The sequence below is a fragment of the Acinetobacter calcoaceticus genome (assembly GCF_016508255.1).
Lineage (GTDB): Bacteria > Pseudomonadota > Gammaproteobacteria > Pseudomonadales > Moraxellaceae > Acinetobacter > Acinetobacter calcoaceticus_E.
On sequence record NZ_JADVKT010000007.1, the window covers coordinates 115,343 to 173,013 of the forward strand.

At 40.6% G+C, this 57,671-nt stretch carries 54 protein-coding genes and 2 tRNA genes (2 of these 56 running past the window's edge); 38 read left to right on the plus strand and 18 right to left on the minus strand.

Annotated elements, in window-relative coordinates; translation table 11 throughout:
- The 9 genes from abaR to I5515_RS14115 form a co-directional block, all read left to right on the plus strand.
- A protein-coding gene (gene abaR, locus I5515_RS14075; RefSeq protein WP_199967939.1) for a LuxR family transcriptional regulator AbaR crosses the window boundary here: on the plus strand, positions 1-598 show its 3' portion. It extends 119 nt beyond the left edge of the window; only the last 598 of its 717 coding nucleotides appear in the window; its start codon lies beyond the left edge, outside the window; the stop codon is at positions 596-598.
- An 808-nt stretch (positions 599-1,406) separates the two neighbouring features.
- Positions 1,407-3,296 carry a fatty acyl-AMP ligase gene (locus tag I5515_RS14080; RefSeq protein ID WP_199967940.1) on the plus strand — a complete coding sequence of 630 codons (1,890 nt, stop codon included), beginning with the start codon at positions 1,407-1,409 and terminating at the stop codon, positions 3,294-3,296.
- Positions 3,297-3,346: 50 nt separating this feature from the next.
- Positions 3,347-5,122 (plus strand): acyl-CoA dehydrogenase, encoded by a 1,776-nt coding sequence (locus I5515_RS14085; RefSeq protein WP_199968042.1) that lies wholly within the window; start codon positions 3,347-3,349, stop codon positions 5,120-5,122.
- On the plus strand, positions 5,119-5,379 hold the full coding sequence (locus I5515_RS14090; RefSeq protein ID WP_199967941.1) for an acyl carrier protein: 261 nt from the start codon (positions 5,119-5,121) through the stop codon (positions 5,377-5,379). Before I5515_RS14085 ends, I5515_RS14090 begins: the two co-directional genes overlap by 4 nt.
- On the plus strand, positions 5,376-9,335 hold the full coding sequence (locus I5515_RS14095) for a non-ribosomal peptide synthetase (RefSeq protein WP_199967942.1): 3,960 nt from the start codon (positions 5,376-5,378) through the stop codon (positions 9,333-9,335). Before I5515_RS14090 ends, I5515_RS14095 begins: the two co-directional genes overlap by 4 nt.
- A gap of 24 nt (positions 9,336-9,359) precedes the next feature.
- Positions 9,360-13,082, plus strand: a complete 3,723-nt coding sequence (locus I5515_RS14100) for an outer membrane lipoprotein-sorting protein (protein WP_199967943.1) — start codon at positions 9,360-9,362, stop codon at positions 13,080-13,082.
- The gene (locus tag I5515_RS14105) at positions 13,079-14,350 is read left to right on the plus strand and encodes a porin (protein WP_199967944.1); all 1,272 of its coding nucleotides are present in this window, start codon (positions 13,079-13,081) and stop codon (positions 14,348-14,350) included. Before I5515_RS14100 ends, I5515_RS14105 begins: the two co-directional genes overlap by 4 nt.
- A gap of 53 nt (positions 14,351-14,403) precedes the next feature.
- On the plus strand, positions 14,404-16,257 hold the full coding sequence (locus I5515_RS14110) for an alpha/beta fold hydrolase (RefSeq protein WP_199967945.1): 1,854 nt from the start codon (positions 14,404-14,406) through the stop codon (positions 16,255-16,257).
- Complete coding sequence (locus I5515_RS14115) at positions 16,257-17,018, plus strand: 4'-phosphopantetheinyl transferase family protein (protein ID WP_199967948.1); 762 nt, start codon at positions 16,257-16,259, stop codon at positions 17,016-17,018. The genes I5515_RS14110 and I5515_RS14115 overlap by 1 nt, the downstream gene beginning before the upstream one ends.
- Positions 17,019-17,194: 176 nt before the next feature.
- Here I5515_RS14115 and I5515_RS14120 read toward each other — a convergent pair.
- Positions 17,195-17,270, minus strand: a tRNA-Gly gene (locus I5515_RS14120).
- A 45-nt stretch (positions 17,271-17,315) separates the two neighbouring features.
- Positions 17,316-17,391: transfer RNA gene (locus tag I5515_RS14125), tRNA-Gly, on the minus strand.
- A 231-nt stretch (positions 17,392-17,622) separates the two neighbouring features.
- On the opposite strand from I5515_RS14125, the gene I5515_RS14130 reads away from it, so the two are divergent.
- From I5515_RS14130 to I5515_RS14150, 5 genes are all read left to right on the plus strand, one after another.
- A complete protein-coding gene (locus I5515_RS14130) occupies positions 17,623-17,931 on the plus strand; it encodes a BolA family protein (RefSeq protein WP_199967949.1) in 309 nt (102 codons plus the stop codon).
- Positions 17,932-17,942: 11 nt separating this feature from the next.
- Positions 17,943-18,335 carry a SirB2 family protein gene (locus I5515_RS14135; protein ID WP_199967951.1) on the plus strand — a complete coding sequence of 131 codons (393 nt, stop codon included), beginning with the start codon at positions 17,943-17,945 and terminating at the stop codon, positions 18,333-18,335.
- 77 nt (positions 18,336-18,412) lie between these two features.
- Complete coding sequence (locus tag I5515_RS14140; protein WP_199967952.1) at positions 18,413-19,255, plus strand: ParA family protein; 843 nt, start codon at positions 18,413-18,415, stop codon at positions 19,253-19,255.
- Positions 19,256-19,265: 10 nt separating this feature from the next.
- The gene (locus I5515_RS14145; protein WP_199967954.1) at positions 19,266-19,652 is read left to right on the plus strand and encodes a hypothetical protein; all 387 of its coding nucleotides are present in this window, start codon (positions 19,266-19,268) and stop codon (positions 19,650-19,652) included.
- 214 nt (positions 19,653-19,866) lie between these two features.
- Complete coding sequence (locus I5515_RS14150; protein ID WP_199967958.1) at positions 19,867-20,457, plus strand: LysE family translocator; 591 nt, start codon at positions 19,867-19,869, stop codon at positions 20,455-20,457.
- A gap of 1 nt (position 20,458) precedes the next feature.
- On the opposite strand, the gene I5515_RS14155 is transcribed toward I5515_RS14150, so the two are convergent.
- Positions 20,459-21,106, minus strand: coding sequence for a DedA family protein (locus I5515_RS14155; protein WP_199967960.1), 648 nt, complete (start codon positions 21,104-21,106; stop codon positions 20,459-20,461).
- A 194-nt stretch (positions 21,107-21,300) separates the two neighbouring features.
- On the opposite strand from I5515_RS14155, the gene I5515_RS14160 reads away from it, so the two are divergent.
- Positions 21,301-21,738: a DoxX family protein gene (locus I5515_RS14160; RefSeq protein ID WP_199967961.1), complete on the plus strand. Its 438-nt coding sequence runs from the start codon at positions 21,301-21,303 to the stop codon at positions 21,736-21,738.
- Positions 21,739-21,803: 65 nt separating this feature from the next.
- Here the strand turns inward: I5515_RS14160 and I5515_RS14165 are convergent, their stop codons facing one another.
- Positions 21,804-23,021 carry a DUF445 domain-containing protein gene (locus I5515_RS14165; protein ID WP_199968044.1) on the minus strand — a complete coding sequence of 406 codons (1,218 nt, stop codon included), beginning with the start codon at positions 23,019-23,021 and terminating at the stop codon, positions 21,804-21,806.
- A gap of 385 nt (positions 23,022-23,406) precedes the next feature.
- Between I5515_RS14165 and guaA the strand changes: the two genes are divergently transcribed.
- From guaA to I5515_RS14185, 4 genes are all read left to right on the plus strand, one after another.
- Entirely contained in the window at positions 23,407-24,975 is a 1,569-nt protein-coding gene (gene guaA / locus I5515_RS14170) for a glutamine-hydrolyzing GMP synthase (RefSeq protein ID WP_199967963.1), read from the plus strand.
- Positions 24,976-25,387: 412 nt separating this feature from the next.
- The gene (locus tag I5515_RS14175; RefSeq protein WP_199967964.1) at positions 25,388-26,335 is read left to right on the plus strand and encodes a pirin family protein; all 948 of its coding nucleotides are present in this window, start codon (positions 25,388-25,390) and stop codon (positions 26,333-26,335) included.
- Positions 26,332-26,739 carry an OsmC family protein gene (locus I5515_RS14180; RefSeq protein WP_005309135.1) on the plus strand — a complete coding sequence of 136 codons (408 nt, stop codon included), beginning with the start codon at positions 26,332-26,334 and terminating at the stop codon, positions 26,737-26,739. The genes I5515_RS14175 and I5515_RS14180 overlap by 4 nt, the downstream gene beginning before the upstream one ends.
- Before the next feature lie 112 nt (positions 26,740-26,851).
- Positions 26,852-27,520 carry a glutathione S-transferase gene (locus tag I5515_RS14185; protein WP_199967966.1) on the plus strand — a complete coding sequence of 223 codons (669 nt, stop codon included), beginning with the start codon at positions 26,852-26,854 and terminating at the stop codon, positions 27,518-27,520.
- Between the two features lie 40 nt (positions 27,521-27,560).
- Here I5515_RS14185 and I5515_RS14190 read toward each other — a convergent pair whose 3' ends face one another.
- Complete coding sequence (locus I5515_RS14190; RefSeq protein ID WP_199967968.1) at positions 27,561-28,175, minus strand: SPOR domain-containing protein; 615 nt, start codon at positions 28,173-28,175, stop codon at positions 27,561-27,563.
- A 155-nt stretch (positions 28,176-28,330) separates the two neighbouring features.
- On the minus strand, positions 28,331-30,121 hold the full coding sequence (argS, locus tag I5515_RS14195; protein ID WP_199967970.1) for an arginine--tRNA ligase: 1,791 nt from the start codon (positions 30,119-30,121) through the stop codon (positions 28,331-28,333).
- Positions 30,122-30,616: 495 nt separating this feature from the next.
- On the opposite strand from argS, the gene I5515_RS14200 reads away from it, so the two are divergent.
- Positions 30,617-32,314 carry an NAD-dependent malic enzyme gene (locus I5515_RS14200; protein WP_199967971.1) on the plus strand — a complete coding sequence of 566 codons (1,698 nt, stop codon included), beginning with the start codon at positions 30,617-30,619 and terminating at the stop codon, positions 32,312-32,314.
- 89 nt (positions 32,315-32,403) lie between these two features.
- The gene (locus I5515_RS14205; RefSeq protein WP_199967972.1) at positions 32,404-32,847 is read left to right on the plus strand and encodes a hypothetical protein; all 444 of its coding nucleotides are present in this window, start codon (positions 32,404-32,406) and stop codon (positions 32,845-32,847) included.
- 119 nt (positions 32,848-32,966) lie between these two features.
- Here the strand turns inward: I5515_RS14205 and I5515_RS14210 are convergent, their stop codons facing one another.
- Entirely contained in the window at positions 32,967-33,887 is a 921-nt protein-coding gene (locus I5515_RS14210; RefSeq protein WP_199967973.1) for a Dyp-type peroxidase, read from the minus strand.
- 159 nt (positions 33,888-34,046) lie between these two features.
- Here I5515_RS14210 and I5515_RS14215 point away from each other — a divergent pair, with 159 nt between their 5' ends.
- Entirely contained in the window at positions 34,047-34,673 is a 627-nt protein-coding gene (locus I5515_RS14215) for a LysE family transporter (RefSeq protein WP_199967974.1), read from the plus strand.
- A gap of 1 nt (position 34,674) precedes the next feature.
- On the opposite strand, the gene znuB is transcribed toward I5515_RS14215, so the two are convergent.
- From znuB to I5515_RS14230, 3 genes are read right to left on the minus strand one after another with little or no spacing between them, the layout of a single operon-like run.
- Positions 34,675-35,484: a metal ABC transporter permease gene (gene znuB, locus I5515_RS14220; RefSeq protein ID WP_199967981.1), complete on the minus strand. Its 810-nt coding sequence runs from the start codon at positions 35,482-35,484 to the stop codon at positions 34,675-34,677.
- Between the two features lie 3 nt (positions 35,485-35,487).
- Positions 35,488-36,276, minus strand: a complete 789-nt coding sequence (gene znuC, locus I5515_RS14225; protein ID WP_199967983.1) for a metal ABC transporter ATP-binding protein — start codon at positions 36,274-36,276, stop codon at positions 35,488-35,490.
- Positions 36,249-36,746, minus strand: a complete 498-nt coding sequence (locus I5515_RS14230) for a transcriptional repressor (RefSeq protein ID WP_199967985.1) — start codon at positions 36,744-36,746, stop codon at positions 36,249-36,251. The genes znuC and I5515_RS14230 overlap by 28 nt, the downstream gene beginning before the upstream one ends.
- 127 nt (positions 36,747-36,873) lie before the next feature.
- Here I5515_RS14230 and I5515_RS14235 point away from each other — a divergent pair, with 127 nt between their 5' ends.
- From I5515_RS14235 to I5515_RS14280, 10 genes are all read left to right on the plus strand, one after another.
- Positions 36,874-37,713 (plus strand): metal ABC transporter substrate-binding protein, encoded by an 840-nt coding sequence (locus tag I5515_RS14235; RefSeq protein ID WP_199967987.1) that lies wholly within the window; start codon positions 36,874-36,876, stop codon positions 37,711-37,713.
- Between the two features lie 170 nt (positions 37,714-37,883).
- Positions 37,884-38,282, plus strand: a complete 399-nt coding sequence (locus I5515_RS14240; RefSeq protein ID WP_003655545.1) for an ATP synthase subunit I — start codon at positions 37,884-37,886, stop codon at positions 38,280-38,282.
- A gap of 104 nt (positions 38,283-38,386) precedes the next feature.
- Positions 38,387-39,262: a F0F1 ATP synthase subunit A gene (gene atpB, locus I5515_RS14245; protein ID WP_005037450.1), complete on the plus strand. Its 876-nt coding sequence runs from the start codon at positions 38,387-38,389 to the stop codon at positions 39,260-39,262.
- A gap of 84 nt (positions 39,263-39,346) precedes the next feature.
- Entirely contained in the window at positions 39,347-39,592 is a 246-nt protein-coding gene (atpE, locus tag I5515_RS14250; RefSeq protein ID WP_000424060.1) for a F0F1 ATP synthase subunit C, read from the plus strand.
- A 38-nt stretch (positions 39,593-39,630) separates the two neighbouring features.
- A complete protein-coding gene (locus I5515_RS14255) occupies positions 39,631-40,101 on the plus strand; it encodes a F0F1 ATP synthase subunit B (RefSeq protein ID WP_199967989.1) in 471 nt (156 codons plus the stop codon).
- 12 nt (positions 40,102-40,113) lie between these two features.
- Complete coding sequence (locus I5515_RS14260; protein WP_042898440.1) at positions 40,114-40,650, plus strand: F0F1 ATP synthase subunit delta; 537 nt, start codon at positions 40,114-40,116, stop codon at positions 40,648-40,650.
- Between the two features lie 46 nt (positions 40,651-40,696).
- The gene (gene atpA / locus I5515_RS14265; protein ID WP_005037448.1) at positions 40,697-42,241 is read left to right on the plus strand and encodes a F0F1 ATP synthase subunit alpha; all 1,545 of its coding nucleotides are present in this window, start codon (positions 40,697-40,699) and stop codon (positions 42,239-42,241) included.
- A gap of 77 nt (positions 42,242-42,318) precedes the next feature.
- Entirely contained in the window at positions 42,319-43,188 is an 870-nt protein-coding gene (atpG, locus tag I5515_RS14270; protein WP_016139574.1) for a F0F1 ATP synthase subunit gamma, read from the plus strand.
- Positions 43,189-43,218: 30 nt separating this feature from the next.
- On the plus strand, positions 43,219-44,613 hold the full coding sequence (gene atpD / locus I5515_RS14275) for a F0F1 ATP synthase subunit beta (protein WP_003655528.1): 1,395 nt from the start codon (positions 43,219-43,221) through the stop codon (positions 44,611-44,613).
- Between the two features lie 17 nt (positions 44,614-44,630).
- Positions 44,631-45,050: a F0F1 ATP synthase subunit epsilon gene (locus I5515_RS14280; protein ID WP_016139573.1), complete on the plus strand. Its 420-nt coding sequence runs from the start codon at positions 44,631-44,633 to the stop codon at positions 45,048-45,050.
- Positions 45,051-45,112: 62 nt separating this feature from the next.
- On the opposite strand, the gene I5515_RS14285 is transcribed toward I5515_RS14280, so the two are convergent.
- The 4 genes from I5515_RS14285 to I5515_RS14300 all read right to left on the minus strand — a co-directional run bounded on the left by I5515_RS14285 (position 45,113) and on the right by I5515_RS14300 (position 48,521).
- On the minus strand, positions 45,113-45,709 hold the full coding sequence (locus I5515_RS14285; RefSeq protein ID WP_199967991.1) for a hypothetical protein: 597 nt from the start codon (positions 45,707-45,709) through the stop codon (positions 45,113-45,115).
- A 144-nt stretch (positions 45,710-45,853) separates the two neighbouring features.
- Positions 45,854-46,399, minus strand: coding sequence for a glutathione peroxidase (locus I5515_RS14290; RefSeq protein WP_199967992.1), 546 nt, complete (start codon positions 46,397-46,399; stop codon positions 45,854-45,856).
- A gap of 121 nt (positions 46,400-46,520) precedes the next feature.
- Positions 46,521-47,285: a helix-turn-helix transcriptional regulator gene (locus tag I5515_RS14295; RefSeq protein WP_199967995.1), complete on the minus strand. Its 765-nt coding sequence runs from the start codon at positions 47,283-47,285 to the stop codon at positions 46,521-46,523.
- 21 nt (positions 47,286-47,306) lie between these two features.
- On the minus strand, positions 47,307-48,521 hold the full coding sequence (locus I5515_RS14300) for an MFS transporter (RefSeq protein WP_199967997.1): 1,215 nt from the start codon (positions 48,519-48,521) through the stop codon (positions 47,307-47,309).
- Between the two features lie 135 nt (positions 48,522-48,656).
- Here I5515_RS14300 and I5515_RS14305 point away from each other — a divergent pair, with 135 nt between their 5' ends.
- Together I5515_RS14305 and I5515_RS14310 are read left to right on the plus strand one after the other, a co-directional pair.
- Positions 48,657-49,310 carry a TetR/AcrR family transcriptional regulator gene (locus I5515_RS14305; protein WP_199967999.1) on the plus strand — a complete coding sequence of 218 codons (654 nt, stop codon included), beginning with the start codon at positions 48,657-48,659 and terminating at the stop codon, positions 49,308-49,310.
- 110 nt (positions 49,311-49,420) lie between these two features.
- On the plus strand, positions 49,421-50,341 hold the full coding sequence (locus tag I5515_RS14310) for a DMT family transporter (protein ID WP_199968001.1): 921 nt from the start codon (positions 49,421-49,423) through the stop codon (positions 50,339-50,341).
- Positions 50,342-50,730: 389 nt separating this feature from the next.
- Here I5515_RS14310 and I5515_RS14315 read toward each other — a convergent pair whose 3' ends face one another.
- Genes I5515_RS14315 through I5515_RS14325 form a run of 3 tightly spaced genes read right to left on the minus strand, consistent with a single transcriptional unit; the run spans position 50,731 to position 53,660 of the window.
- A complete protein-coding gene (locus I5515_RS14315) occupies positions 50,731-51,300 on the minus strand; it encodes an L-threonylcarbamoyladenylate synthase (RefSeq protein WP_199968012.1) in 570 nt (189 codons plus the stop codon).
- Positions 51,301-51,351: 51 nt separating this feature from the next.
- On the minus strand, positions 51,352-52,485 hold the full coding sequence (dprA, locus tag I5515_RS14320) for a DNA-processing protein DprA (protein ID WP_199968018.1): 1,134 nt from the start codon (positions 52,483-52,485) through the stop codon (positions 51,352-51,354).
- Positions 52,486-52,505: 20 nt separating this feature from the next.
- Positions 52,506-53,660 (minus strand): LysM peptidoglycan-binding domain-containing protein, encoded by a 1,155-nt coding sequence (locus I5515_RS14325; protein ID WP_199968021.1) that lies wholly within the window; start codon positions 53,658-53,660, stop codon positions 52,506-52,508.
- A gap of 122 nt (positions 53,661-53,782) precedes the next feature.
- On the opposite strand from I5515_RS14325, the gene def reads away from it, so the two are divergent.
- The 4 genes from def (at position 53,783) to I5515_RS14345 (ending at position 57,227) form a co-directional block, all read left to right on the plus strand.
- Positions 53,783-54,313, plus strand: a complete 531-nt coding sequence (def, locus tag I5515_RS14330) for a peptide deformylase (RefSeq protein WP_199968023.1) — start codon at positions 53,783-53,785, stop codon at positions 54,311-54,313.
- 43 nt (positions 54,314-54,356) lie between these two features.
- A complete protein-coding gene (locus I5515_RS14335) occupies positions 54,357-54,773 on the plus strand; it encodes a DUF2946 family protein (protein WP_199968025.1) in 417 nt (138 codons plus the stop codon).
- 72 nt (positions 54,774-54,845) lie between these two features.
- Positions 54,846-56,960 (plus strand): TonB-dependent copper receptor, encoded by a 2,115-nt coding sequence (locus tag I5515_RS14340; RefSeq protein ID WP_199968027.1) that lies wholly within the window; start codon positions 54,846-54,848, stop codon positions 56,958-56,960.
- Positions 56,961-57,014: 54 nt separating this feature from the next.
- The gene (locus tag I5515_RS14345; protein ID WP_199968029.1) at positions 57,015-57,227 is read left to right on the plus strand and encodes a DUF4199 domain-containing protein; all 213 of its coding nucleotides are present in this window, start codon (positions 57,015-57,017) and stop codon (positions 57,225-57,227) included.
- A gap of 69 nt (positions 57,228-57,296) precedes the next feature.
- Here the strand turns inward: I5515_RS14345 and I5515_RS14350 are convergent, their stop codons facing one another.
- Positions 57,297-57,671: the end of an oxygenase MpaB family protein gene (locus I5515_RS14350; RefSeq protein WP_199968031.1), read on the minus strand. Its footprint extends 840 nt past the window's final position; the window shows 375 of its 1,215 coding nt (coding positions 841-1,215); its start codon lies beyond the right edge, outside the window; its stop codon occupies positions 57,297-57,299.

Genomic DNA, 57,671 nt, shown 5'->3' on the forward strand with positions numbered 1-57,671 from the left:
TATGCAGGCGCCATTATCTATTGCTGAACCAAAAACGATTATGTTGAATAATTATCCACAAGCATGGCAGAAGCGTTATGTGGAACAGCAGTACGTGGAGATAGATCCAACGGTGCGGCATTGTATGGTGTCACTGCAACCTCTTGTCTGGTCGAGCCAATCTCCAAAGACACAATCTCAAAAAGATTTCTGGGAGGAGGCGCGTTCTTATGGTTTAAATGTTGGTTGGGCGCAGTCAAGCCGTGATTTTATTGGTACAAGAGGGATGTTAACACTAGCAAGATCCACTGACCAATTATCAGAAAAAGAGCAAAAAGCACAATATACAAATATGTACTGGTTGACTCAAACAGTGCATTCAAGCATTGCTAAAATTGTGAATGACGTAGAATTTGCTCAGTTTAATCTTTATTTAACGAACCGTGAAAAAGAGGTTCTGCGTTGGACTGCTGAGGGTAAAACATCAGCAGAGATTGCTCAGATTCTCGGGGTTACTGAAAGAACTGTAAATTTTCATCTCTGTAACTCAATGCAGAAACTAAATGTGAATAATAAAATCTCAGCAGCTATTCGGGCTGTGATGTTGGGGATTTTGTAAGAATACACATACAAATAATAGAGAAATTAAATGTTGTATTTTAATAAAGAAAATAATTATTTGATTTATATTTAAAATAAAAAATAATGAGTTATTTGGGAGTATTCTTGGATTTGATTGAAATATGGTTTTTATAGTGCAATTGTTTTTGGAAATTTTTTAAAAATAAGATAATTTTTAATATTGATAATAAAGTAAATAATAGTTTTTATAAAAATAAAATTTTATTTTATTGATATATTTTATAATATTGAGAACTTATATTTTATACATGATATATAGATAATATACATCGATTTTAAGGTGATATCTTGATCACGGTATTGTGTATGATTTTGAGCTATTCAAAGGCTATTTAAAGCAAATTTTTTTAGGATTTTTATCCTTGTAGATAAAGGCTATTAGGGATTTTTTTTGAATACAAGATCTACAATCAAGAGGTTTAACAAAATAAGAATAACAACTGGGCATAGAGTGGGCAGGCTAAAAATCTTTAGAAACCTTGCTGAATATTGTTGAAATAGAAGCAAAATATTGGGTTTAAGATTTAATTTAATTTTCAGGGTTCACAATATTGAACTGAATAAAAATAATTTACGAAAGAAATCTAGTGTCTTAATTTTCAATAAATACAGGCTAACCTGTAAACCCTTACAGGTGTAATAAAAAACAGTCGCACATAAAATATAATGTGAATTTATATTTTAAACAAAAAAAGTATATTCATTTTTATTAAAAGCCCCAGCTAGAAGTTTAGTTTCTGAATTAGCGAGTTTTAAGGGGGAATTATAATTAATCGGAGTAAGTTATGGCTGTAATGGGTACGGACAATATCATTGCAACATTGGAATCCCACGCAAATTTAAATGGAGCTAAGGTTGCTTTCGAGTATTTGGGTCGGCAATCCGGTGGTATTCAATCTCTGACGTATGAAGATTTGAACGCACGGGTTCAACATCAAGCCCAAATATTAATGAACCTTGTAGACAGTGGCGATCGTGCCGTGTTGTTGTTCGAGCCTGGGCTGGACTTTATCGTATCTTTCTTTGCCTGTTTGAAAGCTAAAATTATTGCAGTGCCAGTCAGCTTGCCTTTTAATCGTAATGGTTTTTCTAATATTTTGAATATTATGAATGACTGTGAGCCAAAGATAGTACTCACAACTCAAAAGATTCTTGAGCTATCAGGTCTTATCACATTAAAAGCTCAAAATGAAAATTTAATATTGCATGCTGTCAATGCCGAATTACAGCGTGACTTGGTGGAAAAAGATTTTCCGCGCATTGATGAAGATGATGTTTGCTTCCTTCAATACACTTCAGGTTCAACTGGTTGGCCTAAAGGTGTGATTGTTACCCATAAAAATATTATGGCAAACGAAGTAATGATTGCTGAAGCTTTTGGCACACAGCCTGATGATATTGGCCTTACATGGTTACCTGTCTATCACGACATGGGATTGATCGGTTCGGTTTTACAGACCGTATATGTGGGGCTAACCTGCTATGTAATGTCGCCACTGGATTTTATCCGTAAACCTTTTAAGTGGCTGCAATTCATTAGTGAAAAAGGGGTCACGATTAGTGGTGGGCCAAATTTTGCCTATGAATTGTGTTTGCATCGCATTTCGGATGAGGACGCTGCATCGCTTGATCTGAGCCGTGTGCGTGTGATGTTCAACGGTGCTGAGCCAATCAAGGCTAACGTCATGCAGCGCTTCATGGAAAAGTTCAATACTCAGTCGAAATTGAGACTAGACACTTTCTTGCCGTGCTATGGCTTGGCAGAAGTTACGCTCTTAGTCAGTGGTGTGACCGGGCCTCTCAATGCTATTTCGATAGACCGTGAAAAGTTGAATGCCAATTTGGTACAGACCAATCAAGATCAGACATCCGTTCAAGTGGTGAGTTGTGGCAAGATCTCTGCACACATTGATTGTCGTATCGTCAATCCACACACCCACAAAGAGGTGGGAGCTCATGAAGTTGGTGAAATCTGGCTAGCAGGCAAGAGTGTCACTGCAGGGTACTGGCAGAAACCAGAGGTCAATCAGGAAACCTTTGCTGCAACCATCCTCGATAAAGCAGGTAAGTCTGGTCAAGTGCATTACTTGAGAACCGGTGATATGGGCTTTATCAAAAATGGAGACCTTTATGTAACTGGTCGCCTTAAGGATGTGATCATTATTCGTGGTAAAAATTATTATCCACAAGATATCGAGTGCTCAGTCGAAGTAGCGCATCCTGCTGTGCGTAAAGGTTGTGTCGCAGCAGTGAATTTCGGTAATTCTGAAGGTGTTACGGTTGTACTTGAGATCAAAAAGAAGTCGCTAGATAAGACTCTTAATTTTGAAACCATCAGAACTCAGGTTAAAGAGCAAGTGGCGGCTGATATCGGTTTACCTGTAGAAGGTGTTTATTTGCTGCATCAAGGTCGAATCAACAAGACCACCAGCGGCAAAATCAGAAGAAGAAAAATTAAAGAGCAGATCGAGCGCGGTCAACTGGTCTGTTTAACCCATCCAAACCGTAGAACAGCGATTGCTCGAAACTATGTCAAGAACGGTTTAGACGTTATCCGTGATCGTGAGCAGCGAGGGCAGCTGATTCGTTATAGCTCCAATCTACTCAACTCAATGATCAAGGAACGAGAAGTGCGCGCGCTCATTTTTAATCGATTGAAAAGTGCTTTGTTTTAATCCTTACCCTTTAATCATTTGAGCGAAAACTCATGTCACTTACGTCCAATTTGCGGCAGTTTCAGTCTGCTGCTCGTCTGGAGCAAATTTTAGGCTCCGTACACGATACCAATAATGATTTTTCTTGGTCCGCTGCCATCGAACGTGATGAGAAAGAGCAGTATCCTCAGCGTGCTGTTGATTTTCTGAATGCTGTAGGCATGAACCGTTTTTATGTACCTTCAGAGCTTGGAGGTCGCATGGAAATTGGTGAAGAGTTGCTATATCTACATCGCGTGCTGGCACGACGTGATCTAACCATCAACTCGACCTATAGCACGAATGCTTGGTCTGTGATTGTATGGATCGGTGGTAATCCTAATCAATGCCAAAACATCGCTAGTCGAATTCTAAGCGGTGCCGCACCAGCGCTGGCTTATAGCGAGAAGGCGCATGGTGCCGATCTCTTATCCAGTGAAGTGACTGCACAGCCTGGCGAGAGCAAGTACATTTTAAATGGCGAAAAATGGTCAATCAATCGTGCCACTTTGGGAGATTCCCTAAGTCTGATTGCCAAAACATCGGAAGACCGTGGACCCCGTAGCCTGAGTGCATTCTGGCTTGATAAGCGTCACATGGCTTCTAAAGGAACGTATAGCCTGAACCGCTTACCAACAGTTGGTATGCGTGGGTTAGATATCAGCGGTATTGGCTTTAACAATGCCGAAATTCACAAAGATGCCCTGATTGGTGAAGAAGGCCAAGGGTTAGAGCTTGGGCTTAAGACGCTACAGGTGACGCGTGCTTATTGCAGTAGTTTCTCTTTGGGTGCTGGCGATACGATGCTGCGCATTGCGACCGAGTTTGCTATTGAACGCGAGTTGTATAACAAAAAAGTTATTAATATCGCTCTAGTGCGTGAGCAACTTGCTACAGCCTATGCCTATTTGCTTGCGGCTGAGGTGTTATCACTCGTTGGTGCACGCGGGCTACATGTCTGTATCAATCAGTTCAGTACATGGTCACCGATCGTCAAAGTACTAGTGCCTGAATATGTAGAGTCACTTGCCAAGATTACTTCTTCAGTACTTGGGTCACGTTTTTTCTTAAGAAATGCATATGCGGATGGCATGTACCAAAAAGCCTTCAGAGATCATCTGATCGTTAGTGTGTTTGACGGCAGTAGCACCGTCTGTTTAGACAGCCTGAGTTTTCAGCTCAAATCTGCCAATAAAGGGCGTAGCAAAAAAGTCGATCATCTCAATCAAGCCGAAGCTAAAGCACGTTATCGCCAGTTGTATGACTTACTGGTGGAGACAGATGCTATTGATTTTCGTGAGCTTGAGATTTTCAACCGAGATGGTGACTTGGTGATGGAGTCACTAGGGACAATCATCGAAATGCTCAACGATGCCGATGTCACAGCAGGATTATCTGCTGAAACACTATCTACGCTACGTGAGCGAGTGGACCAGCTTCTTGTTGAACAGCGTTCATTGGATCAAAAAATTCAGGATTACTTCTCAAATTCAGAGCAAAGCAAAGAGTTTGAAACGTTGCGTTTCAGTCTCGCCCGTAACTACGCCGAGTTGTTTTCCCGCATTGCTGTGCTGGGTTTTTGGGTCTTTAACCGTCATGGCTTAAGACCTGCTTTGCAGGATGGTGCATGGCTGATCATTTTTTTAAATGCTGCTGAAGGGCAGGCATTCCCTCCTAAGACATCACTACGTGAAAGCACATTGGCAGATCTGCTGGACCGAATTTCAACCAACCATATGTTATCTGTTATCGATTTTGCATTGGCACCACGTGATGCCAAACCAGTTAAAGAGGAGATTACCCCATGAATAAGGATAAAGCTTACTGGAGCGCGATCATTCGTAAGCTCGTAGCTAAAGAAATGCGTGTAGAGCCTGAGATGATTGATCCAGAACAAAAATTTACGAGTTATGGTCTTGATTCGATCGTTGCTTTGTCTGTGTCTGGGGATTTAGAAGATCTGACCAAACTGGAACTTGAACCGACATTACTATGGGATTATCCAACAATCAATGAGTTGGCTGAATATCTTGTTTCTGAGTTGCAACAGGGAGTTGCTTCATGAACAACATTGCACACCTAGAACCAAAAATTCTGTCGCGTCATGCGATTTCTGCAGAGCAGCTTGGTATTTGGTATATTCAACGTCTTGAGCCAACTTGCAGTGCCTACAATATGGTGGTGGCTTTTGATGTAAAGGTTAACCAACCATTAGGCAATAAGCCGATGGAGATTTTGGAAGCGGTGATGCATGATTATCCGTTATTACGTGTAAGCATGCCTGCCAATGATCAGGGGATTGAGCAATTCATTTGGGATCGCGTATATCCTAATATCATTTTCTCTGATACTCGTCATGTTGAAGCTTCTGATTTGACCCAATTGGTTGAACAGGATACCAAGCAACCATTTGACCTAACTCATCCACCATTGTGGCGTATTCATTGTTATGAACGTGGTCAGAATCACTATGTGATTGCAGTTGTGATTCATCATGCCTTAATGGATTTTTGGTCGATTGGTCTATTACTACGTGATGTCTGCAAGCGTTTTGGACTGGTAACAGAGTCAAATGTAGTGAACGGAATCGAGTTTGCACAGTATGCTGATAAGCAGAAGAGCAACGCGATCGATGATTCTGATGAAAGCCTACTCTTCTGGAAAAATGCGTTAAAGCATGCTCCACATGTTCATAGCATTCCGCTTGATTATCCGCGTCCAGCTGTGCAGCAACATAAAGGCAGCTCGGTAATTTTTCGTGTGCCTGAGTCAGTATCGTCTGGTCTTGTGAACTTGGCGAAAGACTATGAGATCACATTATTCGGTCTTGTATTGTCTGGTTTCTATATCCTGCTGAATAAACTATCGAATGAAAATAATTTAGTCATTGCCACAGCAGTAGCCGGTAGACTTGAACGTTCTTTGCGCAATGCGTTAGGGCAGTTTGTCAATACAATTGCTCTTCACATGGACATCGATGCTGATCAGACTTTACGTCAATTTACACAGCAGGTGCAGGAACAATTAAAACTGAGCCTCAAGCATCAAAAAGTTGCTTTTTCCAGAGTGGTTGAGGCTGTCTCACCAAAGCGTGATGGCAGTATTAATCCATTGGCTCAGGTGGGAATGTTCTGGGAACGTCTAGGTGGTATGGATGAGTTTAAAGAACTACTTTTGCCAATCCAAAATCCAGCTACTTTAGTTGGTCAAGACCTGACGTTAGGAAGTTTTCCGGTTCGCCAGCAAGAAGGTCAATTAGATATTATGCTGGAAATGGGTGGTGAATATCAGGGTGAACTGGTTGGCGTACTGAAATATAACTCCGAGCTATTTTCTGCGGAGTCTGCAGAGAACATGGTGCAACTGCTGCAAGTCGTACTATCAGAGATGGTAGCTCATCCTGAATGTAAGATCGTTGAGTTAGATATCGCACCTGATTATGCGAATGGCATCCAGCTAGGCTACCTACTTGGTCAGGTTACTGACTATCCTAGACATGATCTACTATCAATGATTCTGAAGCAGATCGATGAGCGTGGTGACAGCTACGCTATGACTTCTAGAGATCATGCGGTTAGCTATCATGAGTTAGGTCAGCATATCGCTGGTATCGCTGAATATTTGCGTGCACACGGTATTACCAATGGTGATCGTGTAGGTCTGATGGTAGAGCGTACGGCGCTATTGCCAGCGGCAATCCTCGGAATCTGGGCGGCAGGGGCAGCATATGTACCGTTGGATCCTAGTTTTCCAAGAGAACGTCTACATAACATCGTAGAAGATGCTGCACCTAAAGTGATCTTGACCCAAACTGAGCTGATGGATGCTCTCACAGCTCCTGTACCACGTCTGGATATCAATCAAGCTGGTGTTGTAGCCCTTGAGCAAGTGCGTGAGACACTTGCCTTTGGTGATACCGCTTATGTGATGTACACCTCAGGTTCGACAGGCAAACCTAAAGGCGTGCGTATTGGACATCCTTCAATAGCCAATTTCTTGTTGTCTGTGAATGATAGGCTGCAAGCAACGACTGAGACTCAGTTGTTAGCGATCACCACTTATGCATTTGATATTTCAGTTGTTGAGCTACTGATTCCGTTGATGTACGGCGGTGTGGTGCATGTGTGTCCACGTGAAGTATCACTAGATGGTAACCTTCTGGTGGACTACATGCAGACAAAGTCGATCAATGTTATGCAGGCGACACCGTCCTCTTGGAAAATGCTTTTGGACAGTGAGTGGAATGGCATCCCATATCTGACCGCACTTAGCGGAGGCGAAGCGCTGGATCCTATACTGGCAGAAAAGCTGCTGAGTAAAGTCAGCTGTCTATGGAATGTCTACGGCCCGACAGAAACCACTGTGTGGTCCAGTGCAGCCCACATCACCGATGCAAAATATATTGATTTAGGCGAACCAATGGCGAACACCCAGCTTTATGTTCTTGATGAACAACAGCGGTTGGTTCCACGGGGCGTTATGGGAGAGCTCTGGATTGGAGGCGATGGTCTGGCAGTCGATTATTGGCATCGACCTGAGCTGACGGATGCGCAGTTTAGAACCTTACCATCCCTGCCAAATGCTGGTCGACTCTATCGCACTGGAGATAAAGTCTGTCTGCGGATGGATGGACGTTTGACTCATCATGGACGTCTGGATTTCCAAGTCAAGATCCGTGGATTCCGTATTGAACTGGGCGAAATAGAGAATGTTCTCAAACAGATCGACGGTATTACAGATGCAGTAGTCTTGGTTAAGACCACAGCGGACAACGATCAGAAACTAGTGGCTTATGTGACTGGGCATGAGATTGACATGACTAGTTTGAAAAAGACCCTGCAAATCCATCTCCCAGCTTATATGGTGCCAAGTACGTTTATTCGATTGGATGAGTTTCCAATGACGGCTAACAATAAGTTAGATCGTAAGGCATTTCCTGAGCCAGTGTTTGAGCAGAGCAGTGATTATGTTGCACCACGCGATTCGATCGAAATCGAGCTCTGTACTACCTTTGAACAGATCCTGTCGGTAAAGCGAGTTGGTATACATGATGATTTCTTTGAGTTAGGCGGGCATTCGTTACTGGCTGTGAAGCTTGTCAATCATCTCAAGAAGATATTTGGTACCGAATTATCAGTTGCCTTACTGGCACAGTACTCTACCGTAGAGAGTTTGGGTGAGATCATCCGCGAAAATAAAGAAATCAAACCTTCCATCGTAATCGAACTACGTCGTGGAACCTATGAGCAACCGCTGTGGCTGTTCCATCCGATTGGTGGCAGTACCTTCTGTTATATGGAACTCTCGCGTCATCTCAATCCAAGCCGTACCTTACGTGCTATTCAGTCTCCTGGTCTAATTGAAGCAGATGCGGCTGAAGTGGCGATTGAGGAAATGGCGACGCTCTATATTGGTGAAATGCAAAAGATGCAGCCTCAGGGGCCTTATTTCCTTGGTGGTTGGTGCTTTGGCGGTGCGATTGCATACGAGATCAGTCGTCAGTTGCGTCAAATGGGGCAGCAGGTAACAGGCATTGTCATGATCGATACTCGTGCTCCAATTCAAGAGAATGTGCCTGAAGATGCCGATGATGCCATGCTTTTATCTTGGTTCGCTCGTGATCTTGCTGTGCCTTATGGCAAAAAGCTGACGATACCAGCGCAATACTTGCGTGAATTGAGTCCAGATCACATGTTTGATCATGTGCTTAAAGAAGCTAAGGCTATCAATGTCATACCTCTGGATGCCAACCCATCAGATTTCCGACTTTACTTTGATACTTATTTGGCGAATGGCGTCGCACTCCAGACCTATTTCCCAGATCCTGAGGATTTCCCGATTCTCTTGGTTAAAGCTAAAGATGAGCTGGAAGATTTTGGTGAAAGCCTAGGTTGGGATCAACTGATCAAAGATACGCTTACACAGGTGGATCTGCCTGGTGACCACTCATCGATTATGTTCGCTGAGAACGTCGTAGCTGTGGCTCAGACAATTGATCAGATGTATCCAATCCCTGCATAAAAAATATAAGAAGGTAGAACCACTATGGTGACCATAGAACATGCTTTCCTCATACCAGGCGAAATTGATAAGGTTTTTAAATATCTTGCAAATCCGGGTAATGATGCAAGCTGGCAATTGTCATGTAAGCATTCTGAACTGTTAGATAATACTCCGCATGTGGGCAGCAAGTATGAAATCGGTTTGAGTTTTGCGGGTCGTGAGTTGGCCTTTAAAGGTGAAATTACACATCTTGTACCGAACGAATTGTATGCCTTTCAAGTGCTAGAAGGACCTTTTATTTATAAGGGTACTTACCGCTTTAAACCGCATCCTGAAGGTACATGGATTGAGTGGCTCTTTGTGGCAGAACCAGGCGGCTTTTTTGGTGTATTTCCTGATGCACTGCTAAAAAAGATGGTTCTCGCCCAGTTCAAGAAAGATCTTACTAATCTCGAAGCATTGGCTCAGAAGGGCGGAACCTATGAGGCAGTGAGTCAGCAAACGCAAGAAATTGAAGCACCATCCCAAGAGATAGAAAAGCCAATTCAAAATACTCCTCCAGTGATGGAGCAATATACACATGATGCCGAAGAACAAGAGTATGTTGATGGTGCTCCTCCTCTGATGGAGCAATATGCGCGTTGGATTCTCAGACATCGCCGTATTGTGCTGACGGTAGTGATGCTCTTGACAATTGCCTTGGCATATCTCGCATCTGGCGTAAAAATTATTATTGATCCAGGTGCACTTGCACCTAATGGACATCCTTATATCACCTCGACCAAGCTGATCGAAAAAAAATTCGGCTCCAAGTACATGGTCGTGATTGGCATTACGCCGAAGCAGGGTGATATTTATCAGCCGCAAGTGTTGGAAAAAGTCAAACGTATTACTGAAGAAGTTGATAATGCACCGGGCGTTGTTCGATCCACTCTAATGAGTCTGGCTGCACGTCAGGCCAAGGGAATCACCGCCAATTCAGATGGATTTGATGCCAAGAAACTACTACCGAACAGTTCTGTGACCGAGAGTGATGTCGATCACCTGAAAAAACTGCTTGCACTGAATCCAATTTACATGAATTCGGTAGTATCTAAAGATCAGAAAACTGCTGCTATTTTGCTTGAGCTTGAGGAAAGTCCAGAGGGCTTCCAAAAAATGATGGGCCCGATCAACAAAATCGTAGCGGCTGAACAGTCTAAGGATATGACCATCAGTGTCGGTGGTAACCCGGTTTATCTGGATAAAGCTGAAGATTACTCTAAGCGTATCAATATTTTGTTCCCGATTGCCGTGCTGGTGATTGGGTTATTGCACTTCGAAGCGTTCCGCAGCAAGCAAGGTTTGATCCTGCCATTAGTTACAGCTTTATTGTCTGTGGCATGGGGTATGGGCATGATGGGCCTGTTCAAACAGCCAATGGATATTTTTAACTCCCCTACACCAATTCTGATTCTGGCCATTGCGGCAGGGCACGCCGTGCAGTTGCTCAAACGCTACTATGAAGACTTTGATCGTCTGATTGCCCAAGGTATGGAGCCTAAAGCTGCGAATAGCGAAGCTGTGGTCCAGTCTTTGGTCCGTGTTGGTCCAGTTATGGTATTGGCTGGCGGAATTGCAGCGGCAGGATTCTTCTCGCTGTTGACCTTTAATATTCCGACTATTCGTTCATTCGGTATTTTTACAGGAATCGGGATCATCAGTACGCTGGTGATTGAGATGACTTTCATTCCGGCACTGCGTTCGATGTTGCCACCGCCTTCGGCTACTAAGGTTAAACGCAAAGGGTTGCCGATCTGGGATTGGATTCCAAACCGTATTGGTGATGTCATCCTGTCAGTTCGTCCGCGAATGATGTTAATGACTGCGATTGCAGCAGTGGGTGTCCTTCTTGCTATTGGCACGAGTCGTATTGTGGTGGATAACGATAGCCGCAACTTCTTCTCGCGTGACCTACCGATGCAGCAGGATGACAGATTTTTGAATCAGTCTCTTGGTGGCACAAATAGCCTTTACATTATGGTCGATACTAAAGTTCGTGATGGTATTGAAAACCCCGAGATCCTAAAAGCGATTGATAATACAGAAAAGTTCGCGAATTCGATTCCAGAGGTCGGTAAAACAATCTCGATCGTGGACTATATCAAACGGATGAATCAGGCAATGAATGCCGATCAGCCACAGGCATTTCAGGTCCCTGCAACGAAAGATGTTGTTGCGCAGTATCTGCTGTTGTATTCCATGTCTGGTGAACCGACTGATTTTGAATCATACATTGATACGACTCAGCGCTATGCCAAGATCACGATTCTGCTGAAAACAGGTAGTAATCATCGTATCAAAGAAATCCTTGAGTCGCTGAAAACGTATATGGCGGGTCAGTTGGGTGATAAAGCTGTAGTGAGTTTTGGTGGTGATGTTACCCAGACTATTGCTTTAACTGAAACAATGGTCCACGGCAAGCTTATGAACATTCTACAGATTTCATTTGCCGTATTCTTTATTTCAGCGCTGGTCTTCCGTTCGGTTTCAGCGGGACTGATTGTCCTGACACCACTTTTGTTTTCAATTCTTGCGATCTTTGGCGTGATGGGCTGGCTCGACATTCCGCTCAATATTCCAAATTCCCTGATCTCGGCCATGGCCGTAGGTATTGGCGCAGATTATGCCATTTACTTCCTCTATCGCTTGCGTGAAATTTTGCGCGATGAAGAGAGCGATATCAAAGATGCTATTCGTAAAACCTTAAGTACTGCTGGTAAGGCTTCGCTTTTTGTCGCGACTGCTGTTGCTGGTGGTTATGGCGTGCTGGCCTTATCACAGGGCTTCCATGTGCATCAATGGCTCGCGATGTTTATTGTGATTGCGATGCTTTTCAGTGTATTTGCAACCTTAATTATGGTACCTACAATGATTCTAATATTGAAACCTCGTTTTATCTTTCCTTCAAAGAAGAAGAACATTACCGTTACACAAACTGTTGTGACAAGCCTTTTGCTGGGTACGGCGCTCACAATGTCAATGCCTAAAACATCTTATGCAGATGAAGTTCAAGACATTGTGAGTCGTAGTGATGATGCTTCCAAGTTCCTGTCCTCAACCGCTAGTGCCAAATTTATTTTGACCTCTAAAAATGGCGAGCAACGTGTGCGGTTGACTAAAAACATGACCAAGTTGGCTGGGAATACGCAGAACAATATGCGTTTAACCGAGTTCATCTCGCCTGCAGATGTACAAGGAACCACGACGCTATTGATTGAGAATGCAAAAGGCAGTGATAGCATGTTTGTCTATTTGCCTGCATTGAAAAAAGTACGTCGTCTTGCATCAGCGAATAAGGGTGATGCTTTTATTGGTACGGACTTTAGTTATGGTGATGTACTTGGCTATAAGCTCAGTGACTGGAAGTATACGAAACTGGCAGATGGCAAATTTAATGGCAAAGATTGCTACATGATTGAAGCAACACCAATTAATAATACTGTGAAAAGTGACTTTGGTTATAGCAAACGTCGCATGTGCATAATGAAAGACAACTTCGTTACAGCAACCATCGACATTTGGGATACTGCAGGTAAGCCTTTAAAACACATTGAGTTCACCGATATCCGTCCTTACGGCAAAGTGAAACCAAGATGGCAGGCCATGAAATCTATGGCGAAAAATTTGCAAACTCAACATATGACGCAAGTGATCGTTAATGATTTTGTCGCGGAGAAAACCTTATCTGATAAGCTTTTCTCACCGCAGAGTCTTGAAAAATGATGCAAAGTACCTCTTGGGTATTTGCATGCTGCAGTAGCTTTATGCTACTGCAGCATGCTTATGCAGATGACAGCGAAATTAGTTTTGTGAGTCAGAACTCGGCCAGACTCGATGTGTGGTCATCAGATCGTGATTTAAGTTCGTTAAAAAACATTGGACAAGCAAGTTTCTGGTCCAATGGTACGCTCAAGTTTAATCCTGCGTTTAAGATCCATTACGACATAAATATTGGAGATGAAACGGACCATACTGTAAACCCAGATCATGTGAGTAAGGTGAATCGCAACTTACGTGAGTTGTACGCCTCTTATAATTGGGATCAGACGTTCTATCTCGACGTTGGTCGTCAGATTGTAATCTGGGGTAGAGCTGATGGGATTAATCCAACTGATAATCTATCGCCCCGTGACTATACGCGTCTAGTGCCTGATGAGACGGATCAACGTCTTGGAAATGATGCACTCAAATTGACGTATATTCCTGAATCTGGAACCAATAAATGGACAGCATTATGGTATCCGCGTAGCCGTTCAGATGTGATTCCGTTGCGTCAGGTTGAGGGTGTCCAGTATGAAATAGATCATAACAGCCGTCCTGCATTTGCAGTACGTTGGGATTATTCTGTGGATGGTCTAGATGTTGGGGCATCGTATTTTTCAGGTTTGGATCACATGCCTGATTTGTCACTGCAATCGTTGTCTACAACAGGAGCAACATTACAGCTGAAAAATAATCCTATGTCTGTCTACGGAGTTGATTTCAGTTATAACCATAACGATATCGTGTGGCGAGGTGAAGCTGCGTATACAAAGACTGACTCGGATGGCAGTGAAGATATTACGCACAAAAAAAATAATCTGACTGTGGTCATGGGCCCAGAGTTGTCATTAAAGAATTCCACACTGAGTTTGGTAGGTGTCTACAAGTATACGGAAGATGTAAGGTCTGCCGACAGCTTAACAGATCCATTATTGAGAGAAGTTTACCGTTATCAGCAAACGATCAGTGATCAATATCAGCAGAATCAGTATGGAGCTATGCTGCGCTATGCACTTAACCTACTAAATGACAATCTGAAATTAGAAGTAACAGGGTTCTATTTTGCACCAGAACCTAATGAAATGCTCCGAGTACGTATTAATTACAACCTCAATGATCACTGGCAGTTGAATGCAGGTGGTGACCGTTTTTGGGGAAGGAATGATACGGTGTTTGGACAATTTAAAGATAACAGTTTGGTGTACGCACAGGTTCGATACAATTTTTAAGATAATTCGCTCCAAAGCAATGTTGGAGTTCGCAGTCCCTAATAAGGTGATGTATGGATAATTTAAATAACGCAAAAAAAGATAATTTTTCACAGAAGACCATATTAGTAACAGGTGCAGCAGGGTTTATTGGCAGCAGACTGATCGTTGAACTTTTACGTGAAGGTCATCAAGTGATTGCTGCACTGCGTAATGCTGCAACCAAGAAAAACAAACTGTTAGGTTTCATTGCAACACAAGGGGTGGCTAATCCATCTATTTCTTTTATCGAATATGATTTGAGTCGGGACTTTGAGCTGGACTCTTTACTATCAGATGCTAAGGCAAAGATCCATGTTGTTTATCATCTTGCTGCATCATTTAATTGGGGTATTGGTAAAGCTGAAGCTCATCTTACGAATGTCAAATCAGGTCTTGCCTTGATTGAGTGGGCAGCGACATTGAAGCAGCTTGAGCGATTCATCTGGATCGGTGGATATCGCATGGCTACTCCGCCGCAAGGATCGGCTGATGATTTGTATCGCAAATACGGTGGTTATGAGGCTTCGAAACTTTTGGGTCATCAAGCATTCATTGAGGCCTGCAAGCGTTTAAATGTGCCATGGACTGCAATACATCCTGCTACAGTCATTGATGGTTTCTATACGTATGGCGATATGCAGTATATAGGTATCGCCGACATGATTGATAAGTTATATCAGGGTCGCTTGCTGGCACTGCCAGGTGGACATGACACATTCCTACCACTGTGCAATATGCAATATATTGTTAGCTTTCTTATCCGAACAATGTTTTATCCTGAGACCATTGCTCAGGAGTATATGTTGCTTGATCCTGCGACGCCTAAGTTTCATACCCTAGTTCACCTTGCTGCTGAGCATCTGGGAGTCAGCACACCGCATTTACAACTACCTAAAGTTCTGCTCGAGAAATTACCCGAGATATTGCTTGATGGCTCTAAAGAGCAACTCGCTTTCATTTCTAATGAGCACTACCATGTCGCTGATACAGAGATGATGGCAGCGAAGATGGGCATCGCAGACCTGATCAATACTAGTCCATATTTCTCTCATTGGATTGATCGTCTAGTGCTTACACGCTTTGGTCGTATGCAAGTATCGACACCTAGTTCTTTTAGCTATCAAAATCGATACTGGACAGAAATTTATACTAAACAGCCAGTTGGCTCGGAAAAATCTTCTGCATTATTTTTACATGGGATTCCATTTGATAGTGCATGCTGGTCTCCAATCATCAATAGAATTACATCTGATCAGATCGCTATGATGGACCTGCCTGGACTTGGGCGTTCAGGTAGTTATGAGGTGATGGAAGATAACAATCGTCAGTTTGTCGAGGCTGCTTCAAAGCTTTTAGCGCCAAATAGTGTTGTTATTGCACATTCTTTAGGGTGTCTTTTTGCGTTGAATCTTGCAAAGAAATATCCAGATAAAGTTGCACGTCTTATCCTAATATCGCCTTATTTTGTTCAGGCACCAGCCGCTAAGATGTTTCGAATACAAACCCTATCCAATCTGATTTTCCGTTTTGTACCGAAAGATGTGATTGCTAAAGATTTGCATCCAGATGGACAAAAGAATTTGTCTATTGGTTATGCGATGGATTCACTGCGTCGGGTATCTGTAGCCAAGCATATTAGTGAGTATATGCACCGCATTAGTTTGCCAGAACAGCGATCAACTCAGACAGCTTTGTTAAATGAGTTTCGATCTAAAGTTGAAATCATAGTGGGAGAGAACAATCCGATGGTTACGGCAATAAATCCTGATATCCCTGTACATATCATCGCTGGCGCAGGCCATAATCCACACGTCACACATGTAGACGTGGTTTATGACTACCTCGCACCAGTTCTGACGAAGTACATTAGCGCTACAGCTTCCTAATGTTTGATAGTACCCAAGTACAGGTTTATGTCTGCCCAATTTCACGAGTACCACAAGATCACTTGATATTGAGTCATTATCTTGGCTTTCTCACTGCGGTGGAAAAGCTGAGATATGATCAATATCACCCTAAAGCAGCTCGTCTTTTCTTAATCTCTCGTGTGCTAGTTAAAATTGTCTTGGCGGATAAGCTAGGCATCTTAGCTCACGAGGTCAACATTCAATTACATTCTAACGGGAAGCCTTTTGTGCAAGGCAACAAGGCTGTTTATTTTAACCTTAGTCACTCAGCAGACGTTATTATTCTTGCTGTGACTGAAGAAGGGGAAATAGGAGTTGATGTTGAACGAGTAGATCATGAGTTCGAATGGATGCGTGTCGATAGTGTGTTAGACCTAAGTGAAATTGAATGGATTAAGGGGAATGAACTGATTGATCCATTCAGTATATATCAGCGATTTTTTCAAATATGGACTTTAAAGGAAGCCTATATTAAATGTACGGGTCATGGGATGAGCAGTCATTTAAAGAAGCTCAACTTTCATGTGTCGCCTGAACATATACAGTTTTCAGATTCAACCAAGAATTCTCAAAATGCAGAGCAGTATCATTTTCAAAGTTATATTTATGATGGCAATTTTATCTTTTCTATATGCTTACAGCAGGGACAAAGCTTAGAAAGCTTTAACTTGGATTGTTTTCAATTATTACCTTGTATATCGCAGCATCAGATAACTCCAGTACCGTGTACATATCACTAGGCTAAATCGTTATGATTGACGACTTAAAATCTGAATCTGGTATGAAGTAGCAAATCTATATTTGGCGTTAAGCCGAGTTATTCTCAATAAAGTATACGGTGTATCGATGATCCGTAAAAATTATGAATCATTAGAAAGAAAAAAGCCCCAGTCTTTCGACTAGGGCCTTTTAAATTTGGAGCGGGAAACGAGACTCGAACTCGCGACCCCAACCTTGGCAAGGTTATGCTCTACCAACTGAGCTATTCCCGCATATATAAGCAGTTTTTACGAAAACTTTCTCAAAAAAAACCAATTTGGAGCGGGAAACGAGACTCGAACTCGCGACCCCAACCTTGGCAAGGTTATGCTCTACCAACTGAGCTATTCCCGCGTGCCGCTTATAATACATTAAGCGAAACATGGGTCAACAACTTTATGCAAATAAATATGCTGATTGCATAAAATAAAATCAGAAATGAACATTTAGGCATGTTTTTATTGATAAGTTGCCGAATAAATAGACATTTTGTTTGAAGCCAAAGCGTACAAGAGCAACTTTTGTTTGTGCGTAGACAGGGTATACTTAAGCCCAGACATACAAATATTTGTAAAAGGAAAAGCTATGAGCCTTGAACAACAATTGATTGAACGGTTACAAACTCTTGCACCTAGCCATTTAGAGGTCATCAACGAGTCTGCTGGGCATGGTGGTTATTTCCCCGGTAAAGAGTCGCATTTCAAAGTGATTGTTGTAAGCGATGAATTTAATGGGTTACGTTTGGTTCAACGTCATCAGAAGGTTTATGCCTTAGCTTCTGATTTAATGAATCCAGGGCAAATCCACGCTTTAGCAATCCATGCTTATTTGCCAAGTGAATGGCAGGGTCACGCACCCGCTAGCCCAGAATGTGCCCACGCACCTAAAAGCTAAGGGTTAATTTCATGGATGCACATTTACTGACTAAAATTATTCACATGACTGCGGTAGCGGCTGCACTTATGGTTTTTGTATTACGCGCTTCAACACTATTTGTGGGTGTGAAGGGTGGACAGCCAAATCCAGTAGGCCGTAAAGCATTAGTGGCTTTACAACATTTGTCATTTACTGTGGTTTTCATTACCGGTGCAATTTTATTGGTTATGAAAAACTTTCAAGTACAGCCGTGGTTTTACGCTAAAATTATCTTATTTTTAGTGCTGTTATCATCGTTAATGAAAGCCTTTAAAAAGGATGACACTATTTTATTGGCACAGCGCCGTGCGGGTTTACTCATCAGTGCAATCGCATTTATTGCCATCATTATTTTAGTGATTGTGAAACCGGTTTTTGCTTAATTGTTCTACATTCTTTGCCTTTTTGCTTAAGCTCTAGGTTAAACTGCGTACAGTAAAAAAAATATGCAGAGGGAAACATGTTAACTCGTGTGGTGTTTAACCAAAAAGGCGGTGTAGGGAAATCAAGTATTACTGTAAATTTGGCCGCAATTAGTGCCAAGCATGGCTTCAGGACATTGGTCATTGATCTTGATCCTCAAGCCAACTCTAGTCAGTACCTTTTAGGGGATGACGCAACTTATTCTGCTGAAAAATCAATTTTAGAACCAAATATCGAAAATTTCTTTGATGATGTGTTGGGGAACAATCAACAAAAGGGTTTAATCGGTAATGCGTTAGGTTCGATTTTAAAAGCTCCACGAAATAAAGATATTGATAGCTTTGTACACTCAACTCCCTTTGCAAAATTAGACGTACTTCCTGCAAGTCCAACACTGGGTGCTCTTGAGCATGCACTTGAAAGTAAACATAAAATTTATAAATTACGTGATTCAATTCAAAACTTAATTGGACGATATGATCGTATCTATATAGACACACCACCTGCATTTAACTTTTTTACTTTGTCGGCGCTAATAGCAGCAGATAAAGTCTTAATTCCCTTCGATTGTGATGTCTTTTCAAAGCGCGCGTTACAAACATTGATTGAAAATGTTCTCGAAACGCAAGATGATCATAATGATCGCTTGGAAATTGAAGGAATTGTCGTCAATCAATTTCAAGCTCAAGCAAAATTACCTCGGGAAGTGGTTCAGCAGTTGAAAGATGAAGGGTTGCCTGTACTTATTAGCATGTTACCGCCTTCAGTTTTAATGAAAGAATCACATCAGAAAAATTTACCTTTGGCTCATTTGGCACCAGAACATAAATTGACTCAAGCTTATGAGACATTGTTTGGTGAAATTGAGCCAAAACGATAAGAGAAAAATGATGAAAGGCTTATATATTGCGCCTTTGATGGCAGCCACTTTATTACTTGGCGCTTGTGCTACGACGGTAAAACCGACTTACGTGTCTCCGACTCAATATCAATCTTTGGGCTGTCAGCAGCTACAAAGTGAATATAACCGTATCCAACAATATATCGATAATGGCGTACAAACTCCGAAAAGTACCGGTATGGGTGTTGGACTTGGACTCGGCGGTGGCTGGGGACGAGGAGGATGGGGATTCGGTCCATCTATCTCTGTAAATATGGGACAATCTTCTTCAACGAAAAATACCGAACTTTCACGTGTTTTAGGTCAGCAAGAAGCAATAGTTCAGGCTGCTCAGTTTAAAAATTGCCCGATTATTGTTCGAAAAAAGACCAATTAATAGTCGATTTTGCATCACAATATGCTAATTAAGGCATATTGTGGTGAATAAAGTTTAGCAAAATGTTTCATGATAAAATTAATATAAATCAATGCATTTTAAATTTTAAAGCTTAATAAATTCTGTATTTTCTATAATCAAAAGCCCTCACAAACTTGCTATATTTTGCCTATTTCGTTTAAGGTGGCCCCATCTTGGATGTTGTGGAAATTTTATGATTGAGAGTTGGTTTTTTGTATTGGCAATGTTGGCTGTTTTGCTCATTCCTGGGCCGACAAATGCTTTACTTGCAACCGCTGCTCATTCTCAAGGTTTATCTAAAGCATTCTGGCTTATCCCAATGGAATGGTTAGGCTATGCCTACGGTATTAGCTTCTGGGCTGTATTTATTCATTTAGCTGCTCCAATTTGGCCAGCACTACTGCTCATTTTGCATATTACGAGTGTACTTTATGTATTCTGGCTTGCTTTTCACTTATGGAAGAACACGCATTTACAACAGTTCAGTCAAAGTCATCGTAATATTCGACCACGTCAATTATTCTTATCAACCTTAAAGAATCCGAAAGCTTTGCTGTTTGCAGCGGGTATCTTTCCTGCTGAAGCATGGAATTCGCCTGAAAATTTTCTCATCGTATTTGGTGCTTTTACTTTGATCTTAATTCCAGCAGCAAGTTTCTGGATGATTTTTGGTCGTGCTTTATTAACCGGTCCAATAAAAAAATTAAAAGCCGATCATTTATATAAAGGATCGGCCATGTTACTTATTTTATGTATGCTTCCGGTGGTATTCCGGTTCTTCTAAATTAATTTTGAACGTTGGCTTTTCGGTTTTTTAGTTTTTCACGTATAAATCCGATGATGCCTGGTAAAACGCTAATGATAATGATGCCAAAAATAAGATGGGTAAAGTTATCTTTAACGATTGGCATATTTCCAAATAGGTAGCCTAAAGTTACAAAAGAAGCGACCCAACATAATGCTCCAATCAGATTATAAGTTAAGAAGAACTTATAGTTCATGCTACCGGCCCCAGCAACAAAAGGTGCAAAAGTACGGGCAAACGGAACGAAACGAGCAAAAATAATCGTCTTGCCGCCATGGCGAGCAAAGAATTCTTGAGTTTTAACTAAGTGCTGTTTATTAATGAGTCGAGAATTCATTTCAAACACACGTGGACCGATAAAACGTCCAATATGATAGTTTACCGTGTCACCTAAAACGGCAGCAATGAAGAGTAGAGTGCCCAATAACCATGGATTCATCGCACCTGTAGATGCTGCTAAAGCCCCAGCAGCGAATAATAAACTATCTCCTGGTAAGAACGGCATAACCACCAAACCAGTTTCGACAAAAATAATTAAAAATAAAATGCCATAAACCCACACCCCATAATTTGTAATAAATTCGGCAAGATGCTGATCAACGTGTAGAATAAAATCAAGAAGTTCCATGAGATGACTAAGTGGTAAACCGTGCTCAAATCGTAGCAGTGAGCTTATAGAAAGTCAGTATAAAACATCAAAAAAATACAAATTGATCATCTCGTTTATGCAACGATATATATGGATTTTGAGTATTTAATTATCAATGTCCCAAACCTAGAATGAGTTCATCAATAAATAAGCATTTAAATAAAGGTGGCAATATGTTTAATCCAAATGTAGTGGTCAAAAATATCGTAACGCAATCAGGCGCAGATAGTTTTATCAGCCTTGTTGCGCGTCTTCTTATAGCCTATATCTTCCTTGTTGCTGGCTGGGGGAAAATTACCGGTTATGCAGCAACTGCTGGATATATGGAAGCAATGGGGGTTCCAGCTGGAATTCTTCCTTTGGTTATTTTGGTTGAGTTTGGTGGTGGTTTAGCCTTGTTATTTGGTTTCCAGGCACGCTTTGCGGCTTTTGGGCTTGGGATCTTTAGTATTCTTACTGCATTTATATTCCACCAAGGTGGTGCTGATGCAGCGGCACAATATAACAATGGCATCCATTTTATGAAAAACCTTGCAATGGCAGGTGGTTTATTCTTCCTGATGCTTCATGGTGCTGGACGTATTAGCCTAGATCATGCAATCGAGAAATAATATTCAAGACAAAATAAAAACCGGATGATCAATTCATCCGGTTTTTTATTTCTATGATCGTAAGATTAGAGCATGAACTGGATTTGTAATTCCCCAACAACAAAACCAAGTACAGCACCTACTGCAATGAGTGCCCACTCGTCTTCTTTGAACGCAGGGCGTAACATACCTTCAAATTCAGAAGGTGTTAATTTCTGCATACGTTCAATTAAAGTACTGCGAATATTCATTGCATCTTCCGCATAAGATTCTACGTATTTCATCGTCTCTGGAAGGCGTTGCAGAATGCGTTCAGCAACTTGCGATTTCATATCCTGATATTTCTCACCGCCAATTGCGTATACGACCAACGGGCGAATGACGCCTGCTTGCATATCAATTTCTTGTTTTACATGACGGTTAACCAGATCAATAACACGAGCAGAATGTGTACCAGAAAATAATTCTTCCATCATATGGCGTGAGGTCAAAAGCTGTTTTGAAATTAATGCTGCGTAGTCGGCTGCAACTTCATTTTGACGCTTAATAAACAAACCTTGCCATGTATAACCCAATATTTTCTTAGGATAAAGTGGTCTAAACATCATTTGTAATGCAATCCAGTCACTGAAAAAACCCACAAAGCCGCCAAACATTGGCAGCATCCAAGGATATTTACCTTGAGTGATAATCCAGCACAGCATTTGGATTACACCAATACCGAAACCGAAGAAAAATCCGACATTACTAAAAAATTTAAATTCTTGTTTGCCCACTCGTTTAAAAATATTGTTGAGTAGACGTTTGTCTTTAAGCAAGTTGCTAATAACAAGATGTTTAATATCAAAATATCGGTTCACATCGCGTTGCACTTCACTCATGATGTGTTCAACAATCTCAGGTGCTTTTGATTGCACACGACGAATGAGTCTTTGACGGGCAAACTCTGGCATGCCTTCCCATAACCCGGGTTGATATTCTTGTGCAACATCACGAGTAATATCTTCAGCTGCGGCAAGCAGTGGTTTTTCTATTTCTTTGGCAATACGTTTAGGATCTAGGCGTGCAAAAATTTCTTCAGGTTTAATCAGTTTGGCTGTCATGAGCTCAACAGCAATTGTTGCCATTTTCTCGGCTTTGCGTGGGACAATTCCTTGCCAACCTAGAAATGGTTTAATGCCTTTAAATTCAAGTGGCGAAAACATCATCTGAATGGCAATCACCTTGGTGATGTAGCCAATTAAACCACTCATAAAAGGAATAGAGATATACAACCAAAAATGTTGCTGGAAATCTGCAATCATAGTTTGAAGCATTGTTGTTCCTTAGATTTCTATTGATTTTGATAGGGGGCAACAAGCCATAAAAATGGATAATTGTTTAAGCACAGACAAATATCGCTTATGGTATTTACCTTTCCGTGGTAATGCCTGTTTTATCGGGTAATCTTATCATCAAATTCATGGTGATGTTACATAGAATGTGATGAATTTATCAATACATGTGAAGTTTTTAAGATTGATTCAGGTGTTTGATAAATATAATTAAATTTTGATTTATATCAAAGAATTTAACTGTAGAAATGATTCAGAAATGAAAAAAATAAGATATATGATGATTTGCGGTGCGCCGAAGCGTGAAAAATGTTAAAATGGCGCGCTTAATTCTTTTGCCATTTAGTGGTTTGTCATGACTACCAATACTCAAATTACTGAAGATCGTATCCTGATTCTGGATTTCGGCTCTCAATATAGCCAGCTCATTGCACGTCGTGTACGTGAAGCCGGCGTTTACTCTGAAATGTATGCTTTTGATATGTCTGAAGAAGACGTTCGCGCTTTTAAGCCAAATGGCATTATTTTGTCAGGTGGACCTGAGAGTGTGCATGAAGAAGGCAGCCCGCGTGCACCGCAAGTGGTGTTTGAGTTGGGTGTTCCAGTATTGGGTATTTGCTATGGTTTGCAAACCATGTCTGAACAGTTGGGCGGTAAAGTTGAGCCAGGTACTGTACATGAGTTTGGTTATGCCGAAGTTGATATCGTTAAACGTGACCAACTGATTGGCAACTTACAAGACCGCGAAGACCAGCTTCATGTCTGGATGAGCCATGGCGACAAAGTGAGCCAGATTCCAGAAGGTTTTAGCATTACTGCAAGCACACCAAGTTGTCCTGTTGCTGCTGTAAGTGACGAAACACGCCGTTTCTATGGTGTGCAATTCCACCCAGAAGTAACGCACACGGCAAAAGGTGAAGAATTACTTGCAAATTTTGTTCATAAAATTTGTGGATGTGGTGGCCTTTGGACACCTGAACACATCATTGACTTACGTGTAGAACAACTACGTAAACAAATTGGTGATGAAAAAGTTCTTTTAGGTCTTTCTGGTGGTGTTGACTCATCTGTCGTTGCTGCGCTTTTACATAAAGCAATTGGCGACCAGTTAACATGTGTATTTGTTGACAATGGTTTACTTCGTTTAAACGAAGGTGACCAAGTGATGCAAATGTTTGCTGAAAACATGGGTATTCGTGTTATTCGTGCAGATGCTGAAGATCGCTTCTTAAATGCATTAGCTGGTGAAGTTGATCCAGAGAAAAAACGTAAAATCATTGGCCGTGAGTTTATTGAAGTCTTTGCTGAAGAAGCACGTAAACTTGATGGCGTGAAATTCTTGGCGCAAGGTACGATTTACCCAGACGTAATCGAATCTGCTGCAAGCAAACAAGGTAAAGCACACGTTATTAAATCTCACCACAATGTGGGTGGTTTACCAGACGATTTAGAGTTTGAATTGGTTGAGCCTTTACGAGACTTATTTAAAGATGAAGTTCGTAAATTAGGTACGACACTTGGCTTGCCACACAGCATGATTTACCGTCACCCATTCCCGGGCCCAGGTTTAGGTGTTCGTATTTTGGGTGAAGTGAAAAAAGAATATGCAGATATTCTTCGTCTTGCTGATGACATCTTTATGCAAGAGCTTCGCGACAGCGGTTGGTATGACAAAACTGCTCAAGCATTTGCTGTGTTCCAACCTGTTAAGTCAGTTGGTGTTGTAGGTGATGGCCGTCGTTATGCATGGGTAATCGCACTTCGTGCAGTTGAAACAGTTGACTTTATGACAGCTCGTTTTGCACATTTACCATACGAACTAGTTGATAAAATCTCAACACGTATTATGAATGAAATTAAAGATGTATCACGTGTTGTATACGACGTGTCATCTAAACCGCCAGCAACGATTGAGTGGGAGTAAAATTGGGGTTTCAAAATGCAACGCATTTTGCCAATTTTACGCCAAGAGCTGTGCTCGCGGCAGAGGGATTTCAAGGAGCAGTGCTTCTTGCCTGAATTACGATAAGGGCTATGCCTGCGGTAGGGTGATATTTCTAGTTTAATAAAAAGCCGACTTGGAAAAGTCGGCTTTTTGCTGTTTATATAATGAAATTAAAGTCTTAACCATTTGATTTTTACTAGAAATTTAAACTTAATTTTGCATAAGCTGTATTATGTTAATGTTAGGCAAACTAATAATCAGTTCTTTAAAAATGCATTGTCTCATTCATAACACCCTGTGTATTACTAAAAGACTATATTGAATAATGAGTGTATTGTTAAGATCAGTAAAACAACTCATTGCAAAAGCATAGGTAAAAGAGAGTAATATCATGAGCAATAATAATGATTACGATATTTCTGATTCAAAGGATTGCGAGAAATTTGCCAATCAGTTTATTCAGGAATTTCCAATTCGCTCTGCTGAAATTGGACAGGGGACAGTCATTAAGCGGGCTTTACCTAGCCGACAAAAGCGAATGATTGGTGCGTGGTGTTTTCTAGATCATGCAGGTCCAGTGTCTTTTCCAGCGGGTGATGGTCTAGATGTTGGTCCTCATCCTCATATTGGTTTGCAAACCTTCACTTGGATGATTGAAGGGACCATGATGCATACCGATAGTTTAGGTTCAAAACAGCTGATTCGTCCTAAGCAAGTCAACTTGATGACGGCAGGTCACGGCATTTCTCATACAGAGGTTGCACCTGATACTGAAACTCAAATGCATGCTGCTCAGCTCTGGATTGCTTTGCCAGATCATAAGCGCGATATGGATCCGAAATTTGAACATTACCCTGAACTACCTATTGTTGAAAAAGATGGCCTGGAATTTACTGTTCTTGTGGGTGAATATTTAGCAACCACATCTCCAGTAGTGGTACATACACCTTTAGTTGGTGTTGACCTAATTGCTACCCAAGATACTAAAACGCGTATTCCACTAAATGCTAATTATGAATATGGTTTTATGGCACTTGATGGCATAGCTCATGTGAATGGCCATGAGTTAACTGCTGACAACATGGTGGTATTAGATACTGGTCTTAGTGAAATCGAAATTGAAGTAAAAAAAGGCAATCGTATTCTCTTGATTGGCGGTGAACCGTTTGAAACACCAATTTTGCTCTGGTGGAATTTTGTTGCGCGCACAATGGATGATTTAAAAGAAGCCCGCGAGCAATGGATTAACCATGATGTACGTTTTGGTGAAATTCCAGATTATGTTGGTGCACGTTTAGAAGCCCCTGTTCTTCCAGATCAAATGAGAGCATCAAAATGACAGCAGTAATCGCAAGTAGTAAAGCAAAGCCCCTTGCTGAGCAATGGAAGGGTGAGATTACCAGTGGTCGCCATCAATATTTTTGTGATGAGCCTGAAAAGCTAGAAGGGCAAGATCAAGGCCCAGCGCCTTATGACTTGCTTACTGGAAGTTTAGCCGCTTGTACGCTCATTACTTTAAGAATGTATGCGAAGCATAAAGGTTATGATTTTGGTGAGTTCTCGGTTGAAATTGATTTTCATACCAATAGAGAGCATGAAGAACATATTGAACGTCGTATAGTTTTTAAAGACTTACCAGATGAAGAGCTGCAACAAAAAATCTTAACGGTATGTAGTAAAACTCCGGTTACTAAAACTTTGTTACGTAGTTTAGACATTCATACTGTGCTTGTTACAGTCTAAAAATGCTATTTTGTTAAGGTGGATGATTTTATATCCATCCCACAAATGGAATAAAACAGCATGTTCACATGCTGTTTTTTATGTAAAAAGAAAAATAAAAGCAGGCAATAGCATGATTAGTTTACACCACCTGGAATGTTCGCGATCGTTTCGAATTTTATGGGCTTTAGAGGAATTAGGCTTAGATTATGATATTCATTATTATCAACGCTTACCTAACTATTCTGCTCCAGAAACATTGAAATGTATTCATCCTTTAGGTAAAGCTCCAATTTTGACAGATGATGAGCAAGTCATCGCAGAATCTGCTGTAATTTTGGAATATCTACAACAGCGTTATGATCAGAAACATCAATTCAAACCCTCAAAAGCTCAGGATTTACAGCAGTATATTTACTGGATGCACTATGCAGAAGGCTCACTAATGCCACTCTTAGTTATGACTTTGGTCATGAATAGTGTAAATAAGCATGTGCCATGGTTAATTCAACCCGTAGCAAAAAAAATCACGGAAGGGGTGAAGGCAAATTTTGTGCGCCCACGTATGAAAGATCATATTAGTTTTTTAGAAAACTATTTGGCAGAGCATAAATATTTTGCAGGCGATTTTTCATTTGCTGATATTCAAATGAGCTTTCCTCTAGAAGCCTTGCAATCACGCTTACAAGGGAAATACCCTCATATTCAGGCTTTTTTACAACGTATTCAGCAAAGGCCTGCGTTTCAGAAAGCGAAACAAAAGGGAATGGGTTCTAATGAAAGGGATTGTGCTGATATTTAAAAGAAAAGGAACAATGATTTGTTCCTTTTTTATTTGCAGTTTACTTGCGTTTGATCACGATAGAGTCAATACCGCTATGTTGTAAGGTCTGTTGAGCAGCCAATGCTGCATCTTGGGTGTCATAAGGTCCTGAAATAACGCGGTACCATGTTTGCCCATTTTCAGTACTCTTAACTACATCTGCAGATAAGCCATTTAAAATGATTTCTGCACGGCGAGCATCAGCCTGATCGGGGTCATTATAGCTACGAACCTGTAAAATATAAGTAGGCTGCTGAGGAGTAGTGGCTGATGAATTGGTATCAATTCCTGCACTGTCTGAAGCTGCTGGTTGAGCTGCGCTTGGAGCCTCAACAATCATGGCTGTGCCTTGATTTTTACTTTCAGGAATCGCTTGTTCCGGAATAGGAGTGACTTGCTGTTGGGGTAATAGGTCGTAAAAACGATAGTCTTTATTAGTATCTTCTTCTTTATAGTGATCAGAGGTAATCTGATTTTTTGCAGGAACAGGTTGCCAAGGTTTCCAAAGCATAAGCATTACAGCGATACATAAGACCGCTAAAATAGCGACAAGTGTCCCTAACCATTTGGGAATTACGGGTTTTTTAGGCTTATTAGGTCTTTCAGATACACCGCGTTGCGTTTTGCCAAACACGTAGATTATTCCTCTGTATTTTGATTGTTTTAATTCGAGTTTGATTCTCGTATTACGATGCTGAAACAGTGGTTCGTATCAGCTATTTTAACTCTACAAACCACTGCTTACTATATATTGCATAACCTTTATTTTAGTGCCATGCAATATAATTTTTACATAGATTCTGGTGCAGATACACCAAGCAATTCTAAACCATTGTGCAACACTTGTTGTACATTGATTGAAAGTAATAAACGCGCCTGTGTAAGCTCAGCGTCATCGCTTAATACTTTATGTTCATTGTACCAACCGTGGAACAAAGCAGCTAACTCTTTTAAGTAGTTACCAACCTGATGTGGTTCATACGCATTGGCAGCTCGTAACACAGCGTCTGGATAAGCGGCCAGTTTAGCAAGAATCTCGGTTTCAGCATCAAGAGATAGGCGAGTAGCATGTGTGCGTGCAGCATTTACATCAAATTGTAAGCCTGTGCTTGCTGCTTTTTCTAACATACGGCAAATACGTGCATGTGCATATTGAATATAGTACACAGCATTGTCTTTACTTTGTGACACAGCAAGGTCAAGGTCGAAGTCAATGTGTTGTTCGCTCTTACGCATTACGTAGTAAAAACGAGCCGCGTCATTGCCCACTTCTTTCCGCAAGTCACGTAAAGTCACGAACTGACCCGAACGAGATGACATTTGAACCATTTCGCCGCCACGCCATAAACTTACGAACTGAACCAAAAGTACAGTTAATTTTTTAGAGTCGTAACCCATCGCATCAATTGCCGCTTTTACGCGAGAAATATAGCCGTGGTGGTCAGAACCCCAAATATCGATTAGGTCGGTATAACCACGTTGTAGTTTATTTAAGTGGTATGCAATGTCTGATGCAAAGTATGTAGTTTGGCCATTACGACGTTTAACAACACGGTCTTTTTCATCGCCAAATTCAGTCGATTTAAACCAGATGTTGCCATCTTTTTCATAAAGGAAGCCACGTTGATCAAGCGTTTCTAAAGCTTCGTCAATTTTTGCACTAAGAGATGCTTCACTAAACCATTGATTAAAGGTTACGCCAAAGTCAGCAAGGTCATCTTTAATATCATCTAAAATGGCATGAAGAGCAGCTTGATGGAATACACGGTAGCCTTCACCTAACAATTGTTGTGAGTTGGCAATAAGACCATCAATATGCTTTTCTTTGTCTCCAGATAAAACAACTTTATTGCCTTCGCTATCTAATTCTTCTGCATATTGCACGTCTTCTGGTACATCTTTATAGACATCAGCTACTTCACGAAGGTAAGCGTCGCCATCTTTATCAATAATAGTCTGTGCTATTTCTTTAACGTAATCGCCTTGATAAGCATTTTTAGGAAATACAAGGTTTTGACCAAGTAATTCTAAATAACGTAAATAAGTAGAAGTCGCCAAAATATCCATTTGACGACCAGCATCATTTACATAATATTCGCGGTCAACTTTAGCGCCCGTTGCTTCAAGTAATTTGGCAACAGTCATACCATATGCAGCGCCACGGCCATGGCCTACGTGTAGGCTAGACGTTGGGTTTGCAGAAACAAATTCGACTTGGATCTTTTTCGCTGCGTTTGCCTGACTGCGACCAAAAATTTCTTTTTGTGCTTGAATCTGGTCAAGAATAGCAAAGCGCTGATCTGCATTTAAAAAGAAGTTAATAAAACCAGGGCCTGCAATTTCAGCTTTGCTGATATCTGCAACTTCTGGTAGTGCAGCTAGAACTTTCTCAGCTAAATCACGTGGTTTCATACCAGCAGCTTTCGAGCCGATCATGGCAATATTAGAAGCAAAGTCGCCATGGCTTCGGTCTTTGGTGCGTGTTAAGTTGCTTGTGTTATTCCAGTCGGAAGGAAGCACCCCTTCTTGTTGAAGAATTTGCACTGCATGGTCGAGAGCTGCTTGTATTGCCGTATTCATATCAATCGAAAATAGATGTCGCAGAAAAACGTCAAATATAGCAAATTTCCTGTGAGTTAGGGGAGTGGATTTAATATTCCGGTAATTCTTTTTGTGCAACTTACTGAGGATTATTTTTTAAATGAATATTATGGTGTGGATTAGTTCACTATTCTAAAAACAAACAAATACAAGCTTTCTGAGAGTTTTTAATCAGTAAACTAGGCTGTAAATCTACTACTATTTTCTGTGAAAATATCTGATAGTATTAAAATATATAGTTTAGGCTTTTAATTTTAAGATAATAAAAGTATTTTTAAAAATATAAAATTATTAAGATGTTGATATTTATTGTTTATTTTTGTGTATGTTTTAACTAAATAGTCTTTAATTTTAACATCACGTTTTAAAATACCAATTTCGAAGTAAATGGCCTTAAGCTTATACGCACAAAGAGTTTTAGAGACCATACAAAACGTGTTTTTCTCTACTCTAAGCTGGAAAATGAGATAGGCAATGATATCAGGACACCCAAGTAAACATCCCCTTTATATCCCATATGCAGGTTTTACACTTTTAGAGTTACCACTTCTAAATAAAGGTTCGGCTTTCACTGAAGAAGAAAGAAGTAACTTTAACTTACATGGTTTACTTCCCCATATTATTGAAACTATTGAAGAGCAGAGCCAGCGCTCTTATCAGCAATATTGCGCTTTTACTGATGACATCAACCGACATATCTATTTGCGTAATATCCAAGATACCAACGAAACCTTGTTCTATCATTTAATCGAAAATCATCTTGAAGAAATGATGCCGATTATTTACACCCCAACTGTAGGTGAGGCATGTCAGCGTTTCTCTGATATCTATCGTCGTCATCGTGGTGTTTTTATTTCATATCCAGACCGTGATGTGATTGATGATATTTTGCAAAACGTAAATAAAAATAATGTAAAAGTTATCGTGATTACAGATGGTGAACGTATTTTGGGTCTTGGTGACCAAGGTATTGGCGGAATGGGAATTCCTATTGGGAAACTTTCGCTTTACACAGCTTGTGGTGGAATTAGTCCAGCCTATACATTGCCAATCACAATTGATGTAGGTACGAATAATCCGCAACTGTTAAACGATCCAATTTATATGGGTTGGCGTCAGCCGCGTATTAGCGGTGATGAATATTATGCATTTGTAGATATGGTGATTGATGCTGTGAAGCGTCGTTGGCCAAAAGCATTAATTCAATTTGAAGATTTCGCACAAAAAAATGCGATGCCACTTTTAGAAAAATATCGCGATAAAATTTGCTGTTTTAATGATGATATTCAAGGAACAGCAGCAGTATCTGTTGGTAGCTTGATTGCTGCGAGCCGTGCAGCGGGCAAGCAATTAAAAGATCAAAAAATTGCTTTCTTGGGTGCGGGTTCGGCAGGTTGTGGTATTGCAGAACAAATTGTTGCACAAATGATTGCAGAAGGTCTAACCGATGCAGAAGCTCGTGCTCGCGTTTATATGGTAGACCGTTTTGGTTTGATCACTGAGAATCAACCAAACTTGCTCGACTTCCAGCGTAAGTTGGCACAAAAAGCTGAGGTGGTTGATCAGTGGGGCAATATTGAAGAAGTGATTTCACTACTTGATGTTGTTAAAAATGCTAAGCCTACAGTGTTAATTGGTGTGTCTGGTCAGCCTGGCTTATTCACAGAAGAAATCATTAAGACCTTAGCTGCAAATTGTGAACGACCAATTGTCATGCCATTGTCTAATCCGACTTCACGTGTTGAAGCTGTACCTGCTGATATTGTGGAGTGGACTGAAGGCAAAGCATTAATTGCAACAGGTAGTCCGTTTGCTCCTGTGAATCATCATGGCAAACTTTACAATATTTCGCAGTGTAATAACTCGTACATTTTCCCAGGCATTGGTTTGGGTGTTGTGGCATCGGGTGCTAAGCGTGTTACAGAAAATATGTTAATGGCATCAAGTAGTGCTTTAGCAAATTGTTCTCCATTGCTTAAAGATCCACAAGCTGATTTGTTACCACCGTTGGGTGAAATTCAACAAGTTTCTAGAATTATTGCGTTTGAAGTTGCGAAAGCAGCTATGGCTGATGGTGTGGCTGTAACGATTAGCGATGATTTGCTGAAACAGAAAATTGATCAATCATTCTGGAAACCTGAATACCGCAAATATAAGCGTATTCCTTTCTAAAAATGAGAGTGTAAAAAGAGGAGCTTAAGCTCCTCTTTTTTTATTAATATATCTCAGTTTAAATAACACATAATTATGAGAACTTTTTCATGAAGAATATTTATATTTTAATTTTTATAGGCGCTTTAGTGGCTTGTAGTGATAAAGGTCCGCATAAAACGCAAAATGATTCTAATCATGAATCTGATGTAGTGCAGGCGGAGATAAATAAATCAGCCTCTGCTGCAAATGAAAAGAAAGAAAGTGCGGATAAGACGGTTAAAACAAAAGAAGCTGATCAAGTAGGGCAAATCTCTTGTTCAAATCCAAATATTACACAATGGTATGGTTTCAATGACAATATTGTTGAGTCTAAATGTGAAGTCGTAAAGAATTTTCAACTGTCAGCTTATAAGTGTGATATTTCTAAAAATGCCTTTGGTGAAAATAAAGATGCCATTTTGCTAGAAAATCAAGATAAACGAATTTTCGTTTATTCAACTTCTAAAGATTGTAATGACGTGCTTGAGATAAGAAATGCTAATGGGCCTTAAGTTTGTGTTTAAGAGTAATTTTTATTAATTTATGAAGGTAAAGCATAATGTCTTTATTTTAGTTTTATTTAGAACCAAATAAAAAAGAAGTAACTACCTAGATAGTTACTTCTTTCATTTTACCCTTCCAGAATTTCTTCTAGTAATTCTTCACTTGGTGCAAAGTAATAAGCGCCATCAAGTGGTGTCACGAAATGCAATAGACGGTCATGAATGCCATCTCCACTTGTGCCGAACATGCGCTTTAACATAGCATCAATAATGTTGAGGTCTTGAGTGTAGGCAATGAAAAATAGACCCTGATCGCCTCGGCCATCTCCATAAGGGAGGCTATGACGCAAGATTTCCATTTCTTCACCTTCATCATCTTCAACAACAGTGCGGGCAACATGGGCGTTTTCTGGTTTAACGTCATCATCAAGTTCAATTGACTCAAGTTTGGTGCGGCCCATAACATTTTCTTGCGCATCAACTTTTAATTTTTTCCATTTTTCTAAGTCATGAGCATAGCGTTGTGCAAATATGAAACTGCTATCGGCAAATACTCCAGCCTCTTCGGGTAGAAGAGCTGTTTCTGCTCGGTCATCTGGAAACTGAGGATTTTCCGTACCGTCTATAAAACCTGTCATATCTCGACCATCGAAATAGCGGAAGCAAACACGTTCATCAAGAACTTTGACTTTATCTTTAATACCTTCAAAAAATGCTTGGCTTAATGCAAAACAAATATCAGATCGCATGCTGGCAATATGAATGAGTACATCTGCTGGCACAGCCGGCATATTGAATGCACCTTGTTCTGGCTCAAGTTGTTTAAATCCTGCAGGAACTTGTGAGTAGAGCTGTTTCCATAGTTCGGGGCCAAAAGCGACTGCTGTTTTAATTTGAGCATCAGAATGCTGAGTCATGAGGCGGTCGCGTGCTTCAAATAAAGCTTCAATTTGTTTTTTTAATTCATCAATTGATAAGTCTTTTAAACGAAGAACAATGAAACGAGCATGGTCTGATGGCAATGGCAAAATGACAGATTGAGCAGTCATTGGAAGGTATCTCCTCAATTATAATTTAGTATGAGCTTTAATTATTGTGCCTGATGCGAAGAGCTGTTAGTAGTCTATTTCTTGATTTTATTGTTTGAATTCTCATCAAGATGGCTTTATAAAACAGTATAATTCCACTTTTGTAGTCTATTTTTCGCTATGTCTTTGCAAGTTTGGTTCGCTTATATGTTGGCCTGTTGGGTAATTAGTATCTCACCGGGTGCGGGAGCAATTGCTTCAATGTCGAGTGGTCTAAACTATGGTTTTAGACATGGTTATTGGAATGCAATTGGGTTGCAAATTGCTTTGATACTTCAAATTATGGTGGTGGCAGCTGGTGTTGGAGTTTTATTTGCAACGACGCCTTTAGCATTTCAGTTTGTTAAATGGTTTGGTGTGATTTATTTGTTATATCTTGCTTATTTACAATGGACAGCACCTGTAAAAGATATAGAAATTCAACAAGAAAAAAGAGATAAATCTGTATTTGCGCTATTGCTAAATGGCTTTGTAGTCAATATCAGTAATCCCAAAGCGATTGTATTTCTATTGGCTGTTTTACCGCAATTTTTAGATTTGGGTAAGCCACAATGGATACAGTACCTGATTATGGCAGTAACAATGATTAGTATTGATTTGGTCGTAATGGCTGGATATACAGGGCTAGCATCAAAGGTTTTAAGATTACTTCGCTCTCCTAAACAGCAAAAATATTTGAATCGGGGTTTTGCCGTTATGTTTAGTTGTGCGGCTTTATTATTGAGCACAGTTCATCAGGCGTCCTAATTTAGGCCGCCTGTGTTTGATTTTTTAGCTTTTGAGTTATAAAAATAATGGCAAAAGTTAAGGCCATACATAAAACAATACTCAAGCCTGTAGAGATATTGAGTGCTGCGCTTGACCATAATCCGACGCTAACCCCAAGCTGGGCTAACACGAATGCCCAAATGACCATTTGCTTTGGTGAGTTTGCTAGTAAGCGAGCGCTTAAAGCCGGTATCACGAGTAATGCACCCATAAGCAAAGAACCTACAGCGCGCAAGGCTAAGACAGTAAATAAAGCCAATAAAAGCATGAAAATAAGACGTTGCCAATTCGCATTCACCCCTTCACTAATGGCAATATCTGGATCAATTGCAAATTGTATTTGCGGTTGCCAAAAGCGGTAAAGAATTACGAGTGATATCGCAATAATTAAAGTGAAAACAGGTAAGTCGGGCCAATCAATGCTGAGCAAATCACCAAATAAATAACTTAAAAGCTCTGGTCTTAAACTTGGTACATGTTGAATAAACAATAAACCACTACAGAGCAATGTCGCTGAACATAAGGCTAAGAGAGCATCATTGGGTAAGCGATTGTCATGTAGGGCCCATAAAATTGCGACCAATAAAACCGCAGTACCTGCAACACCAAGCCAAAGAGGAAGACTTAAAGCACCTGCTATAGCAACTCCGAGTAGTGTACCGTGTGCCATAGTATCAGCAAAAAAAGACATTCGTCTCCAAAGCATTAGACAGCCAAGGGGTGCGGTCAAAAACACCAACAAAGTTCCCATAATCCATGCGGGCAACAATAATTGTAACCATTCCATCATGGCTTAAGCTTCCGGTTCTGGGTGGATGTGAGGGCGGTCATTATGAGGGCAGGGGTGTGCAGCATCACCGTGAGCACAATGATCATGATGATGTTGATAGAAAACCCGTTGAGTTCCAAAGATAGCCTGATATTCAGGATGTTGTTGAATGTTCTCGGGTAACCCGCTACAGCAAATATGTTTATTTAAACACACTACACGGTGTGTTCCTTCCATCACCCATTGTAAGTCATGGGAAACAATTAAGATCGCACAACCATATCGTTCTGGCAAACTGCGTACATACTCATAAAGTTCAGCCTCTGACTGAATATCTAAGCCTTGCATGGGTTCATCAAGAACTAAAATATCTGGCTGACGAAGTAGCGCACGGGCGAGTAATACTCGTTGGCGCTCACCACCGGAAAGTTGTTGTACTTTTGACTGTTGTAACTTGGAAATGCCGGTGTCTTGAATAATTTCCTGACGCAGGGCAGGGCTACATTTTTCTAAATCAAGTAGATCCTGAACACGCAAAGGCAGACTGTGTGAAGGATTGAACTTTTGTGGCACATAAGCCATTTTAAGTTTCTTATCACTAATAATGCGGCCACTACTCGGCTGGAGAATACCGAGTAGAACCTTAATAAGTGTTGATTTACCTGCACCATTCGGGCCAATCAAAGACACAATTTCATTTTGATGTAGAGCAAAATCAACTTTTTTTAAAATATCCCGATCATCACGATGAACAGAAACCTGCTCAAGCTGAATTAAAATAGGATTTAACGAGTTGTGCGGCACTGTTGGCATTTCCCCGAAATTTCAATAATGCTGTGTTGAGCCACGAACTCATCTGACGCTGCAAGTTGGTCAAGCTGCTGAGTTAAACCTTGAGAAGAGGCTTCTTTAACCATGTGGCATTCGGTACAAATCAGGAATGCTGCTTGATGGCCTTCACGTGGGTGGCAACAAGGAATATAGGCATTAATAGAAGTTAGACGATGAATCAAACCTTTTTCTAATAAAAAATCTAAAGTTCTATATACAGTTGGAGGAGCAGCCGGGCGGTCAGTTTGACTTTTTATACGTGCGAGTAAGTCATATGCGCCCATTGGGCCTGAAGCATTTAAAATGAGTTCCAAAACCTCTTTGCGCAAAGGTGTAAGTCGTGCGCCAGTCGCAGAACATAAATTTTCTGCTTCAGCTAAACGGTTTGCGACATTATGGTGATCATGCACACCATGCAAAGAATCATGATGTCCATGCGAGCAGGAACTCATAGAAATAACCTCGAATTTTTAACGGAATATTAGCATGAAGCGATGCTTCATTCGATTAATCTTAGGTATTTTTGTAACTTTGTTATATTATAACATGCTTCGAGCTAATTTAAATTGATGGTCTAGCATGTTCCGTTTTTTTGTTTTCAGTATGTTCTCTCTTTTGAGTACGTTAGGGTGGAGTCAGGGTTTGGTGGTTTCTACACACCCGATTTATCTGATTGCAAAAGAAATCACTCAGGGTGTTGAGGAACCTCAGCTTTTACTTAAAGGTCAGACAGGTCATGATGTACAGTTGACTCCGGCTCACCGTAAAGCAATTAATGATGCATCTTTAGTAATCTGGTTGGGTAAGGCTCATGAAGCACCTCTAAATAAATTATTAGGTAATAACAAGAAAGCAATTGCATTATTAGATAGTGGCATAGTTTCTGTTTTACCTTTGCGTAGTACGCGCGGGGTGGCTTTACCCAATACGGTAGACACCCATGTATGGTTAGAGCCAAACAATGCAGTTCGAATCGGTTTCTTTATTGCTGCTTTACGTTCTCAGCAGCACCCTGAAGACAAGACTAAATATTGGAATAATGCTAATAGCTTTGCTCGTAAGATGTTGCAAGCAGCACAAGCTTATGACAGTACAAGTAATGGTAAGCCATATTGGTCATATCACGATGCCTATCAATATTTAGAGCGCTCTTTAAATTTAAAATTTGCAGGCGCTTTGACAGATGATCCACATGTTGCACCCACAGCAGCCCAAATTAAGTATCTTAATGATAATAGACCAAAAAATCAGATGTGTTTGTTGGCAGAAAGTTTTACCACTAAAAGTCAGTATCAAAAATTAGGTAACATTACTTTTCAACCCGTAGACGAGAGCATGAATAACGAGGATGATTTCGTCACTGCATGGAAGAAACTCGCTATAAAAACAGATAAATGTGTATTAAGTACGCAAAAGTAAGATAAAAAATAAACAAAGGCTGACTGTAGCGTCAGCACCACCTGTCATGAAAAACCCCGACTAAAGTCGGGAAAAGATTGCATGTTCAGGGGTGTAACTCTATAATGCCTGCGATTAAAAGCGATCATAAGCTAAACTTGTCAAGCATTTATGCTGTGAGTGGATAAATAATGAGCCGAACTAGTCGCTTGATTGACCGACGATTAGCAAAAGCTTTGGTCTTCTTACAAGCATGTATGATCCCTGTTTCCGCCCTTGTGGCGTGGAGCATAAAAGACATGACAGCAGCATTAAGTGCGGCACTTGGTGCACTGGTTTGCTGGCTTGCTATGAGTTATTTCTCGTGGCAATCCTTCAGAACAGCAGGTGCGAGAGCATCAAAACAAGTGCTGTCTAACATGTATAGGGGCATGTTAGGCAAATTTGCAATCATGATCGTTGGATTTATTTTGATTTTGAGCAATGTTAAACCTTTATCACCGTTAGCATTGCTGTTTGGTTTTATTCTCGTTCAGGCAATGTCGTGGGTCGCTCCGTTTTGGGTGTCACGTCTAGAAAAACGGGTGTAGAAACAAGAAGAATTGAAGATTTTTTGGAGGGTGGCGAGATATCGACAGTACGCCGATGTTCGTAACCCTTCTTTTTAGTAATTGACATTGACCAGGTGTGATTTATGGCTGCTGAAGAACATGCCCTCACTTCGACAGAGTATATCAAGCATCACTTGACCAATATGACCTATGGCAAAATGCCAGATGGTACATGGAAATTGGCTGAGACTGCTGAAGAAGCTCATTCGATGGGGTTCACTGCAATTCACTTGGATTCAATGGGTTGGTCAATTGGCCTTGGTGTTATTTTCTGTTTGTTATTCTGGATGGTTGCGAAAGCTGCAAATGCAGGTGTTCCAACTAAATTTCAGTCTGCAATTGAAATGATCATCGAGTTTGTTGACTCAAGTGTCCGTGACACCTTTCATGGCAAATCACGTTTAATCGCTCCGCTTGCATTAACTATTTTCGTGTGGATTTTCCTCATGAACTTAATGGACTTGTTCCCAGTTGACTGGATTCCTCAAGTTGCAGCATTCGTGGGTGCAAACGTATTTGGTATGAACCCTCACCACGTTTACTTCAAGATCGTTCCATCTACAGATCCAAACATTACCTTAGGTATGTCTTTATCTGTATTTGTACTTATCTTGTTCTACAGCATCCGCGAAAAGGGTGTTAGTGGTTTCGTTGGCGAGTTGGCACTTAACCCATTTAACCCAAGTAATCCAGTTGCAAAAGCGTTGCTTATTCCAGTGAACTTGATTTTGGAATTGGTAACATTCCTTGCTCGTCCTATTTCATTAGCTCTCCGACTATTCGGTAACATGTATGCTGGTGAGCTGATCTTTATCCTAATTGCTTTATTGCCGTTTTGGATTCAATGGGCGTTATCTGTGCCTTGGGCGATCTTCCACATTCTTGTAATCACGTTGCAGGCATTCATCTTTATGATGCTTACCATCGTTTACTTGAGCATGGCAAGCGAAAAACATTAATGGTATTGCCTAACTATCAAACGATGGTTGGGCTGAATTTTTTTAATTTAATTTGGTAATAACCTAACCTCTGAGGAATTTTTCATGGAACTCACTTTAGGTCTAGTTGCAATTGCATCTGCTATCTTGATCGCTTTCGGTGCTTTAGGTACTGCGATTGGTTTTGGTCTTTTGGGTGGTCGCTTTCTAGAAGCTGTTGCTCGTCAACCAGAATTGGCTCCACAACTTCAAACTCGTATGTTCTTAATCGCGGGTCTTCTTGATGCTGTGCCTATGATCGGTGTTGGTATTGGCTTGTTCTTCATCTTCGCTAATCCATTTGTAGGTTAATCATCTTAATTCCTAAATCCACTATTTGAGGAATTGCAATGAATATCAACCTCACATTGATTGGTCAAGCGATTGCGTTTGCATTCTTTGTTGCATTCTGCATGAAGTTTGTTTGGCCACCACTAATCAATGCGATTAGTGAGCGTCAGCGTAAAATTGCTGATGGCTTAAATGCAGCAGAAAAAGCGAAAGCTGACCTTGCCGATGCACAATCGCAAGTAAAGCAAGAGCTTGATGCAGCTAAAGCACAAGCGGCTCAATTGATCGAACAAGCGAACCGTCGTGCAGCACAATTGATCGAAGAAGCTCGTACTCAAGCTGCGGCTGAAGGTGAGCGTATTCGTCAACAGGCTAAAGAAGCTGTTGATCAAGAAATCAATTCTGCTCGCGAAGAATTACGTCAACAAGTAGCTGCTTTAGCAGTAACTGGCGCAGAAAAAATCCTGAACCAGCAAGTTGACGCAGAAGCTCATAGTGCCATGCTGTCTCAGCTGGCTGCTAAACTTTAAGAGAGGCGAATCATGGCTGAACTCTTGACGTTGGCACGTCCGTATGCCAAAGCAGCATTTGCTTATGCTTCTGAGCAAGGTGCAACAGACAATTGGTCGAATGCGTTACAAGTGCTCAGTGCTGCGGTGCAAGACGAAGCATTTTCCGCTTATTTAAATCGCCCTGAACTTACTCCTGTGGAGCAAGTGAAGCTTTTTGCTAAAGTTTTAGGTGAAGATCAGTCTCAAGCAGTGTCTAACTTCCTGACACTTCTTGCAGATAACGATCGTTTAATGTTGTTACCTGAAATTGAAGCAGAATATGAACAGCTTAAATCACAGAATAACAACAATGTGGATGTCGTGATTGAATCGGCTTTCCCATTAACTGCTGACCAAGAGCAATTGTTGAAATCTGCTTTAGAAAAGCGTTTCAACAGTACTGTAACTGTTTCAGTTGAAGTTAAACCTGAGCTTATTGCAGGTGTTGTAATTCGTGCAGGCGATCAAGTGATAGATGATTCTGCGCTTAACAAGCTTGAAAAAATGCGTACTCGTCTTCTTGCATAATGCAAATGATGAAGACTGAACTAATAAAAGATTGAGGAATAGCGCAATGCAACAACTGAATCCATCCGAGATCAGTGCGCTCATTAAACAGCGTATCAGCGATCTGGACACCAGCGCGACCGCTAAAAACGAAGGTACCATTGTTATGGTATCCGACGGTATCGTGCGCATTCACGGTCTTGCTGATGCAATGTACGGTGAAATGATCGAATTTGACGGCGGCTTATTTGGTATGGCACTGAACCTAGAACAGGATTCAGTGGGTGCCGTTGTCTTAGGTAACTACTTAAGCCTTCAAGAAGGTCAAAAAGCTCGTTGTACAGGTCGTGTACTTGAAGTTCCAGTTGGTCCGGAACTTCTTGGCCGTGTTGTCGACGCTTTGGGTAACCCAATTGATGGTAAAGGCCCAATTGATGCAAAATTAACTGATGCTGTTGAAAAAGTAGCACCAGGCGTAATTTGGCGTCAATCTGTAGACGAACCTGTTCAAACTGGTTATAAATCAGTTGATACCATGATTCCTGTGGGTCGTGGTCAGCGTGAGTTGATTATTGGTGACCGTCAAACTGGTAAAACAGCGATGGCGATCGATGCGATTATCGCTCAGAAAAATTCTGGCATTAAATGCGTATACGTTGCGATTGGTCAAAAACAATCAACAATTGCAAACGTTGTACGTAAGCTAGAAGAAACTGGCGCTATGGCGTATACAACTGTTGTCGCTGCTGCGGCTGCTGATCCTGCTGCAATGCAGTACTTAGCTCCGTACTCTGGCTGTACAATGGGTGAATACTTCCGTGACCGCGGTGAAGACGCTCTTATTATTTATGATGATTTGTCTAAGCAAGCAGTTGCTTACCGTCAAATTTCATTACTTTTACGTCGTCCACCAGGTCGTGAAGCGTATCCGGGTGACGTATTCTATCTTCACTCACGTCTTCTTGAACGTGCTTCTCGTGTATCTGCTGACTACGTTGAGAAATTCACTAATGGTGCAGTAACTGGTAAAACTGGTTCTTTAACTGCATTGCCAATTATTGAAACTCAAGCAGGTGACGTATCTGCATTCGTGCCAACGAACGTAATTTCGATTACTGACGGTCAGATCTTCTTAGAAACATCATTATTCAACGCAGGTATTCGTCCTGCTGTGAACGCGGGTATCTCTGTATCTCGTGTTGGTGGTTCTGCTCAAACTAAGATCATCAAAAAATTGTCTGGTGGTATTCGTACTGCTTTAGCACAATACCGTGAATTGGCTGCGTTTGCTCAGTTCGCTTCTGACCTTGATGAAGCAACTCGTAAACAACTTGAACATGGTCAACGTGTAACTGAGTTAATGAAGCAAAAGCAATATGCTCCTTACTCAATTGCTGACCAGGCTGTTTCTGTTTATGCATCTAACGAAGGCTATATGGCTGACGTAGAAGTTAAGAAAATCGTAGACTTTGATGCTGCGTTAATCTCTTACTTCCGCTCAGAATATGCTCCGTTGATGAAACAAATCGATGAAACTGGTGATTACAACAAAGACATCGAAGCAGCAATCAAAGCAGGTATTGAAAGCTTTAAAGCGACTCAAACTTACTAAGTTCAGTTTTAGTTAAGTTTGGTTCACGGATCAACCTTCGGAAGCTCGAAAGAGCTTTCGAATACTAGGTTAAGCGTATGGCAAATTTAAAAGAAATTCGCGCCAAAGTAGCTAGTATCAAGAGCACGCAAAAGATTACTCGCGCGATGCAAATGGTAGCTGCTTCTAAAATGCGTCGTGCGCAAGAGCGCATGGCTCAGGGCCGTCCGTATGCCGATAATATGCGCCGTGTAATTGCTCACTTAGTCCAAGCAAACCCTGAATACAAACACCGTTATATGGTTGACCGCCCAGTTAAGCGCGTTGGTTATATTGTAGTGTCTTCAGATCGTGGTTTGGCAGGTGGCTTGAACATTAACTTGTTCAAGAAAGTTGTGCAGCATGTCAAAGCACAACAACAGCAGTCAATTGAAGTTGAATTTGCTTTAATTGGTCAAAAAGCGGTTTCGTTTTTTAAGAATTACGGCGGTAAAGTGCTTGGTGCAACTACCCAACTTGGCGATGCGCCGAGTTTGGAACAGTTAACTGGCTCAGTCCAAGTTATGCTTGATGCATTTGATAAGGGCGAATTAGATCGTATCTACCTCGTATCAAATGGCTTCATTAATGCGATGACTCAGCAGCCTAAAGTAGAACAACTTGTTCCTTTAGCACCAGCAGAAGAAGGCGATGATCTCAACCGTACTTATGGTTGGGACTATATCTACGAACCAGAAGCAGAAGAATTGTTAAATGGTTTGTTGGTTCGCTATATCGAGTCTATGGTTTATCAAGGTGTGATTGAAAACGTTGCATGTGAGCAGTCAGCTCGTATGGTCGCGATGAAAGCAGCGACAGACAACGCAGGACAACTGATTAAAGACCTACAACTCATTTACAACAAGCTGCGTCAAGCCGCGATTACTCAGGAAATTTCCGAGATCGTTGGCGGTGCCGCTGCCGTTTAACATTATTAAGTTTGAATTGAGGAGACAGCAATGAGTAGCGGTCGTATCATTCAGATCATCGGCGCGGTTATCGACGTCGAGTTTGAGCGCAATAGCGTTCCTAAGATCTATGACGCTCTCCAAGTTGACGGTACTGAAACTACATTAGAAGTTCAGCAACAGCTTGGCGATGGTGTTGTTCGTACCATCGCAATGGGTTCTACAGAAGGTCTTAAACGTGGCCTTAACGTAACCAGCACAAATGCACCGATTTCTGTTCCAGTAGGTCCAGCTACGCTTGGTCGTATCATGGACGTTTTGGGTCGCCCAATTGATGAAGCAGGTCCTGTAGCGACTGAAGAACGTTTGCCGATTCACCGTCAAGCACCTTCTTATGCTGAACAAGCGGCTTCTACTGATCTTTTAGAAACTGGTATTAAAGTAATTGACTTACTTTGCCCGTTTGCAAAAGGTGGTAAAGTTGGTTTATTCGGTGGTGCTGGTGTTGGTAAAACCGTTAACATGATGGAGTTGATCAACAACATCGCGAAAGCTCACTCAGGTTTATCTGTGTTTGCTGGTGTTGGTGAACGTACTCGTGAAGGTAACGACTTCTATCACGAAATGAAAGATTCTAACGTTCTTGACAAAGTAGCAATGGTCTACGGTCAGATGAACGAGCCACCAGGGAACCGTTTACGCGTAGCGTTAACTGGTTTGACTATGGCTGAATATTTCCGTGATCAAAAAGACGAAAATGGTAAAGGTCGTGACGTATTATTGTTCGTCGACAACATCTACCGTTATACACTTGCAGGTACTGAAGTATCGGCATTGTTAGGTCGTATGCCATCTGCGGTAGGTTACCAACCTACACTTGCAGAAGAAATGGGTGTTCTTCAAGAGCGTATTACGTCTACTAAATCTGGTTCGATCACATCAATCCAAGCAGTATACGTACCTGCCGATGACTTAACAGATCCATCGCCTGCAACTACATTTGCTCACTTAGATGCAACAGTAGTATTGAGCCGTGACATCGCATCTTCTGGTATCTATCCAGCGATCGATCCACTTGACTCAACTTCACGTCAGTTAGACCCATTAGTTGTTGGTCAAGAGCATTATGAAATTGCACGTTCTGTACAGAACATTTTGCAACGTTATAAAGAGCTTAAAGACATTATCGCAATCTTGGGTATGGATGAGTTAGCTGAAGAAGATAAATTGGTTGTTTACCGCGCGCGTAAAATCCAACGTTTCTTCTCTCAACCATTCCACGTAGCTGAAGTGTTTACTGGTGCTCCTGGTAAATTAGTATCGCTTAAAGAAACGATTCGTGGCTTTAAAGGTCTATTAGCTGGTGAATACGATCACATCCCAGAACAAGCGTTCTATATGGTTGGTGGTATTGACGAAGTGATTGCTAAAGCTGAGAAACTCTAATTTAAGGAGATCATCTCATGGCGACTATGCAATGTGATGTCGTAAGTGTTAAAGAGTCTATTTACTCTGGCGCAGTGACGATGTTAATCGCGAAAGGTGCTGGTGGTGAGCTTGGTATTTTGCCAGGACACGCTCCACTGGTAACCTTGCTTCAACCGGGCCCGATTCGTGTTCAGTTGGAAAATGGTACAGAAGAAATCGTCTATGTATCTGGCGGTGTTTTAGAAGTTCAACCTCATGTTGTAACGGTTCTTGCAGATACTGCAATCCGTGCAGACAATTTGGATGAAGCTGCAATTTTAGAAGCACGTAAACATGCTGAACAATTGCTAGCAAATCAAAAGAGTGATTTGGACTCAGCTGCTGCGTTGGCTGCCTTGGCAGAAACAGCTGCACAGCTTGAAACTATCCGTAAAATCAAAAATCGCGCTCTCTAAGTGTCGGTTTGAGATAAAAAAAGCCACCGTAAGGTGGCTTTTTTTATGATATAGATTTTAGGTTAAGAGTCAGTTTTTGAATCTGTTTTATCATCTCCAGCCATAACCATAGCCGCAAGCTTCACCATATCCATTTGAATAGTATTAAGCTGTTTTTCAATTTGGTCAAAATTGATTTGATCTAATTTTCCATTGAGTAATGGCATGCTTAAAGCTTGTTGATTGGCTTGTAATAAACTTTGGCGAATATTCTCAATTTCCTGACTTTTGATATCTAAGGTGAGAAGAGCATGGTTTAAGCCCTGCAATTGCTGCTTTAAAGTTGAGACCGTTGTTTTTAATTCACTTTGATCTTTATCTTGAATAGCTTGTTCAACATCAAGTTGAGTTTCTTTTAGCTGCTCGACATAGTCACCAGCTTTAATTTGTAAATTAGCGGCATCACGGACCATGTAAAAAATGTTGCCACTTTTTAGTTCAGTTTTGCTAGGTGTAGTATTCTCTTCTTTTTGTTCTATTGTTTGGTCCGATGTCTGTTCTGTTATCTCAGTATTTTCTTGGTCTGTAGTATGATCTCGTGCCTGATCACATCCAAGTAAAAGCATGCCTGAGGCAAAAATTACAAAAGGAAGAAATGCACCTTGTAAAACTTTTTTCATAACTACAAACAACATCAAATAAAGCAAATATCTACTATAGGCATAAAATATGGAGAAAGATTGTATTTTTGCAAACAAACAACACTTTGATGAGAGAATAAAAAAGAGCGTACAAAACGCTCTTTTTCACGTTTTTTAAAAACGTTATTTTGCTAACTCTGCTTCAACTGCTTTAACAATTTGTTCATCATCCGCAGGTAGATTTGGAGCAAAACGAGCCACTACTTCACCATTTTTATTAATTAAGAATTTTTCGAAGTTCCATAAAACTTCTGGAGCTGGATTAGTTGGAATACCTAAGCCTTCTAAACGTTCACGGAAAGGTCCTTCACCTGTACGTTCTGGTTGAGCTGCTGTCAAAGTTTCATAAAGTGGGTGCTTATCTGCACCTGCAACAGACACTTTAGAAAATAAAGGGAAGTGAACATCGTAATTTAAAGAACAGAATTGCTGAATTTCTTCATCTGAACCAGGTTCTTGTTCTTTAAAGTTGTTTGCAGGGAAACCTAAAATTTCCAGGCCTTGATCTTTTTTCGCTTGATAAAGCTTTTCTAAGCCTTCGTATTGTGGAGTTAAACCACATTTAGAAGCAGTATTTACGATAAGTAAAACCTTACCTTTATATTGTTCAAGGTCAACCGTTTCACCTGAAATGGCTTTTACTGGAATGTGATATACAGATTGTGTCATGAGTCTTTCCTAAAGATTGTAATTGATATCAAGTAACGCATTTGTTTTAACTGCTATTGAGGGGCAGTGCAATAATATTCGTGTTGAAAAAAGAAAAAGATTTTAAAAGTGAGAGGGAAGTTTAATTGTTTCTAATTTGAATAGGGGTTTGACCTGTATAGCGTTTAAAAAACTCAATAAAGCTTGAGCTGTGTTGATAACCTAAATTATATGCTAATCGTTTAATGGATGTCCCTTGCCGAATCTGTTGAATCGCATAAATAATTTTGGCCCGATTTCTCCATTCGGATAAAGAAAGTTGAAGCTCTTGTTGACTCAAACGTAATAAGTGGCGATCACTGACCGAGAAATTTTGGAGTAATTGCTGTAAAGAGTGATCAAAAAGCAATGGATCTGAGAGCTTTTCTAAAATAGGCAATAAAACAGGATGGCGTGTTTGGGGTAAATAATGTGAATAAGCTGGAGCTTGTTGTAATTGATCAAATAAAACTTGTAGCAGGTGTTCTAAATATTCAGGTTTTTTAGTTTGCTTTTGTTGTTCTAAGATTTGAAGTACCAATGTACGAAAAAAGGGTTGAATACTAAAGCAGCGACATATATCTCCTAAAATAGAACAAAGGCGGGGATGTAGACGAATACAGATGTAATGAATTTCATGGTCAATATCAGTGGATTGATGAACAGTTTGGGGAGGAATCCAAAGACCATAGCTAGGTGGTGATAGATATATTTGTTCTTCAACCTGCATTTCTAAAATTCCATTTAGGCTGAAATTAAAATCTCCCCAGAGAGAGGCATGAGGACGAACAATATCTTCTTTTTGATATAGAAATTCATGAACTTCTATTGCGTTCAATAAAGAAAATTGTTGGTCCTCATTGTTCATTTATGTACTCGAATTGATATTTTAATTTTCACAGGTTACTTTAGGGTTGTTTAAGCCTTTTGCTAAGGTAAATGTACTGACCAGTGCTAAAGCAACAAAGCTTAATACGCCATAAATTAAAGTATTTTCATTGAAATGATCAACCACATATCCTCCTAATAATGAACCTGTGGCAATCATGACCTGAAACATACCTACAAAAAGAGGCATACCTTTTTCAACTTCATTTGGCGCATGTATAAACATCCAGATATTTGCTGAAGTTGGGAAAGCACCAAATGCGAATCCCCATAAAGCCGTTAAGACAATAGCACCAAATTCATGAATGGCAAAAAGTGGGAATCCAAAAAATACAATTGCAAAACAAGCACTAACAAAAGCAAGTGTATATCGGACATTTAAATTACCGCTATAGCCAGCAAATGCATTTCCAAAAATACCTGCAATTCCATACAGCAATAATAATGAACTAATCGTTGTACCATTAAAGCCCGCAATATTTTTGAAGAAAGGAGCTAAATAGCTATATGCACAAAAATGAGCGAGGCCGATAAGTAGAACAATAAGCATGCCGCTACGTGCTTTAGGCGTGCGTAATAATGCTGGTAAGTCCCTCATATGGATTGGTGAGTCTGGAACAAGTTTAGGTAGAAAGATTAACTGTAAAATTAAGACAATTGAGCCAATTCCTGCCGTAATTCCAAAAGCACTACGCCAACCATAAAATTCACTTAACCATGTTCCAATAGGAACACCTAAAACTGTAGCAAACGTTACACCTGCCATTACAACAGCCGTTGCTTTTGCAATAGGAAGATGTGAGGGAGCTAACTTCCCACTCAAAGCAATTGCTGTCGCCCAGAATCCCCCAATTGAAATTCCTAGAATTAAGCGGCTGAGCAATAAAATATGAAAGTTTTCAGCAAAGGCAGTAATGGTATTGGCAATTACCATAATTGCTGTCAGTAAAATGAGTACATAACGTCGGTCAAGCTGTTTTACTGAAACAGGCAATAGGGGAGCGGCAATCGCTGCCATAATGCCGGGAACAGTAATAATCAGACCTGCTGTGCCCACAGAAATATTTAAATCTGTTGCAACACTATTTAAAACACCAACAGGTAAAAATTCACTTGTTACTAATGCAAATGCTGTAATAGCAACGGCCAAAATGGCAAACCAGCTTCCTTGAGAGGAGGTCGTGGGTCGCGCTTTAGAGGTAGAAGATTGGTCCATAGGAAACCCTTACTTGGCTAAATTTGGAGGAAACAAAGGCAATTTATTAATTAACTAACGATCATTATGAAAATAAAATAGTTGATAAAAAATCGAACGTCAATTAATTTAATAACGATTGTTATAAAAATAGATGTGATCTTTATGACAAATAGGCATGAAACAAACATAACCGTTGTAGAAGACACGCTGAAAAAGAAGCGTGGGCGTCCTAAATGCTTTGATGAACAACAAGTTTTACAAAAAGCAATGTTGCTCTTTTGGGAGCATGGCTATGAAGCAACGTCTATTAGTGATTTAACGCAGGCTTTGGAAATTACAGCCCCGAGCTTATACAGTGCCTTTGGCGACAAAGAAGGGCTCTTTTACAGAAGTGTTGATTACTATTTAGCTCATGAAGGATGTCCGATTGACACTATATTTGTGGAAGCGAAAACTGCAAAAATTGCTGTTGAGTTATATCTTTATGACATTGTTAAAAGGTTGGTTCAACCGAATAAGCCCGCAGGTTGTATGGTGGTCGTTGCTGCCATGAATTGCTCTGATGCAACTCAAGATGTACAGCAAAATCTATTAGATAAGCGCATAAAGACTAAAGAAAAATTATTAAAACGCCTTAAGCAAGGTGTAGAGCAGGGTGATTTACCAGCCAATGCTCCCTTGCAGGAAATGACTGATTTTTATACCACTGTCATTCAAGGGCTTACTATTCAAGCTAGAGATGGCGTGAGTAGCGAGCAATTGCATAAAGTTGTGGGACATGCGGTGAAGACTTGGGCATTATTCTAGGTTCTAAAAAAGATGATGTCCTAAGTTCAATATCAATGTCGGAAATTCGATATTTCAATTTATTAAGACATTCTTCAAAATAAAATCTCCTTTACAGATGGCATATTACTATGAGTCAGGTCATGAAATATCACAAATGGGCATTTATATTTCCCATTTTGGCAGTACTGATTTGGTCTTTAAACATTGTAGTTACCCGTTATGTTTCGGAGTATATCTCGCCTGTCAGTATCAGTTTTTACCGATGGTTAATCGCATTTATTATTTTAACCCCATTTATGCTGTTACCCGTTTGGAAGCAGCGACATCTAATAAAACCATACCTACCTAAGCTTGCAGTTTTAAGTGCATTTGGAATGGTGCTTTATCAAGGACTTGCTTATACAGCTGCGCACTATACGACCGCAACCAACATGGGTATTGTCAATGCGTTCATTCCCATTTTTACTATTTTTGTTTCTCTTGCCATTTTGAAAGATGTGCCTAATCGATATGCAGTTTTTGGCAGTATTTTATCTTTCGCAGGGTTGCTATATGTCATGTCTCAAGGAAATATTAGCCACTTATTAAGTTCTGGTGGACATCTTGGCGATGCATTAATGATTATTGCTGTATTCTTTTATGCATTTTATGGGGTATTTCTTAAGAAGTGGCAGTTGCCTCTCCCAATTATGACGAGCTTGTATGTTCAGATTGGTTTTTCTGTAGTGTTCCACCTTCCTTTAATTTTCTGGTTCGGACTAGATGCTTTAAATGCACAAAATGCTCCGAGTGCTATTTATGCAGGGGTATTTGCTTCACTCATTGCACCTTTAGTTTGGATGTTGGCTGTTCAGCAATTAGGTCCTAATAGAACAAGTATTTTCATGAACCTAGTTCCTGTGTTTACAGCAACTATTGCAAGCATCTGGTTGTCTGAGCAGTGGACCATTTATCACACCCTAGGTGGTGTAATAATTTTAATTGGTATTGTTATGGCTCAAAAGAAGGTGAGTCCTAAAAAGAGCCAACTCATACAAGAGCAAAACTAAAGCGACTAAAAAACTATGGCATATTTTGAAAAAAACTGATGAAAATATGCCATTTTCTTCTTAGTTAAAGTTTTTCTATATGATTTATAAATAGTTTATAAAAATAGGTTGAAATATAAATATTAAAAAAGCCGAATAAAAATATTAATATAATTTTAATTTTTAAGCGAAAAACCGTAAATTCCCTACACTTTTCATGCTTTTTTTAGAGAAATAATATATTTCTCTCATTTGATCACTTACCACATAATAGCGACCACTACGAAAGACACTGTTTTGTGCAAATTATCTTTCGTTGCAGAGATATCCAAACCCTCTGGATGCGGTATATACCCATCCTTTTTTATGCTCAGTTATCCCTATATAACTGAGCTTTTTTTTGTCTGAAATTAGGCGCGGATAATCTCTCCTGTGAGAGCATTAATAATTCTACTTGGCTGCTGACTTTGGCCTAAATCACCATTGAGATAGTTTAATTGTGAACCAAAGTATTGGCAGGCATCTTGTAGTGAATGAGCAGGTTCTTGTCCACTTGGATTAGCACTAGTCGAGACAATAAAACCATGAAAAGCATTGCATAATGCTACACATAAAGGATGCGTGGTCACTCGAACGGCAACAAGTGGATGTCCACCTTTAATCCATGAAGGAATATGTTCACCAGCAGGTAATAGCCAAGTTGTGGCTCTTTCCGAAGGTTGATGATTCGTCCAACAATCAATAATTTCATGTTGGGTTGTTTGAGGTAAAGAGGTCAATAGGTGTTCAACTTGACTAATATGACCTGCTAATAAAATGACCCCTTTTTCAATAGGTCTTTGTTTCAGCTCTAGAATTTTCTGAAAAGCTTTTTCATTAAAAGGGTCGCAACCTAGCCCCCAAACTGCCTCAGTCGGATACGCCAAGACTTGACCTTGATGTAAACTTTCGGCTGCTTCGGTAACTGAGGTGGTAATCATGGTAATACTCTTCCTTTCAATCAGACAGAATTGCTATTGTGCGCTCCAATACTAAGAGCGACAACGTAAATACAGCCCTGATTGTTGCATACATAAACCAAGTAGTTCTAGTTCCATGAGTGAAGAGGTGAGTTCTGCCACAGACTGAGAATGGTGTAAGACAAGCTGATCAATATTTTGTCCAACCCAGTCTAAAGACTGATAAAGGTTAATTAAATGCTCAGGAATTTCTGGGGCGCAAGCAACGACTACCTCCTCAGTTGAGTTTTGTTGTTGGCTTTGCCATTGGGTTGGAAGGGCAAGATCCTCAACAATCTGTTCAGGATGATCGACTAAAATGGCTCCCTCACGAATGAGCTGATGACAGCCCTGATGAAACTCACTATAAATATGGCCAGGAATAGCAAATACTGTTTTACCTTGCTCGGCAGCTTTGTTGGCAGTAATGAGAGAACCACTTTTTAAAGTCGCTTCTACCACTAACACACCTAAACTCAGACCACTAACAATTCGGTTCCTGCGAGGGAAATGCTGTTGTAAGGGCGGCGTACCTGGCAAAAACTCAGTAATGATGGCGCCGTTTTGAGCCAAGATCTGTTCTGCAAGTTTTTTATTTTGAGCAGGGTAGGTACTATCTAAACCTGTTCCCGTTACTGCAATAGTACGTTGATGTGCTGAAGCTCCTTGATGAGCAGCTTCGTCAATCCCATATGCTAAGCCACTACTTACATAAAATCCCTTTTCACTTAAGTAATAGGCAAAATCATAAGCAACCTGACGGCCATGCGGGCTTGGTTTTCGACTCCCCACAATAGCAATTTGTGGTTGCAACAAAGCTTGAGCTTGGCCTTTTCCAAAAATGATGGGTGGATGGTCTGTATACGGTAGTAATTGCGTAGGATAGCCAGAATCATCTGAGGTTAAAATAAAGTCCGTATGTTGCTGGATCTGCTGAATCAGTTTTTCAAATTGAGCTTGACCCTGAGCAGTTTGAAATTCATCTACACGTTTTAAATGATTAACATGTAATCCGAGATTGCGCCATTCGGACAACCCCGTAGGTTGGACCGCCTTTTCACAGCTACCAAAATAATCGACAATTTTTTTGAAACTAACTAAAGAGTGCTGCACCAAATACCACACTTTAAGCGTGTGGTAATGGTGTGAAGAAAGTTGAGTGAGCATTGTAAAGTGTATATCCAGCGTTAATCATCAAAACGAGGTGGCTGAATACTTGAACCTACTTTAATAGGTAAGTCACTTTCTAATACATAGGCGTAGCTAAGTTGATCAAAGGTTCTAAAAACCATCAGACTACCAATTTGCTGTCCAGGTAACTGTATTGGTTCTTTGGTCTTAGGGTCTCGAATGGTTTCACCTTGTTGATTGATATCAAAAACTTGCCCCACCTGAATCCCTTGTGCTGTACCACGGTCCAAAGTCACTACACTATTTTTTGCCGCTCTACCAATTGAACCCATTACACGAATAATTTTGCCGCCCTCTGTAACTTGTTTGGCATCTACTGGATAAAATAAAGTAGGTAAGGTTGCTTCTTCTTCAGGCATAACCCGATCACCACGACGTACTTCGGAATTGTAGCTATCAGTTAACTCAAGCGTTGTGATGTCCTTTTCAGAAGAGATAGCAATCCCTGATGCAACTTGTTGTAGTTCAAGACCTAGACTGTGCTTTTTACCTTTACTGTCTGTGAAATAGTAAGGTTCACCTTCACGGTAGACCGCATAACGTTGACCATCAATTAAACCTTGTCCACGCGCATAAATAGTTTGACCTTTTGCCGCAAGTACGCGCTGATCGGCAGTTCCCACTACATATGGGGTATGTTCAATTGCATCGGTTGGCAAAATTGTACTGTGTTCTAACCACTGTTTGATATGTTCAAGTGGAATAACAGGCACGTTGTCGTTGAGTGACTCCACACGAACTTGTGGTTGCAAGTTTGTCATTTGGCCTGTGTAGCGACGAATAATGCCAACACAACCATCTCCCTCATCTTTACCTATCAATGGTCGGCCAGCTAAACTGCATAACAGTAATCTGTCACCGGGATAAATCCAGTGTGGATTTTTGACATGCTGATTATTTGCCCAGATTTCTGGCCAGCGCCAAGGTTTACTCAGAAAATGGCCGGAAATATCCCATAGCGTATCTCCTCGTTTTACAACGTAGACATGTGGCGCATTACTTTTAAGAGAGGGTGGATTATGGTTCGGACTAGCAGCATGAACTTCTACTACTGTACCCATTGCAACCCCTGTAAAAAGTGCGAAAGCAAGTAAATGCTTTTTTATCCCCAAAGCATGAAATTCAACCATGCCGTTAAAAACCTTTTTCATTATGATAATTCCTAAAAATTATGCGTGCAGATGCGTTATAATAGGCGGCTAACACACAATTTTTCGATGAAGTATTTCCTTCATTTGGTTTTTCAATCAATGGCATAAGTGAGGACGTCAGTATGGCCTTATTACCTATTTTAAGTTTTCCTGATCCCCGTCTTCGTACCATTGCTAAGCCTGTTGAAGAAGTTACTGATGAAATTCGTCAACTTGCAGCAGATATGTTTGAAACCATGTATGCCGCACCTGGTATTGGTTTAGCAGCTTCACAGGTCGATCGTCATATTCAGCTTATCGTCATGGATTTGTCTGAATCTAAAGATGAACCTTTGGTTTTTATTAACCCCAAAATCACTCCACTGACTGAAGAGAAGCAGCAATACGAAGAAGGCTGCCTATCGGTGCCACAAATATACGACAAAGTTGATCGCTCGTCACGTGTGAAAATTGAGGCAATTAACCTTGAAGGTCAAGCATTTGAGATAGAAGCTGATGGACTTCTCGCTGTTTGTATCCAACATGAAATGGATCACTTAAATGGCAAATTATTTGTGGATTATTTGTCGCCACTTAAACGTCAGCGTGCTCGAGAAAAAGTCGAAAAAGTTGTTCGTCAACGTGAGCGTGAAAAAGTTGCAGTAAAACGTTAAAAATTTCTATTCTTGAAATATTAATATAGTGTGGATGTGATTTTTGGTTTTTCGTAGTGGTCTGTTGCTTGCATGTGCAGCAGTATTTTTACAGGTCGCGGTATTTCTACAGCCGCTATTACCGAAGCAATATCAAATTGCTCCGGTCTGTGAAACTATTACCCGTGCTTTGCTTAAACCTAAAGCACAGACGGAAGCTATGTCACATTCCATGCATATGCATCATGATCATCATGTTGAACAGGCTGTACAACATGACCATCATGATGCAAACCATCAGTGTCAATATTGTACTGTCTATGCCAATCTGGTTTTACCACCTGAATTCGGCGTAAAAGAAGTTTTAGTTCGCATACAAGTTCGCTTAGTCGCCTATCAACAAGCATTTCGACATGTTTATTTTGCGCTACAGCGACTTTTCCTACTCCCGCAAGGGCGTGCTCCACCTCTATTTGCATAAATAAGAACAGTTTTTTGTTGGGGTCTTCATTGACTTCAATATCACTTTATTTATGTTTTAGAGCGTATAAAAATGCCACATTCTAAATTTTTATTACAACCTTTATGGGTTGCGATGTTTGCTGTCTCTCATTCTGGTCTAGCTTTTGCTGATTTCCAAAAAAATGATGCCGATACAAAATCATTTCACTCATTGGCACCCATCGTTGTTACGGCACAGCAAGGCAATGATGCAAATGGTCTAATCGTACATGCAGACCCAAAGCAGCCCATTCAGCCTGTACCTGCTACAGATGGTGCAGACTACTTACAAAGTATTATGGGGTTTAACTCAATACAAAGCGGTGGAACAAATGGTGATGTAACATTCCGTGGTATGTTTGGTTCACGCATTAAAATTTTGACAGATGGAACTGAAAACTTAGGTGCCTGTCCAAACCGTATGGATGCACCGACCTCTTATATTTCGCCAGAAAGTTATGACCGTATTTCTGTGATTAAAGGTCCACAAACAGTTCAATATGCCAATACAGGTTCGGCCGCGACCGTACTTTTTGAACGTCAACCTGAAAAGCTCACCTCGGAAAAACCTTATCGTGGGCAAGCGAGTGTCTTGTTAGGTTCATATGGGCGTATTGACCATAATGTTGAAGCTGCAATTGGTGATGAGAAGAAATATATTCGTTTAAATGCAAACCGTTCAGAGTCGAATAGTTACCAAGATGGCGATGGTAATACTGTGCCGTCAGCATGGAAAAAGTGGAATGCTGATGTAGCGCTTGGTTTCACTCCAGATGAAAATACGTGGGTCGAACTCACTGGTGGAAAATCAGATGGTGAATCGCTTTATGCTGGACGTTCAATGGATGGTTCTCAGTTTGCGCGTGAAAGCTTAGGGCTTCGTTTTGAAAAGAAAAATATCACTGATGTGATCAAGAAAATCGAAGGGCAGGTGAACTACAGCTATAACGACCATATTATGGATAACTTTAGCTTACGCACACCGCCATTAGTTGAAATGAACCATGGTGGTATGACCATGTTGATGCCGAACGCGATGGCAATGCAAGTAACGCGCCGTACACTCAACTCACGTTTGGCCATGACTTCTGAATGGAATAAATGGAGCCTAATCACAGGTGTAGATTCTCAATTCAATAAACATGGCGGTAGCATGTCATCGCCAACCATGCCTTCTATGAATGTTCCATATCGTCAAGATATGCGTTTTCAGTCATATGGCGCTTTTGGTGAACTTGGTTACCAGTGGAATGATCTTAATAAACTGGTTACAGGTGTACGTTTAGATCGAGTCACAGTTGAAGATGAGCGTGCTGATTCCAAAGCGCAAGGCTTTAATACGAAACTTGAAAAGACTTTACCAAGCGCATTTGTCCGCTGGGAAAATCAACATCCTGAACATGATCTAAAAAGCTATATAGGTTTAGGTTATGTAGAGCGTATGCCTGATTATTGGGAGCTTTTCTCGCCTAAACATGGGAATGCTGGCTCAACCAATACTTTTAACGGGGTGAATCCTGAGAAAACACTGCAGTTGGATCTGGGCTTTCAGCAAAAACACGGTGCTTTAAATACATGGGCTTCTGCTTATGCGGGCTTAGTAGATGACTACATTTTAATGAGTTATCACCACCACCCAAGTATGGGAATGGATGGACATGATATGAGCCATGATATTACTGCGGGCGCTAAAAATGTCGATGCAACCATCGCAGGCGCGGAAGCGGGTATTGGATATCAATTTACTGACCATATTCAGGCAGATTTGAGTGCGATGTATGCATGGGGTAAAAACACCACAGATGACAAACCACTACCTCAAATTTCACCTTTAGAAGGTCGCTTAAATATCCGTTATGTAGCGGACAAATATAATTTAGGTCTGTTGTGGAGAGCGGTTGCCGAGCAAAACCGCGTGAGTCTACATCAAGGTAATATCGTGGGATATGACCTAAAACCAAGCAAAGGTTTTTCAACCCTTTCTTTAAACGGAAGCTACAACCTTCGTAAAGATATTGATGTCTCTGTTGGTATCGACAACGTATTAGATAAGGCCTACACCGAACACTTAAACAAAGCGGGAAGTGCAGGCTTTGGATTTGCAAGTGAAGAGCAGTTCAACAATATCGGAAGAAATTACTGGGTTCGTATGAGCATGAAGTTTTAATAAGCTGTAGCGAATGAAATGAACTGAAAAACTTAATTTAACGAGAGAAATGAAATGACAAATAAATTATCGCCTGAACAGTCTTGGTGGGGATGGAAGTTACTTATTGTGGCTTCTATCTTGAGTCTATTATTTATGATCATTTTTTATTTGGCGATCAATAATGAGCCTGACTACATGCCAAGTCAAAAAAATAAGCAGATGATGGAGTCGCCTGAGCAAATGAACCACGCTGAAATGCACATGAACAGTTCATCAGCTCAATAAGCTCCTTAATATTTGAAAATGGAAGTCTGGCTAAAGGGCTTCCATTTTTTTATTTTTAGGTTTTAAAAGTTATTGATGCATACTCGCTAAGGTTTTTGCCTTACCTTGATTTTGATAAAGCCTTAAGCCAAGCTTTTGTATGTTGCGGCCTGATTTGGATAAAAACTTTTCAACTTTGGGTGAAAGCTTCGCGCCGTTGTAAAGTAGTGAATTACGCACAATCAGATAATAAGCAAACCATGAGGCAGATTGTTTAGGCAATCCGAGCAATTGCATTCTTTTCTTACCAATAAAAAATTGGGTAAGTTCTAAGTGCTGTCGGTAAGCGAGCTTCTGCTGCAAAGAGCGTAAATGCAGATATTTTCTTTCAAACGGCTCTTTAGAGAGACTTAATCCTAATTCAATACTGCTGCTGTCCGATTGAGGGTGAGCAAATTGCATCCA

Bases quoted from the DNA above. Each gene is read 5' to 3' on its own strand.
- I5515_RS14080 (WP_199967940.1), top strand. From the start codon at position 1,407: ATGGCTGTAATGGGTACGGACAATATCATTGCAACATTGGAATCCCAC.
- I5515_RS14090 (WP_199967941.1), top strand. From the start codon at position 5,119: ATGAATAAGGATAAAGCTTACTGGAGCGCGATCATTCGTAAGCTCGTA.
- I5515_RS14095 (WP_199967942.1), top strand. From the start codon at position 5,376: ATGAACAACATTGCACACCTAGAACCAAAAATTCTGTCGCGTCATGCG.
- I5515_RS14100 (WP_199967943.1), top strand. From the start codon at position 9,360: ATGGTGACCATAGAACATGCTTTCCTCATACCAGGCGAAATTGATAAG.
- I5515_RS14105 (WP_199967944.1), top strand. From the start codon at position 13,079: ATGATGCAAAGTACCTCTTGGGTATTTGCATGCTGCAGTAGCTTTATG.
- I5515_RS14110 (WP_199967945.1), top strand. From the start codon at position 14,404: ATGGATAATTTAAATAACGCAAAAAAAGATAATTTTTCACAGAAGACC.
- I5515_RS14115 (WP_199967948.1), top strand. From the start codon at position 16,257: ATGTTTGATAGTACCCAAGTACAGGTTTATGTCTGCCCAATTTCACGA.
- I5515_RS14130 (WP_199967949.1), top strand. From the start codon at position 17,623: ATGAGCCTTGAACAACAATTGATTGAACGGTTACAAACTCTTGCACCT.
- I5515_RS14135 (WP_199967951.1), top strand. From the start codon at position 17,943: ATGGATGCACATTTACTGACTAAAATTATTCACATGACTGCGGTAGCG.
- I5515_RS14140 (WP_199967952.1), top strand. From the start codon at position 18,413: ATGTTAACTCGTGTGGTGTTTAACCAAAAAGGCGGTGTAGGGAAATCA.
- I5515_RS14145 (WP_199967954.1), top strand. From the start codon at position 19,266: ATGAAAGGCTTATATATTGCGCCTTTGATGGCAGCCACTTTATTACTT.
- I5515_RS14150 (WP_199967958.1), top strand. From the start codon at position 19,867: ATGATTGAGAGTTGGTTTTTTGTATTGGCAATGTTGGCTGTTTTGCTC.
- I5515_RS14155 (WP_199967960.1), bottom strand. From the start codon at position 21,106: ATGGAACTTCTTGATTTTATTCTACACGTTGATCAGCATCTTGCCGAA.
- I5515_RS14160 (WP_199967961.1), top strand. From the start codon at position 21,301: ATGTTTAATCCAAATGTAGTGGTCAAAAATATCGTAACGCAATCAGGC.
- I5515_RS14165 (WP_199968044.1), bottom strand. From the start codon at position 23,021: ATGATTGCAGATTTCCAGCAACATTTTTGGTTGTATATCTCTATTCCT.
- guaA (WP_199967963.1), top strand. From the start codon at position 23,407: ATGACTACCAATACTCAAATTACTGAAGATCGTATCCTGATTCTGGAT.
- I5515_RS14175 (WP_199967964.1), top strand. From the start codon at position 25,388: ATGAGCAATAATAATGATTACGATATTTCTGATTCAAAGGATTGCGAG.
- I5515_RS14180 (WP_005309135.1), top strand. From the start codon at position 26,332: ATGACAGCAGTAATCGCAAGTAGTAAAGCAAAGCCCCTTGCTGAGCAA.
- I5515_RS14185 (WP_199967966.1), top strand. From the start codon at position 26,852: ATGATTAGTTTACACCACCTGGAATGTTCGCGATCGTTTCGAATTTTA.
- argS (WP_199967970.1), bottom strand. From the start codon at position 30,121: ATGAATACGGCAATACAAGCAGCTCTCGACCATGCAGTGCAAATTCTT.
- I5515_RS14200 (WP_199967971.1), top strand. From the start codon at position 30,617: ATGATATCAGGACACCCAAGTAAACATCCCCTTTATATCCCATATGCA.
- I5515_RS14205 (WP_199967972.1), top strand. From the start codon at position 32,404: ATGAAGAATATTTATATTTTAATTTTTATAGGCGCTTTAGTGGCTTGT.
- I5515_RS14210 (WP_199967973.1), bottom strand. From the start codon at position 33,887: ATGACTGCTCAATCTGTCATTTTGCCATTGCCATCAGACCATGCTCGT.
- I5515_RS14215 (WP_199967974.1), top strand. From the start codon at position 34,047: ATGTCTTTGCAAGTTTGGTTCGCTTATATGTTGGCCTGTTGGGTAATT.
- znuB (WP_199967981.1), bottom strand. From the start codon at position 35,484: ATGATGGAATGGTTACAATTATTGTTGCCCGCATGGATTATGGGAACT.
- znuC (WP_199967983.1), bottom strand. From the start codon at position 36,276: ATGCCAACAGTGCCGCACAACTCGTTAAATCCTATTTTAATTCAGCTT.
- I5515_RS14230 (WP_199967985.1), bottom strand. From the start codon at position 36,746: ATGAGTTCCTGCTCGCATGGACATCATGATTCTTTGCATGGTGTGCAT.
- I5515_RS14235 (WP_199967987.1), top strand. From the start codon at position 36,874: ATGTTCCGTTTTTTTGTTTTCAGTATGTTCTCTCTTTTGAGTACGTTA.
- I5515_RS14240 (WP_003655545.1), top strand. From the start codon at position 37,884: ATGAGCCGAACTAGTCGCTTGATTGACCGACGATTAGCAAAAGCTTTG.
- atpB (WP_005037450.1), top strand. From the start codon at position 38,387: ATGGCTGCTGAAGAACATGCCCTCACTTCGACAGAGTATATCAAGCAT.
- atpE (WP_000424060.1), top strand. From the start codon at position 39,347: ATGGAACTCACTTTAGGTCTAGTTGCAATTGCATCTGCTATCTTGATC.
- I5515_RS14255 (WP_199967989.1), top strand. From the start codon at position 39,631: ATGAATATCAACCTCACATTGATTGGTCAAGCGATTGCGTTTGCATTC.
- I5515_RS14260 (WP_042898440.1), top strand. From the start codon at position 40,114: ATGGCTGAACTCTTGACGTTGGCACGTCCGTATGCCAAAGCAGCATTT.
- atpA (WP_005037448.1), top strand. From the start codon at position 40,697: ATGCAACAACTGAATCCATCCGAGATCAGTGCGCTCATTAAACAGCGT.
- atpG (WP_016139574.1), top strand. From the start codon at position 42,319: ATGGCAAATTTAAAAGAAATTCGCGCCAAAGTAGCTAGTATCAAGAGC.
- atpD (WP_003655528.1), top strand. From the start codon at position 43,219: ATGAGTAGCGGTCGTATCATTCAGATCATCGGCGCGGTTATCGACGTC.
- I5515_RS14280 (WP_016139573.1), top strand. From the start codon at position 44,631: ATGGCGACTATGCAATGTGATGTCGTAAGTGTTAAAGAGTCTATTTAC.
- I5515_RS14285 (WP_199967991.1), bottom strand. From the start codon at position 45,709: ATGAAAAAAGTTTTACAAGGTGCATTTCTTCCTTTTGTAATTTTTGCC.
- I5515_RS14290 (WP_199967992.1), bottom strand. From the start codon at position 46,399: ATGACACAATCTGTATATCACATTCCAGTAAAAGCCATTTCAGGTGAA.
- I5515_RS14295 (WP_199967995.1), bottom strand. From the start codon at position 47,285: ATGAACAATGAGGACCAACAATTTTCTTTATTGAACGCAATAGAAGTT.
- I5515_RS14300 (WP_199967997.1), bottom strand. From the start codon at position 48,521: ATGGACCAATCTTCTACCTCTAAAGCGCGACCCACGACCTCCTCTCAA.
- I5515_RS14310 (WP_199968001.1), top strand. From the start codon at position 49,421: ATGAGTCAGGTCATGAAATATCACAAATGGGCATTTATATTTCCCATT.
- I5515_RS14315 (WP_199968012.1), bottom strand. From the start codon at position 51,300: ATGATTACCACCTCAGTTACCGAAGCAGCCGAAAGTTTACATCAAGGT.
- dprA (WP_199968018.1), bottom strand. From the start codon at position 52,485: ATGCTCACTCAACTTTCTTCACACCATTACCACACGCTTAAAGTGTGG.
- I5515_RS14325 (WP_199968021.1), bottom strand. From the start codon at position 53,660: ATGAAAAAGGTTTTTAACGGCATGGTTGAATTTCATGCTTTGGGGATA.
- def (WP_199968023.1), top strand. From the start codon at position 53,783: ATGGCCTTATTACCTATTTTAAGTTTTCCTGATCCCCGTCTTCGTACC.
- I5515_RS14340 (WP_199968027.1), top strand. From the start codon at position 54,846: ATGCCACATTCTAAATTTTTATTACAACCTTTATGGGTTGCGATGTTT.
- I5515_RS14345 (WP_199968029.1), top strand. From the start codon at position 57,015: ATGACAAATAAATTATCGCCTGAACAGTCTTGGTGGGGATGGAAGTTA.